This window comes from Streptosporangium sp. NPDC049046, assembly GCF_040649155.1.
GTDB lineage: Bacteria > Actinomycetota > Actinomycetes > Streptosporangiales > Streptosporangiaceae > Streptosporangium.
Window position 1 is genome coordinate 1 of sequence record NZ_JBEZEZ010000051.1, and the last position, 40940, is coordinate 40940.

Annotated in this window: 29 protein-coding genes; 11 read left to right on the forward strand and 18 right to left on the reverse strand. The window is 70.3% G+C overall.

The window, feature by feature from the left end:
* Positions 1–4071: beta-ketoacyl synthase N-terminal-like domain-containing protein (locus AB0B96_RS38830; RefSeq protein WP_362907071.1), on the reverse strand; the 4071-nt coding region annotated here is incomplete at its 3' end.
* A gap of 236 nt (positions 4072–4307) precedes the next feature.
* Here AB0B96_RS38830 and AB0B96_RS38835 point away from each other — a divergent pair.
* Positions 4308–4991 carry a class I SAM-dependent methyltransferase gene (locus tag AB0B96_RS38835; RefSeq protein ID WP_350947120.1) on the forward strand — a complete coding sequence of 228 codons (684 nt, stop codon included), beginning with the start codon at positions 4308–4310 and terminating at the stop codon, positions 4989–4991.
* Here AB0B96_RS38835 and AB0B96_RS38840 read toward each other — a convergent pair.
* From AB0B96_RS38840 to rfbC, 14 genes are all read right to left on the reverse strand, one after another.
* Entirely contained in the window at positions 4988–6127 is a 1140-nt protein-coding gene (locus AB0B96_RS38840) for an HAD-IIIC family phosphatase (RefSeq protein WP_362907073.1), read from the reverse strand. The genes AB0B96_RS38835 and AB0B96_RS38840 overlap by 4 nt on opposite strands.
* Positions 6128–6145: 18 nt before the next feature.
* Positions 6146–7255, reverse strand: a complete 1110-nt coding sequence (locus AB0B96_RS38845) for an acyl-CoA dehydrogenase family protein (RefSeq protein WP_362907075.1) — start codon at positions 7253–7255, stop codon at positions 6146–6148.
* Complete coding sequence (locus tag AB0B96_RS38850) at positions 7248–7538, reverse strand: acyl carrier protein (RefSeq protein WP_350947117.1); 291 nt, start codon at positions 7536–7538, stop codon at positions 7248–7250. Before AB0B96_RS38850 ends, AB0B96_RS38845 begins: the two co-directional genes overlap by 8 nt.
* On the reverse strand, positions 7535–8398 hold the full coding sequence (locus tag AB0B96_RS38855; RefSeq protein WP_362907078.1) for a 3-hydroxyacyl-CoA dehydrogenase family protein: 864 nt from the start codon (positions 8396–8398) through the stop codon (positions 7535–7537). The genes AB0B96_RS38850 and AB0B96_RS38855 overlap by 4 nt, the downstream gene beginning before the upstream one ends.
* Positions 8399–8491: 93 nt before the next feature.
* The gene (locus AB0B96_RS38860) at positions 8492–9523 is read right to left on the reverse strand and encodes a GDP-mannose 4,6-dehydratase (RefSeq protein WP_362907080.1); all 1032 of its coding nucleotides are present in this window, start codon (positions 9521–9523) and stop codon (positions 8492–8494) included.
* A 351-nt stretch (positions 9524–9874) separates the two neighbouring features.
* The gene (locus AB0B96_RS38865; protein ID WP_362907082.1) at positions 9875–10426 is read right to left on the reverse strand and encodes a cold shock domain-containing protein; all 552 of its coding nucleotides are present in this window, start codon (positions 10424–10426) and stop codon (positions 9875–9877) included.
* Positions 10427–10563: 137 nt separating this feature from the next.
* Entirely contained in the window at positions 10564–10773 is a 210-nt protein-coding gene (locus AB0B96_RS38870; protein ID WP_362521194.1) for a DUF5988 family protein, read from the reverse strand.
* A gap of 74 nt (positions 10774–10847) precedes the next feature.
* Complete coding sequence (locus tag AB0B96_RS38875) at positions 10848–11537, reverse strand: LuxR C-terminal-related transcriptional regulator (RefSeq protein ID WP_362907084.1); 690 nt, start codon at positions 11535–11537, stop codon at positions 10848–10850.
* A 645-nt stretch (positions 11538–12182) separates the two neighbouring features.
* Positions 12183–15041 (reverse strand): AAA family ATPase, encoded by a 2859-nt coding sequence (locus tag AB0B96_RS38880; protein ID WP_362907086.1) that lies wholly within the window; start codon positions 15039–15041, stop codon positions 12183–12185.
* On the reverse strand, positions 15034–17823 hold the full coding sequence (locus AB0B96_RS38885; RefSeq protein WP_362907088.1) for a LuxR family transcriptional regulator: 2790 nt from the start codon (positions 17821–17823) through the stop codon (positions 15034–15036). The genes AB0B96_RS38880 and AB0B96_RS38885 overlap by 8 nt, the downstream gene beginning before the upstream one ends.
* A gap of 582 nt (positions 17824–18405) precedes the next feature.
* On the reverse strand, positions 18406–19851 hold the full coding sequence (locus AB0B96_RS38890) for a carboxyl transferase domain-containing protein (protein WP_350947110.1): 1446 nt from the start codon (positions 19849–19851) through the stop codon (positions 18406–18408).
* 102 nt (positions 19852–19953) lie between these two features.
* Positions 19954–20772, reverse strand: coding sequence for a DUF742 domain-containing protein (locus tag AB0B96_RS38895; RefSeq protein ID WP_362907091.1), 819 nt, complete (start codon positions 20770–20772; stop codon positions 19954–19956).
* 88 nt (positions 20773–20860) lie between these two features.
* Positions 20861–23719: a BREX system ATP-binding domain-containing protein gene (locus tag AB0B96_RS38900; protein ID WP_362907093.1), complete on the reverse strand. Its 2859-nt coding sequence runs from the start codon at positions 23717–23719 to the stop codon at positions 20861–20863.
* A gap of 431 nt (positions 23720–24150) precedes the next feature.
* On the reverse strand, positions 24151–24744 hold the full coding sequence (rfbC, locus tag AB0B96_RS38905) for a dTDP-4-dehydrorhamnose 3,5-epimerase (RefSeq protein WP_362907095.1): 594 nt from the start codon (positions 24742–24744) through the stop codon (positions 24151–24153).
* Positions 24745–25197: 453 nt separating this feature from the next.
* Between rfbC and AB0B96_RS38910 the strand changes: the two genes are divergently transcribed.
* The 3 genes from AB0B96_RS38910 (at position 25198) to AB0B96_RS38920 (ending at position 27389) form a co-directional block, all read left to right on the forward strand.
* Positions 25198–25338 carry a hypothetical protein gene (locus tag AB0B96_RS38910; protein ID WP_362907097.1) on the forward strand — a complete coding sequence of 47 codons (141 nt, stop codon included), beginning with the start codon at positions 25198–25200 and terminating at the stop codon, positions 25336–25338.
* Positions 25335–26438 (forward strand): mannose-6-phosphate isomerase, class I, encoded by a 1104-nt coding sequence (manA, locus tag AB0B96_RS38915; RefSeq protein WP_362907099.1) that lies wholly within the window; start codon positions 25335–25337, stop codon positions 26436–26438. The genes AB0B96_RS38910 and manA overlap by 4 nt, the downstream gene beginning before the upstream one ends.
* Before the next feature lie 450 nt (positions 26439–26888).
* Complete coding sequence (locus AB0B96_RS38920; RefSeq protein ID WP_362907101.1) at positions 26889–27389, forward strand: calmodulin-binding protein; 501 nt, start codon at positions 26889–26891, stop codon at positions 27387–27389.
* 121 nt (positions 27390–27510) lie between these two features.
* Here AB0B96_RS38920 and AB0B96_RS38925 read toward each other — a convergent pair whose 3' ends face one another.
* Positions 27511–27852 carry a hypothetical protein gene (locus AB0B96_RS38925; RefSeq protein WP_362769432.1) on the reverse strand — a complete coding sequence of 114 codons (342 nt, stop codon included), beginning with the start codon at positions 27850–27852 and terminating at the stop codon, positions 27511–27513.
* A 185-nt stretch (positions 27853–28037) separates the two neighbouring features.
* On the opposite strand from AB0B96_RS38925, the gene AB0B96_RS38930 reads away from it, so the two are divergent.
* Complete coding sequence (locus AB0B96_RS38930) at positions 28038–29720, forward strand: protein kinase (RefSeq protein ID WP_362907103.1); 1683 nt, start codon at positions 28038–28040, stop codon at positions 29718–29720.
* Positions 29721–29888: 168 nt separating this feature from the next.
* On the opposite strand, the gene AB0B96_RS38935 is transcribed toward AB0B96_RS38930, so the two are convergent.
* Positions 29889–30791, reverse strand: coding sequence for a hypothetical protein (locus AB0B96_RS38935; protein ID WP_362907105.1), 903 nt, complete (start codon positions 30789–30791; stop codon positions 29889–29891).
* 264 nt (positions 30792–31055) lie between these two features.
* Between AB0B96_RS38935 and AB0B96_RS38940 the strand changes: the two genes are divergently transcribed.
* Positions 31056–32069 (forward strand): LacI family DNA-binding transcriptional regulator, encoded by a 1014-nt coding sequence (locus tag AB0B96_RS38940; protein WP_362907107.1) that lies wholly within the window; start codon positions 31056–31058, stop codon positions 32067–32069.
* A gap of 133 nt (positions 32070–32202) precedes the next feature.
* Here AB0B96_RS38940 and AB0B96_RS38945 read toward each other — a convergent pair whose 3' ends face one another.
* Positions 32203–32421 (reverse strand): hypothetical protein, encoded by a 219-nt coding sequence (locus AB0B96_RS38945; protein WP_350947101.1) that lies wholly within the window; start codon positions 32419–32421, stop codon positions 32203–32205.
* A gap of 539 nt (positions 32422–32960) precedes the next feature.
* On the opposite strand from AB0B96_RS38945, the gene AB0B96_RS38950 reads away from it, so the two are divergent.
* The 5 genes from AB0B96_RS38950 to AB0B96_RS38970 all read left to right on the forward strand — a co-directional run bounded on the left by AB0B96_RS38950 (position 32961) and on the right by AB0B96_RS38970 (position 40841).
* Positions 32961–34283, forward strand: a complete 1323-nt coding sequence (locus AB0B96_RS38950; protein WP_362907110.1) for a cellulose binding domain-containing protein — start codon at positions 32961–32963, stop codon at positions 34281–34283.
* 399 nt (positions 34284–34682) lie between these two features.
* The gene (locus AB0B96_RS38955) at positions 34683–35693 is read left to right on the forward strand and encodes a ketoacyl-ACP synthase III family protein (protein WP_362907113.1); all 1011 of its coding nucleotides are present in this window, start codon (positions 34683–34685) and stop codon (positions 35691–35693) included.
* On the forward strand, positions 35690–35941 hold the full coding sequence (locus AB0B96_RS38960) for a phosphopantetheine-binding protein (RefSeq protein WP_350947098.1): 252 nt from the start codon (positions 35690–35692) through the stop codon (positions 35939–35941). The genes AB0B96_RS38955 and AB0B96_RS38960 overlap by 4 nt, the downstream gene beginning before the upstream one ends.
* 18 nt (positions 35942–35959) lie before the next feature.
* Positions 35960–37003: a ketoacyl-ACP synthase III family protein gene (locus AB0B96_RS38965; RefSeq protein WP_362907116.1), complete on the forward strand. Its 1044-nt coding sequence runs from the start codon at positions 35960–35962 to the stop codon at positions 37001–37003.
* Positions 37004–37034: 31 nt separating this feature from the next.
* On the forward strand, positions 37035–40841 hold the full coding sequence (locus AB0B96_RS38970; protein WP_362907118.1) for a beta-ketoacyl synthase N-terminal-like domain-containing protein: 3807 nt from the start codon (positions 37035–37037) through the stop codon (positions 40839–40841).
* Positions 40842–40940 lie beyond the last annotated feature (99 nt).

The window sequence follows — 40940 nt, forward strand, 5'->3', positions numbered from 1 at the left end:
GGCCGCCACCGCACCCCGCGACACCACCACCAACCGCGAACCCCCACACCGCTCATCAGCCAACCACCCCTGCACCAACCCCAGAACACGAACCGCCAAAGCACGCACCGCCCCCACCACCGCGCCCGCCTGATCCGAGACCGCCTCGGTCACCACCGCGTCCGGCACCGGCCCCGCCACCAGCGAGGACAGATCCTCATGAGCCGGAATCGCCTGCCCTGCCGCCCGCCATGCCTCGGCGACACCCAGCACGTCCGGGCCGAGCACCGCCACCGGTGACACCCCACCCGAAAAGGGCTCCGCCACCGGCGTCCACTCCACCCCGAACAGCGCCTCCCGCTCGACTCCCCCGCTCTGGAAGGCCGCGCCAAGCCGGTCGGACGGGATCGGGCGCAGCACCAGTGAGCGCACCGACAGCACCGGCTCCCCGACCACGTCCACCGCGCTCAACAACAGCTCACCATCACCCACCCACGCCAACCGCACCCGCAGCACCGACGCCCCACCCGCGTGCAGACACACCCCACCCCACGAGAACGGCAACCGCACACCCTCCGGATCTCCCGCCCCCGCGAAAGCCACCGCGTGCAACGCCGCGTCCAGCAACGCCGGATGCACCCCGAAACCACCCGCATCGGCGACCCGATCAGGCAACATCACCTCGGCGAACAGCGCACCGTCCACCCCCCGCCACGCCGCCCGCACCCCCTGGAACACCGGCCCGTAACTCAACCCGCTGCCGGCCAGCCGCTCGTACAACCCGTCCACCTCGACCACCGACGCACCTCTCGGCGGCCACACCCCACCCTCGAAAGCCTCGAACTCCTCCCCGGCCCGGCCACCGGCCGCCGCACCGTCACTTCCCGCGCCGATCCCCCCACCGGCCAGCACACCACTCGCGTGCCGTACCCAGGCGTCGTGTTCACCGGCCCCCGCAGGCCGAGCATGAACACTCACCCCACGCCGACCCACCCCATCCGCAGCCCCCACCCGCACCTGCACCGCCACCGCATCGTCCTCACCCAGCACCAACGGCGCGGTCAAGGTCAACTCCTCCACCACCCCACACCCAACCTCATCCCCCGCCCGCACCACCAACTCCAAAAACCCCGTACCCGGAAAAATCACCATCCCGCCCACCACATGATCCGCCAACCACGGATGCGACCCCAACGAGACACGACCCGTCAACAACGCCTCATCACTGTCGGCCAACCCCATGACCGCACCCAGCAGCGGATGCCGGGCAGCCGTCAGGCCGAGCCCTCGGGCATCCCCGGTCGAGGTCGGGTTCGGCCAGTACCGCTCGCGCTGGAAGGCGTACGTCGGCACCTCCACCCGGCGGGCGCCGGGGAAAACCGCCTGCCAGTCCACCGGCACCCCACGCACGTGCAGGGCCGTCAGCGCCGACATGACCGCCGTTCGCTCGTCGCGTCCCCCGCGCAGTACCGGCACCAGCACCGCGTCCGCCTCCCCTTCGGGGTCCGTGGCGCGCAGGGGTGAATCCGGCGTCAAGTCGGTGTCACGCGAGTCCGGACTCGCGGCGAGGGTGTCGGCGGCCATCGCGGTGAGCACCCCGTCGGGGCCCAGCTCCAGATACGCCCGAACCCCCTGGCCGTGCAGGGCCCGCACGCCGTCGGCGAACCGCACCGCGCCGCGCACCTGCTCCACCCAGTACTCCGGCGAGCACAACCGCTCCGCCGTCGCCGACTCCCCGGTCAACGTCGACACGATCGGGATCTCCGGCGGGCTGAAGGAGAGCGACCCGGCCACCGCCCGGAAGTCCTCCAGCATCGGGTCCATCAACGGCGAGTGGAAGGCGTGCGACACCCGCAACCGCTTCGTCCTGATCCCCCGCTCCTCCAGGGCGGCGGCCACCTCCAGCACCGCCTCCTCCACCCCGGAGACCACCACCGACGCGGGACCGTTCACCGCCGCGACCGACACCTGCTCCTCCCGCCCGGCCAGCAGCTCGGCGACCTCCCCCTCGGAGGCCCGCACCGACACCATCGCCCCACCCGCAGGCAACGCCTGCATCAACCGCGCCCGCGCCGCCACCAACACGCACGCGTCCGCCAGCGACAACACCCCCGCCACATGCGCAGCCGCGATCTCCCCGACCGAGTGCCCGGCCAGCACGTTCGGACGGATCCCCCACGAGGACACCAGCCGGAACAGTGCCGTCTCCACCGCGAACAACGCAGGCTGCGCCCACCCGGTCCGATCCAGCAACTCCGCTTCCGCCGACCCCGGCTCGGCGAACAGCACCTCACGCAACGAGCCCTCAAGCAGCGGGTCCAGCTCGGCGATCACCGCGTCCAACGCCGCCGCGAACACCGGGAAACGGTCGTACAGCTCACGACCTATCCCTGCCCGCTGGCTACCCTGACCGGTGAACAACACCGCTAGCTTGGCCTGCCTGCCATGGCCCTTGATCACACCGGCGGCGCCGCCGTCCGCGAGCGACGTCAGCCCCGCTCGCAGTTCGGCGTGATCGGCGGCGAGGACCCCCGCTCGATGCTCGAACGCCGACCGCGTCGTGGCCAGCGAGAACGCCAGGTCGTCCAGCGACGTCTCGGGCGCACCGTCCACATGGGCGAGCAGGCGCGCGGCCTGGGCCCGCAGCGCCTCGTCGGTCCGGCCCGACAGCAGCACGGGCACCACGCCCGCGGGTGTCCTGTCGGCCGCGGGGGCATCCGTTTCAGACTCCGGCGCCTCCTCCAGCACCACGTGGGCGTTGGTGCCGCTCACCCCGAAGGAGGACACCCCCGCCCGGTGCGGCTGCCCGGTCTCGGGCCAGGACCGCTGCTCGGTCAGCAGTTCCAGCGTGCCCGCGGACCAGTCCACCCGCGACGAGGGGGCGTCGACGTGCAGTGTCTTCGGCAGCACCCCGTGCCGCATCGCGAGCACCATCTTGATCACACCGGCCACACCGGCGGCGGCCTGCGTGTGACCGATGTTCGACTTCACCGACCCCAGCAGCAGGGGTCGTTCCCTGTCCTCGCCGAACGTGGAGATCAACGCCTCGGTCTCGATCGGGTCGCCCAGCGTCGTACCGGTCCCGTGTCCCTCCACCACGTCGATGTCCGCCGCCGACAGCCGCGCGTTCGCCAGGGCATCACGGATCACCCGCTGCTGCGAGGGGCCGTTCGGCGCGGTCAGGCCGTTGGAGGCGCCGTCCTGGTTCACCGCGGAACCACGGATGACCGCGAGCACCTCGTGCCCGTTGCGCCGGGCGTCCGACAGCAGTTCCAGCACCAGCACGCCCACGCCCTCGGACCAGCCCGTGCCGTCGGCGCTGTCGGCGTACGCCCTGCACCGCCCGCTGGGCGACAGGCCGCCCTGGCGGTTGAACTCGATGAAGGTGCTGGGCGTCGACATGACCGTCACACCGCCCGCGAGCGCGAGGGTGCACTCGCCCGTCCGCAGCGAGTGCGCGGCCCAGTGCAGCGCGACCAGCGAGGACGAGCAGGCCGTGTCCACCGTCACCGCCGGGCCGACCAGACCGAGCGTGTACGACAACCTGCCGGACATCACGCTGTTCGCCGTACCGGTGAGCCCGAAGGCGTCGATGTCGTGCGGCAGGGTGTCGCGGTAGTCGGGGGACATCGCGCCGATGAAGGCACCCGTCTGGCTGCCCCGCAGCGCGATCGGGTCGATGCCCGCTCTCTCGACGGCCTCCCAGGTGGCTTCGAGCAGCAGCCTCTGCTGCGGATCCATGCCCAGCGCCTCCCGGGGGGAGATGCCGAAGAAGCCGGCGTCGAACTCCGCCGCGTCGCGCAGGAAACCACCGGACAGCGACGGCGGTACGGCGCCGCCGTACTCGTCGCGGAGCCGGTCGAGGTCCCAGCCGCGGTCGGCGGGCGGCTCGGATATCGGGTCGCCGCCCTCGGCGAGCAGCCGCCACAGGTCCTCGGGCGAGGCCACACCGCCCGGGTAGCGGCAGGTCATCCCGATGATCGCGATCGGCTGCTGGTTCTGTTCCTCAAGATCGTGGACGCGTTGACGGGTGCGCCGGAGATCGGTGGTCGCCCGCTTGAGGTATTCCCGGAGTTTCGCTTCGTTGTCCATATCAGCTCAACCCTTTTCAACGACCAGCACGAACTCATCAACTCGCCGGGACCCGGATGCCTCGCAACCGAGTTCGGCGATCACAGCACCGCCGGACGGACCACACCGGCCGCGGTCGAGTCCACAGGCTCCGCCAACATCGGATCAGTCTCGGCTCCGCGCTCCCCGAAAATCATTAGTAACTCCGGCGCCGAGAGTGGGAAAAAGACCAGCGAGCCGGGCCGTACACTCGCGCAATGGCCGGTCAGCTGCACGTCACAGCAGAGTTGTCGGAGTACGTTCGGCGGATGTCGCTGCGGGAGGACGAGATCCTGCGTTCCCTGCGCGAGGAGACCGCCGCCCTGCCCGCGGGCAGGGCGATGCAGGTGATGGCCGAGGAGGGGCAGCTGTTGACGCTGCTCGCCCGGCTCGTCGGCGCGCGGACCGTGCTGGAGGTCGGCACCTTCACCGGTTACAGCACGTTGTGCCTGGCCCGCGCGGTCGCTCCCGAGGGGCGCGTCATCACCTGCGACATCACCGAGCGGTGGCCCCGTGTCGGAATGCCCCACTGGCGCCGGGCCGGTGTGCTCGACCGGATCGACCTGCGGATCGGCGACGCCTCGGACACCCTCGCCGCGCTCCTGCTCGACGAGGGGCCGGGCTCGGTGGACCTCGTGTTCATCGACGCGGACAAGCCCGGCTACCCGAAGTACTACGAGGCCGCCCTGCCACTGCTCAGGGAGAACGGGCTGATCGTGGTGGACAACACCCTGTTCTTCGGCAAGGTCGTCGACCCCGAGGCGCGGGACGCGGACACCGAGGCCATCCGCGGGTTCAACGCCCTCCTCGCGGAGGACCGCCGGGTGGACATCTCACTGCTGCCGATGGCGGACGGCATCACCCTGGTGCGCAAGCGGGGAGCGGCCGAACCGCCCTGCTAGACGACGGGTGAGGGGCTGCGCAGATCGAAGGGCCGGGTGCCTGACGAGTTCCCGAGGGTCCCGAGGGTCCCGAGGTCGCACGCGACGAGGGTCATGGTGGTGGGCGCGCCCTGCGGTGCCGGGACGAGGTGGAGTCGCTCCAGGCCGCTCACCCCGGAGGCGGGCAGCCTCCCGACGCACGGGCACTTCCCTTCGGTGAATCCGCTGAACCGGTAGGCGATCTCCATCATCCGGTTGCGGTCGGTGCGGCGGAAGTCGGCCACCAGGTGCGCGTCCGCGCGAGCGGCCTGGTCGATCAGCCAGCGCAGGATCACCGTGCCCGCGCCGAAGGACACGACCCGGCAGGAGGTGGCGAGCAGCTTCAGATGCCAGGTCCTGCGGCCCAGCTCCAGCAGGATGACCCCGACCGCCCCGTGCGGCCCGAAACGGTCGCTCAACGAGGTGACCAGGACGCGGTGCCCGGGATCGTCGAGCAGCCGCTCCAGCGTCTCCCGCGAGTAGTGCACGCCGGTGGCGTTCATCTGGCTGGTGCGCAGGGTCAGCTCCTCGACGCGGGCGAGGTGTTCGGCCGTGGCGTGCTCGATGTGCATCACCAGGCCGAGCGAGCGGATGAACTCCTCGTCGGGACCGGTGAAGCCGGACTTCGCGGCCTGCCGGCGGAACCCCGCCTGGTACATCAGCCGTCGGCTTCTGGCGTCCTCGGTCACCGTCTCCGGGCTGAACTCCGGCAGCCCGGCCAGCTCGGCGACGTGTTCGGCGGAGTAGCACCGTACGTCGGGAAGGTGGAACGTCACCTCGGCCCGTTCGGCGGCCTGGTCGTCGATGAACGCGATCGTGTCGAGGGCGAACCGCAGTTCCTCCGCGATCTGCCGGATCGAGTCGGACTTGGGCGACCAGCCGATGTGGGGCAGCACGAAGTACTCGGCGACGCCGAGCGCCTCGAGCTTCGCCCAGGCGTGGTCGTGGTCGTTCTTGCTCGCGACGGACTGCAGGATGCCCCGGGAGTCGAGCACCCGGATGAGTTCACGGATGGAGTCGGGCAGGCGGATCTCGTCGTTCTCCAGCAGGGTTCCCTGCCACAGCGTGTTGTCCAGGTCCCATACCAGGCATTTCACCACCGAGGTCTTGTCGGGCACCTGTCCTCCTCGTCTTGGTCAGTGTGACTGTGCGACGGCGTGCTGGGCGAGAATGAGCTGGCAGATCTCGCTGCTGCCCTCGATGAGCTCCATGAGCTTCGCGTCCCGGTAGGCCCGCGCCACCACATGGCCGTCCTGCGCCCCCGCCGACGCCAGCACCTGCACGGCCGCCGCCGCACCGCGTGCGGCCTCGGTCGAGCCGATGTACTTGGCCAGGACCGTGGCGATCACCATCTCCGGCGATCTCTCGTCCCAGCAGCGGCTCGCGTGCTCGCAGACCCGGGTCGCCGCCTGCTCCGCCGCCATGAGCTCGGCGAGGTGGCGGGCGACGAGCTGGTGTTCGGCGAGGGGCCGACCGAACTGCCTGCGGGTTCCCGCGTGCGAGCCCGCCGCCAGGAGACAGGCCCGCAGGATCCCGACACAGCCCCAGGCCACCGATATCCGGCCGTAGGACAGGGCCGTGGTGACCAGCAGCTGGAGCTGCTGGCCGCCGCCCCCGAGCACCGCGCTCGCCGGAAGGCGTACGGCGTCGAGGTCGACGTCGGCGTGCCCGGCGGCCCGGCAGCCGCTGGGGTTGGGCACCGGGCGTACGGTGACCCCCGGGGTCTGGGCGGGGACGACGACGGCGGCGCCCTCGTCCCCGTACCGTCCGAAGACGACGATCAGGTCGGCGTAGCGTGCGACGGTGGTCCACGTCTTTCGCCCGTCGACCACCACCGTGTCACCGTCGGCACGTATCCGGGTGGTCAGCGCCGTCACATCGCTGCCGGCCTCACGCTCGCTGAAGGCGACGGCGGCCAGCTCGCCGCCGGTCAGCCTCGGGAGGTACTCCTGGCGCTGGCGGGCGTCACCGAGCCGCTGGATCGTCCACGCCGCCATGCCCTGCGACGTCATCACGCTGCGCAGGGAACTGCACAGGCTGCCCACGTGCGCGGTGAGGGCCCCGTTCTCCGAGCTGTTCGCGCCGACGCCGCCGTACGCGGGCGGCACCTCGGCGCAGAGCAGGCCCAGCTTGCCGAGGGTCCGCAGCGTCTCGGTGGGAAGGAGACCTGCGAGGTCCCATTCCGCCGCCTGGTCGCCGACCAGGTCGGTGACTCCTTGGCGCGCCTGGGCGAGCCATTCAGGCATGGTCCGCCACCGGTGTGTCCAGCAGCCGCAGGACGAGGGAGGCCATCCGCTCGACGGTGCGGAAGTTGTCCAGCTTCAGGTCCTCGCCGAGGATGGCGATGCCGTACCTCTGCTCCAGGTGGACGACCAACTCCATGGCGAACATCGAGTTGACGAGCCCGGAGGCGAACAGGTCCCTGTCGACGGCGACCTCCGTTTTGATCCGCTCCTGGAGGAAGTCGAGGATCTGCCTCCGGATGGTGTCGGGGGTCGGCTGAAGCGTCTCTTCTGGGTGCGTGTTCACGAAAGCACCTTCTCGTAGTCGTAGAAGCCCTTACCGGATTTACGCCCAAGGTGGCCCATCGCCACCTTCTCCAGCAGGAGTTCACAGGGCTGGAAGTTCGCGTCGCCGGTGCGCTCCCACAGGGCTCGCAGCGCGTCGACCAGGTTGTCCAGCCCGATCAGGTCGGCCGTGCGCAGGGGCCCCGTGGGGTGTCCGAGGCAGCCTCGCATCAGGTCGTCCACCGACTCGGCGCTGGTCACACCGGCCGCGACGATCCGTGCCGCCTCGTTGATCATCGGGTGGAGCAGCCTGCTCGTGACGAATCCCGGAGCGTCCCGCACGACGATCCCGCGGCGCCCCATCCGGGCCAGCAGTCCGGTGACCGCGGTCATCGTCTCGTCGCTCGTCAGGTCGCCTCTGATCACCTCCACCATCGTGATCAGGTAGGCGGGGTTCATGAAGTGGACGCCGACCAGTTCGTCCGGGCGGGCGGTGAACCTGCCCAGCTCCCCGATCGGGATGCCGGAGGTGTTGGAGATCAGCGGGGTGCCGGCCCCGAGCAGCTGTGACGTCTCGCCCAGCACCTTCGCCTTGATCTCGGCGTCCTCGACGACGGCCTCGACAACCGCGGTGGCGCCGGCGACGGCCGCGGGGTCCGTGGTCGTCGTCAGGTCGGCCACCTGACCCTTCGCCGGTACCGAGCCCATCAGCCGCGCGTGCCGGAGCTGAAGGTCGACGCGGTGCCGGGCGTCGGCGAGCTTGTCCTCCGACACGTCGACGAGCACGACCGGGATACCGTGGCCGATCGCCACGACCGCGATCCCCGTGCCCATCACCCCGGCCCCCAGGACCCCCAGCCGGGCATCTTCCACTTCGTTCATCCCTGAGCCTCACATAGCGGTTCGAGTTTGCCTTTCCCGTGCCTCACGGACCGCCTCTCTCCGATACGCCGGGCTTGAGAGGCGGCCGTGAACTCACCAGCTCGACGCGAGGATGAGGTCTCCGAAGTCCCGCTCGCGCGAGGCGTGCTGGAGGTCGGACTCCACCATCATGTGCATCAGCTGCTCGAAGCTCACGCTGGGCTCCCAGCCGAGCTCGATCCGGGCGCGGCTCGGGTCGGCGCAGAGGGTCTCCACCTCCGCGGGACGCACCAGCGCCGGGTCGACGACGACGTGGTCGCGCCAGTCCAGTCCCACGTACTCGAAGGCCATCTGTACGGCGTCGCGCACCGAGTGCATGTGCCCGGTGCCCACGACGTAGTCGGTGGGCTCGTCCTGCTGCAGCATGAGGTGCATCGCCCTGACGTAGTCGCCGGCGAATCCCCAGTCGCGGACCGCGTCGAGGTTTCCGAGATACAGCTTGTCCTGCAGGCCGAGTTTGATGTGGGCGACCGCCAGGGAGATCTTCCTGGTCACGAACTCCGTGCCCCGGCGCGGCGACTCGTGGTTGAAGAGGATCCCGGAGACGCCGTACATGTCGAACGACTCGCGATAGTTCCGGGTGATGAAATGGCCGTATGTCTTCGCGACCCCGTAGGGGCTGCGCGGATGAAAGATCGTCGTCTCGTGCTGCGGGCTCTCCGCGACCTTGCCGAACATCTCCGAGGACGACGCCTGGTAGAAGCGGATCTGACCGCTGCTGCCGTCACGTGACTTGTCCAGCCCGCATACCAGGCGGATCGCCTCCAGCATCCGGAGCACGCCCATGCCGTTGACCTCGGTGGTCAGCTCGGCCTGGTCCCAGGACATCGGGACGAAGGAGATCGCCGCGAGATTGTACACCTCGTCGGGCTGCACCTTGTCCACCGCGCTCACCAGGCTCCCCTCGTCCAGCAGATCGCCGTTGACGAACGACAGATCGCTGACAAGACGGCTGACACGGGATTTCCTGGGATTCGCCTGGCCTCTGATCAACCCCCAGACCTGGTAGCCCTGGGACAGTAGATGCTCAGCCAGATAAGAACCGTCTTGACCGGTGATACCGGTGATCAGCGCGCGCCTGGACATGCACTTTCCTTTCAGCACCGCGAACAGATTCCGACCGGACACCATCGCGACCGCGAAGACGCCGACGGCGTGCCCACAGCGGGAATCGAGTCCGTCGGGCCGATGGACCGCCGGCCCGTGACCGAGGGAGTTCTTCAGGGTGTCAGGTGATCGGCGGTGACAGTGGCCTGCCACCAGAGTCGAGAAGTCCGGGAAACGCCGCGGAATTACCGGACTCCAGGGATTTCTGGGACTTCTGGGACTTTAGAGACTGGAGGGCTCACCGCGAACTCCCACGGAACCGTCGGCGAGAGCGTGATCGGGCACCAGGGCCATCCGGTCGGCGAGATCGGCGGCCCGGTGCCGGAGGCGCTACTCCTCGACCCAGCCGTGTGTCTGGGCGAGGCCGACGAGGCATCGGCGGACGCCCAGCAGCTGTTCCGCCGTCATCGTCGGCACGGCCACGAGCAGGGCTTCCGTGATCTCCTGCGTCATTTCCCCGACGGAGAGCACGTCACAGAAACCGGCGTCGTTGCCCTGGCGGTCGGCGGCGGAGACCGCCGGTGCCGGTGCCGCCGACCCGATCGACGCGGGCGTCGGCGCGGGTCTCGGCACGGCGGGCGGAGCCGACGGAGACGGTGAGGACGACAGGGACGGCGAGGGCGGCGAGGACAGGGCGGCCTTCGGTGCGGCAGGCCTGTCGAGTACGCGGACCTGGGACGCCTTCAGTCCCTTTCCGCCGTTCTCGACCCTGAATTCGACCCTCGTGTCGATCGAGAGGAGACGTTTGTCGCTGTTCAGGTCGTTGACGTGCATGAAAACATCTTCGCCACCCGAGTCGGGGGCGATGAAACCGAATCCGCGAAATTCATCGAAGCTGACGAGCTTACCCGTTACCACCACACCGCACCTCACCAGAGCCACGTTTTCCCGAAATGGGTACCTCTTGCTCGGAGAATCATTTGCGGCAACCAAGGAAACCCATTCCCATTCGAGTGGGAGCGTGACCACGGCTGTCCCGCACACGATTTACCGCTCACTTCCGAATTTGCTGAGTATGTTTACTCGGCTATCTTGGTGCGCTCGGACCACTGGAAGACCGGAAGGTTCTCCCCGTCGACCGTAAGAAATTCACCGTTGTGCACGAAGTGCTCGTATCCCGCACCGGAGAGAATCTTCACCTTCTCCTCCGGGGCGACCATGGTTCGAACGGGGCTTTGACCGGAAAGTCGCTCCGGCCCACCGGATAGCACAATTTTCGCACTGGTCACGATGAAACCTCCCTTGCCGTTCCGGCGGCGCGATCGTCACGACGACCACGCGACCGCAGGCCGATTACATGGACTTACTTCACGAATTCGGGCAGGATCCGGGGCGGCCAGGAGCCGAGCCGGAAAATGCCCATGGAGTACGCCTTGGAGACCAGAGCCGGGCGGTTGGTGGCCTTCAGCTTCCGCAGCAGCGTCGTCACGTGATATTCCACGCCGCCGCGGCTGAGGTACAGCATCGACGCGAGCTGCACGGTCGACACCCCGGCGGCGACCCCTTCGAGTACCCGCGCCTCCATGCTGCTGAGCAGCCTCTTCTTCCCGGTCAGCAGGTCGTCACGCTGCTCTCGGTCGGGTCGCACCACCACCATGACGCTCTCGACGTGGCCGGCCTCGCCGTGCAGCGCGATCCCGGTGAGCTCACCGCCGAGCACGGTCTGGTCCGGCCGCACGGCGATCACCCGCTCCTCGAAGCGGGCGCGCCGATTGTCCGTCAGATGGGTGAACTGCTGTCCCAGCTTGTCGCGGACGCTCAGATGGAGCAACTCGCAGAACGCAAGTCCTCGAATGTCCGCCAGGGAACGTCCGAATTGCCGGGTGAATTCGAGATTCGCCTCGATAACCCTGGTCGCGTGGTCGAGATTCGCCACGCAGATTCCCGACTGGTCGAAAAAGGAACGATACTGGTCTACCCCGTCGGCGGGTGGGCCGACTAACCGGAGCCGCCGTTCCTCATCAACCGGAGCGATGCCGATATCAATACTCATCTGATTACCATTCCTCTCCTCCAGCAGACGAGACGATGACCCGATAACTATGGGGTAACGACCAAATCCACTTATTAACATGATATTAATCGGTGCGAAAGCAGGTCAACATAAGCCCACGACAAACAGTAAAAGACTGTGGTGCGTGAGGCGTCCGGTTCGGACCTTGCGGTGCGGTGGGGCGGTCTCGTTCGGTACCGAACTTCCCTGCGCCCACCCGGGGAAATAGTTCACGTCCCGCACTAAATATCGCGCGTGCGGCCGGGGCCCTCGAACCGGCGACGGCGGCACACCGCCCGCCGGAAATTACCCGTCACGACGCGGATCATGCCGGGCACGCGAACCGTGATGCGGATCATGCCGGACCGGCGAACCGTGATGCCCGTCGCCGGCCGGGGTCCTCGGTGCGGATTTCCGCCGACCGGCCCGAAGCGGCGACTTCGCGGGCTTCCCGCCCTTCAGCCCTCGGCCAGGTGATCGCTCAGGCATCCGGTCGGCGGGTCACCCGGCCGTCCGGCCGCGGAGACCGCGCCGGGCGGCGGCGGGAATCGGGGGCCACACCCCGGAGACCTGCGAGAAGGTGACAGGCGGCGATTCGCCTGACGGGATCCGGCGGAGCGGCCGTCACACCGTCTGTCACACCGCCTATTCGTCCGCGTTCCGCGCGCCCAGTTCCTCGACGAGCGCCGCCCTGCCGCTCACCCCGAGCTTGCGATAGGTGCTCGTCAGGCTTTTTTCGACGGCACGCCGGGTCACCCCGAGCGAGTCGGCGATCCGCTGGTTCGTCCATCCTCGTAGTACGAAGGCGACGACCGTCTCCTCGGTCTTGGTCAGCTCGCCGCGCTCGGGTGCGGACAGTCGCAGCGCCGGGCCGTTCAGCTCCGAGTCCCTGTCGCCCTCGGCCCAGGAGACGCCACGTTCCCTCGCGACCCGCGTGCCCTCGGAAACGAACTCCTCCGCGTCGTCGGCGCCCAGCTCCGCGAGCCTTCTGCCGAGAAGCGTGAGCGTCCTGGACAGCTCGATCCGATCCTCGGAACGGCGAAGCGTCTCGACGGCCCGCTTGAGGAGATCGACGCCCTCCTCACCCGGAGTGATCATTCCACGCAGCCGCAGCGCGCGGCCGTACGTCGCGGGAGCGCCCCACGCCCACGCGAAGGCGTACTCCTCGTCGGCCAGCTCGGTCGCCGCCTGCACTCTTCCGAGCCGGTGGTTCACCGCCGCGGCCCATACCCGCCAGGGGTACAGTGCCGCGTTCGTCCACCCGCAGCGCGACAGCTGCCTGCCACTGTCGAGGAACCTGTGCAGCGCGGCCGGCAGATCGCCCCGCACCGCGTCCAGCATCCCCCGCACCATGCGATGCGCGACGACCACCCGCAGGTCACCGCTCTCCGGACTGGTACGGATCACCCGCTCGCCCAGTTCGACGTCCTGCGTCTCAAGCGCGATCATGGCGAGCGTCCAGATGGACAGCGTCCTCGCCTCCGGCCAGGACGAACCGGCGTTGTCGGCCACGCTCAGCGCGGTGCTCCTGGCCTGGACCACATGCCCCGACGCGCGAAGGACCATGCTCCGCTCCGCGTTGACCAGCGCGATGACCCCTTCGAGCTCCTGGCGCTGAGCCTGTTCTCGCATCGCCTCCAGCCACGGGGTCACCGAGGCCGCCGTGTCGGCGAGGACCAGCGCCTGGACCAGCAGCGGGAGAGCGGTGTAGGCGTGCCCCGCGCGCGGCGGCTCCCGCTCCAGGATCCGGCCGGCGAGGGCGGAGATCTCGGCGGCCGTGACCTCGCCGGTCATCGTCGCCGCGTAGGCGAGCACGGCCAGCAGTTCCCGCCCGGAACCCGTGGAGACCGGCACCTCCGCGCCGAACCCCCGCAGCCGGTCGGCCGCCGCGCCGAGATGCGCGGCGTCCTGCATCCCGAGACAGCGGGTGCGGGCCTCCAGCCGCAGGCCGAGGTCTCCCTGCGCGTACGAAGGGCCCCGCTCATGGAGCTGCCGCGCCACATCCTGGACGAGCGCGCCCGATGACGGGTTGACCGTGCCGATCGCGGGCGGGATCCACAGCACCGCCTCCGCCCGCTCCGTCACCGAGGTGAGCATCGGCACGGCCTGCGAGATGTGGGTGACCGAGGACGCGAGGTCGAATCCCCGCTCGGCGGCGGCCAGGTCGACCAGGAGCCGGCCCCGGGCCTCGCTGTCCGGCGGCCTGTCCAGCAGCGCGTGCCGGATGTAACGGGCCGCCTTCCTTCCGGCGCCGCGTTCGAGCGCGGCGCCGGCGGCCGCGCGCAGGACGCCGATCTCCCATGCCTCGTACCCTGCGGTGACCTGCAGGAGCTGGTCGGCGACGTGCTCGGCCGGGTGGCCGACGGTGTGCAGCAGCGACGCCGCCCGGCGGTGCATCGAGGCGCGCGTGTCGGTGCTCATCCCCGATTCGATGCCGTACCGCACGCTCTGGTGGACGAATCGCGGCGACTCGCCGCCGGCGAGCAGGCCCAGGCGGTCGAGGGTCTGCATCGCGGACTTGTAGTCGATGCTGTCCAGACCGGCGAGCTCGCTGATCAGCTCCGGCTCCGCCAGGTCTCCGAGCACGACCATCGCCTGCGCGAGATCCCGGACGACCACGGGCTGGATGCCGAGGCAGAACATCCGGCGGTCGCGGAGGAACGGCTGGCTCGCGGCGTGAACCTCACCGGCCCGTGCCGCGACCGGCTGGAAGCCGGCCGTGCGCAACCTGTGCAGCATCGCGGCCAGCGAAGCGGGGATCCCACCGGACACCTCGTGACAGGCTCGGGCGAATTCGAGGTCGCAGGACTCCCCGAACTCCTCGCCGATCAACCGGCGCACCCCTCCGACGGAGAGCGGCCTCGGGTGCAGCGTACGGGCGCCCGAGGCGGCGATCTCCCTGAGCAGCATCGGGTCGGAGGCCGCGCACTCCTCGGAGAAGGCCGCGGCGACCAGAACCCGCGTGCCGTCCAGCCTCCTGGCAAGGTACGCCAGCCAGCGAAGGGACGGCGCGTCCGCCCACTGCAGGTCGTCGACCACCACCACCAGGGCCCTGCCCTCGCCGCCCTCGCCGCCCTCGCCGCCCTCGCCGTCCTCGCTGAGGTTGGCGATCAGCGAGTTCAGCCCCTGCAGGACCGACTCCTGCCTGAGCGACCGGTTCGGTCCGATCGCGTGCGACTCACCGAAGAACATCCCCTGCACCAGGCTCGCCGTGCCCTGGAACCAGGTATCCCAGCGGTCCTTCTCCGCCCCGGCCAGGATCGGCTCGAACAACTGCTGGACGACGCCGAACGCGAAGTCCTGTTCGAGGAGCGTGCCGCCGGCGCGCAGGACCCGCGCGTGCGGGGCGGCCGCGTCGGCCAAAGTGCGCAACAGCGCCGACTTGCCGACGCCGGGCGGGCCGATGACCGCCATCATGGACCCGTTGCCCGCCACGGCCGCCTGAACCGCCTGCTCCGCCCGCGCCAGCTCCTTCTCCCGCTCCAGCAGCATGGATTCACTCACCCATGTTCCGCGGTGCCGGGATCGAGGCGAGAAGCGAGGCGAGCTCGTTGCGGTTGGTGACCGCGAGCTTGCGATAGATCGTGGTCAGCCGCAGCTCCACCGTCCGGAGGCTCACCGACAGGACGCTCGCGATGTAGGCGTTCGAGTGACCGGCGGCGACCAGCCCCGCGACCCGTTCCTCGTTGGCGGTCAGTGGGTACCTCGTTTCGTTCGGTGCCGACGGTCCTTCCGCGACAACCTCCACGGCGGGGCGCTCGGACCGTCCGGTGAGTCTAGCGTCAGGTGTGTCGATTCTCACCGTCGCCTTCTGCCGACTCTGAGTCGCGGCGTATCCCCTCGCCGCCGACGACGCCGCGGCGGGCTGGGCCGGCACCGTCGCGGGGCGGTCGTACGGCGCCGGCTTCCGCGGGATTCGCGCGTCGTGCCCGAGGTCGCTCGCCGCCTCGACACCGTCCAGCACCTGTGACGCGCACCGTCGCGCGACATCCAGCGCGCTGGGGGCACCCCACTCCCTCGCCCGCTCCAACCCCTCCAGCGCCAGCCGCCTGGCGGTCTCGACGTTGCCGCACGCGCTGTTCGCCACGGCGGCCACCGATCGCCATGACAGCACCGCGGGATTCGTCCAGCCCCTGGACAGAAGCACGCGCCCGCACTCGTTGATGTCGCGCAGCGCGGCCTCGGGGTCCGCCAGCTCCATGTGCACCCTGGCACGGGCGTACAGCAGTGCCGCCCAGGCCACGCCCTGGTCCGCCCCCGGAGGGAACTCGAAGGCCAGCGACTGCTCGGCCTTCTCCACGGACCGGCCGGCGAGATGCAGGTAGGCCTCCGTCGCGACGAGGAAGGGGACCATCCGCGGATGCCACGAGGTGAGCGGCAACTCCGCCAGTGCCGCCTCGAAGTCGTACACCGCCTGCCCGAGATTTCCCCGCCGCATCTCGCATCGGCCGCGGTGGATCAGCGCCAGTGCGGCCGGTGCCCGTGCACCGCAGCGCCGGGCGTCGGCCAGGACCTCGTCCAGCCCGATCACCGCCTCGGCGACCTCGTCGGCCAGGAGCAGCGCCCTCGCCGCGTGGATCCTGGGGCCGAACGGCTGCTCCTCACCCCTCACCTGGAAGGCCGTCCTGGCCAGTTCCCGCGCCTGCGGCAGACGTTCCCCCCTGGCGGCGAGCATCCAGGCCGCGACACCCGCCCGCACGGGGTCTCCGGGCTCGTCGGACGGTTCGGGGAACGAGTGCACGGGCAGCGCGGAATCACCGATCGCGCAGTCGTTCTCCGCGAGCCAGCCGATGGCCGCCAGCGATTCGAGGCCGGCTCCACCCACCTCTCTGCGCGTGTAGGCCGTCGCGACGGCACGGTACGTGGCGGACGCGTCGCCCCGCGAGCCGAGCAGATCGGCCGCCCGGACAAGTGTGCCGACCGACACCTCGGTACCGCTGTTCAGCAGCACCTGCTGCAGCCGCCTGTCGCTCGTCTCCGAGTTGCGGTCCGCCTCCATCATCGCGAGCTCGATGAGCAGCCGTTGCCGCTGTTCGTCCCCCACCGGTTCCCTGAGCGCCCGGCCGAGCAGTGCCGCGGCGCCCTCGTGGTCCCCGTCGAGACGACGCTGCGTGGCCACCCGGCTCAGCAGGCTCACCACCCATTCAGCGCCGACCGGCCGCGTGTTGAGCAGCAACCGGGCGAGCCGTTCCTCCGGGATCGCCGCCCGGTACCCGAGCTCGACGGCGCGCATCGCGAGTGCCTGCCGCTCCCCGATCTCCATCCGGGCCAGCGCCCTGTCGGCGATGAGAGGGCTCGCCGGCGACGGGGTCCTCCCCTCGGTCACCAGCCCCAGGCGCACCAGGACGGACAGTGCCTGCTCGGAGGACATCGTCCTCGGTGGCGCCAGCGAGGCGAGCAGGTCGGCGTCGAGGCCGCCCTCGCAGACGGCTATCGCGAGCAGCAGCGCGAGCGCGTCCGCGGGCAGGCGGGAGATGCCCCTCGTCACCCGGTCGCCGCTCACCTCGGCGGCCCGCTCCAGCAGAGCCGGAACATACCGCGCGACGGGCGGCAGGGAGGCGCGCACGAAATGGTCGAGCACGGCGAGCAGGGCCGCCGGGCTGCCGCCCGTGGCCTCGGTGGCCGCGGTCACGAACGCCCCGTCGACGGGCCCCGCGTACCGGGAGACGATCACCTCCCGGACCCCGTGCTCGCGCAGCGGCGGCACGTGGATCACGCTGCCGGCGACCGGTCCGGACTCGGTGACCGGTTCGACGGCACAGTCTTCGCCGGGAGCTCCGGCCTGCACCAGGAGAATCGGCGCATACCGCAGCCGGTGGGTCATGGCCGCCAGCCATGCCTTCGATTCCTCGTCCGCCCACCGGGCGTCGTCCAGGGCGATCAGCAATGGACGGTTGCCCGCGAGGGCCACGAACTCCCCGCACAGCGCGGGAATCAAGGTCGTGGCCGGCTGCTCCTCCGCCCACAGGCGCCGCGCGAAGGCCGGATATCCGGCGCCGGCCAGTCCGGCGGCGATCTGCGAGACCACGCTGTAGCGGAGATCGGCCTCGGTGGGCGAGCAGCCGGCGAGAACGGCGAGCAGTCCGGCCTTCCTGGCCTGGGCGACGACCGCCCTGAGCAGCGCGCTCCTTCCCGTGCCGGGCGCCCCGAGCACGGTCACCACTCCTGGACGGCCGCGCAGGAGCATCGCCACCTGTTCGCCCAGCAGGCGTGTCTGCCCTTCCCTCTCGGCCAGGAACTCCGGTGCGGCGTCCCTCCACCGAGCGCCCCGCTCGGTGACACCCACCGGCCACGTGCGTGCCGGCCCGTGCGTCGCGGCTTTCCCCTCCGCTAGCGCCATGCGTACGACACCGGCTCGTCGCTGACGGCCGGCGAGAGCCTCTCGGACTCCCCGCCGGGGCCTGCCGTGGCACGAGAGGGGGCCGAAACCCTCCAGAGCAGGCTCGGAGCCCCGACCACGGTCGCATCAGTGCCACGGACGGGCGCGGGAACCTCGCCGTTCAGCCCGAGCGATCCGTCCGTGACCTTGGCTTCGACTCTGTGTCGAGTATCGCTGCACATTTCGCACCTCGAATCGACGACGCATGCGCCTGATCTCAAGCACTCCGATCGCCTACTGAGGAGACCTTAATCACAGCAATGTTGGTTTACAAGCATTTGCCTTGGATTTACCTGTGATTGCCTTTATTTATCTGTGTTCGACGGCCTGACCACCTCTCCTTCGAATGGCCGGAGACACCGGGCCGGCGTCTCGGAGAAGCGGATCCCCTCCGCAGGAGGAGCGGGTGGGCCGGGGCACGACGGCGACGGACGACCGCACACCTCACCGGCATCTCACCGGCACCGCAGCGCGCCCGCCACCTGACGTCTACAGGGGGATGTTGGTGTGGCGGCCCCGGCGCGCCGGGGCGGCGGCCAGGGCCTCGCCGAGCCGCAGCCGGGTGTACGCCGGGTCGATCACCTCGTCGACGACGCCGATGCTCACCGCCCTGGCCACGCCCCCCGCGATCCTCTCGTGCTCCGCGGCCAGGCCGGCCAGCAGCTCCTCACGCTCGTCCTGTGCCACCGCGGCGAGCTTCTTGCGGTGCAGGATCTCCACCGCCGCCTTCGCACCCATGATCGCCACCTCGGCCTCCGGCCACGCGAACACGGCGGTGGCACCGAGCGACCGGGAGTTCATCGCGATGTAGGCGCCGCCGTAGGACTTGCGCGTGACCAACGTGACCCGCGGAACGCTCGCCTCGGCGAACGCGTGCAGCAGCTTCGCTCCCCGGCGGACCACCCCCTCCCACTCCTGCCCGACGCCGGGCAGGTAGCCGGGGACGTCGACCAGCACGAGCAGGGGCACGCCGAACGAGTCACACATCCGGACGAACCTTGATGTCTTGTCCGAGGACAGCGAGTCGAGGCAACCGCCCTTGCGCAGCGGATTGTTCGCGATCACCCCTACCGTCCGCCCGGCGAGCCGGCCGAACCCGATCACCATGTTCGGCGCCCACCTGGGCTGCAGCTCGACGAAACCCGGCTCCCCGTTCTCTGCGTCCCCGCCGTCCAGGACCGCCCTGACCAGCGGGCGCACGTCGTACGCGCGCCGGGGTGAGTCGGGGAGCAGGTCGCGCAGCGGCCTCGCCTCGCGCACCGAGTCCACGTCGACGAAACCCGGCTTCGCCAGCAGCGCGACGAGCCGGCGGGCCTGGGCGAAGGCCTCCTCCTCCGACCCCGTGGCGATGTGGGCCACCCCTGACTTCCTGCTGTGCGCGTCCGGCCCGCCGAGGCTCTCCATGTCGATCTGCTCACCGGTGACCGACCTGACGACGTCCGGGCCTGTGACGAAGACGCGGGCGGCGTCAGACATGATCACGATGTCGGTCAGCGCAGGACCGTAGGCCGCGCCGCCCGCCGCGGGACCGAGCACGACGGACAGTTGCGGGACCTCGCCCGAGGCCCGGACCATCGCGGCGAACATCTCCCCGATCTCGTGCATCGCCGACACGCCTTCGTTGAGCTTCGCGCCGCCGGAGTGCCACACGCCGATCACCGGGCAGCGTTCGCGCACCGCGAGGTCGATGGCGTCGGCGATCAGCGGGCACTCGTCGATCCCGATCGCACCGCCCTTCACGGTGGCGTCGGTGCAGTAGATCACTACTCGCACGCCGTCGACCCGGCCGTAGGCGACCACCACTCCCACGCCTTCGCGCCGGTGGATGATCTCCAGCGAGCCCGGATCCGACAGCCGTGACATCCGAACCGCCGGGTCGCGGTGGTCAAGGGACGGCTCGTCTCGGTCCACCACAGCCACTGAGGGAAATGTCATCGCTCACCTCTGCGAATCGCCCGTCGTCCGAGCCGTAAGTGAACCAGCGGCGGCGCCGGGAAAACCCCTAGTCTTGTCCGCCCGGTCCACAGACGTCCCGCGTCAGGGCAGCCGGAGCAGCCCTTCGCGCACGCGCGTGATGATGTTGAGCGACGGCTGGTTGTCGACCTCGGCGAGCGGATGCACTCTGAGGAGGTTCCAACCGATCGCGTCACCGATCAGGACGATGGCCACCCCGATCGGCATCCTGAGGCGCCCCGCGATCTCGACCACCGCCATGGGCTCCCGGCACATGTCGCAGATCCAGCGATATTCCGGGGACAGCGCGGGATCGTCGGCGCTCATCGTGCCCTGCGGCGTCACCGAGATCAGCGAGTCCATCCGCAGCGGGGCGTCGCCGTGCGTACGCCCTCCGGAGATCACGTACGGTCGCGGTCCGACCGGCCGCGAGTTCTCGTGCTCGTACCTCGTCGAGGACGAAGGCGCCCAGTCCGGGTCCGTTGCCGGCGCGGGGGCGGGGGCGACCCGAGGCACCGCGTCCGGGAAGCTTTCGACGTAGTGGTGCTCGTCGGCGTCCGCCCACGACCTCTCCGGAGCGTCGTACCCTTCCGGGACGTCGTACCTCTCCGGACCGCTGTACCCTTCCGGAGCGTCGTGCGTCCCTTCCTCACCGGCGACGGCCACCTCGGCATCCCACACACCGTCGTCCGCTTCGACGTCCCGCGCGCCGTCGTGCGCCTCGATCTCCCGCGCGCCGTCCTCCACCTCGACGTCCCGCGCGTCCTCCGCCGCCTCTTCCACGGGTTTGGGCAGGAACTGGTGCTCGGCCCAGGTCCTGTAGTCGCCCCAGCCGCCGAAGGCGGAAGCATGGTAACTGGGTTTGTCAGCGAATCGCCGTCGTCGCCTCCTGCCGTTGGACATCGCCGGATCTCCCCTGCTCTCGAAAGATCATTTTCCTCAAGATCGCGATGATGGGATATGATCATCCCATCGAGATCATCGCGATCCGTCACCCCGCGATTTCGCCGCGTGTTCGCTGCTCCCCGCGGAGGTCTGCTGATTGTCCTCGGCGATACCTAGGTGTTTGCATAGTATTCCGCGAATCCGCTGGCGAATTCGGCGAGGGGGTGGGAAGCGTTTCCAGCGCCCATCCCAGATCCGCACGGCCACTCACGTCCAGCTTGCGAAAAACGCTGGTGAGATGGCTTTCGACGGTGCGCAACGTGATGCGCAGGGCCTGGGCGATCTCCTGATTGGTCGCACCGGTCGCCGCGAGTTCCGCCACGCGCCCCTCTCCCGTGGTCAGCACGTTCTTGACCCCACCGGCTCCCTGGTACATCCGGCCGCCCGCGGCGACGAGCCGGCCACGGGCCTGCTCGGCCAGCCTGCGAAATCCGCACCGCACCGACAGGTGCACGGCGCGACGGAAATGTCCGCGGGCGCCCTCGCGGTCGTCCATCCGCAGCAGCGCCTCGCCCAGCAGACTCTCGGCCCTGACCAGATACCAGCGCGCCTGGGTCCCGGTCAGTGTCTCCACCGCCTCGGTGAGCGTCTCCACCCCGTCGACTCCCTCCGCGACCGCCCCCCTCGCCAGCAGGGCGAGTCCTCGGGCAGGCGCGTTCCCCCAGGCCTCGGCGAGTTCCTCGCCGTGCTCGACGAACTCTCCCGCCTCGTTCCCACGCCCCAGTTCGGCGAGGAGACAGGCCGCCTCCAGCCACCACGGCACGAACATCGGATGCCTGACGACGGCCTCGGCGAGCAGCGCACCGCACTCGGTCAGGGACGACAGCGCGCTCGCGTGATCACCTCGCGACGCCGCCAGATACGACTTCGTCATCAGCACCCGTGGATAGTCGAGAAGGTAGTCCTCCACGTCCGGCGTGCCCAGCTGGCCGAGTACGGCAGCGGCCTGGCCGAGGTCCCCCCGCCAGGCGAGCACCGCGCCCAGGGCCGTCCGCGGTGCCGTCACACTTCTCGACCACGGCTGCTCGTCCGCCAGTTTCATGGCCCTGATCGCGTCCACCAGCGCCCCGTCGAGGTTGCCCGCCTCCCCCAGGATCCACGACCGCCTGGACAGGGCCATCACCTGCCCCCAGGTGTCCCCCTGCTCCGCGCCGTGCGAGATCACCCGGCCCATGGCTCGCACCGCCTCCTCGACCTCGTCGGCGAGTGAGAGCACGTACGCGGCGGCACCGACCGCCTGGCTCCAGGAGACCTCGTCCGGGCCGCTGAGCGCCTTACGGGCCAGCGGCAGGCAGGTCCGGGACGAGAAACCCGACATGGCGAAGACCAGGGACCGCCCGGCGAGCAGTTCGCGTCCCCCGCCGGCGGACACCCCGGGGGTCCGCGACATCACCGCCCATTCCGAGACGGTCTTCGCGGTGGACCTGCGGTTCCACCCGATCAGCAACAGCGCGGACTCCACCAGCATCCGCGACTCGTGATCCCCGGTGGCCGCTCCGTCGAGTTCCGCCAGGACGGCGTTCAGCGTCGAGACCACCTCCGGTTCCCTGCCCAGCGGCGGTGCGACCCGCGACATCTGGATCGCCAGACGTGCTCTTCCCCGCACGTCGCCCGTCTCCCGCAGCCCGTCGCAGAGCATCGCGTACGCTCTCGCCGGATCGTCGTGTCCGATCAGCCGCGCGAGGTCGGCCCGCGCGCCGACGTCGGCGGGATCGGCCATCACCATCCGGCCCAGGTAGTGCGCCGCCACCTCCGCGTCCCCGTTCGACTCGGCACGGCGTGCTCCCTCCCCGAGCACGCCCCGCATCCAGGTCTCGGGAAGTGCGGGCAGCAGCGCCAGTTGCGCGCTGACCTCCTCGGCCGGACGGCCTCCGTCGTTGAGCAGCCTGGCGGCCAGTTCCCGCCGTCGGTCGAGCGCGGCGGTCGGCATGTCGTTCAGCACCGCGGTCCGCACATGACGCTCGTTCAACTCGGCCAGGCCGACGTCGATGATCTCCTCGTCGCGCAGGATCTCGATCGCGGCGGTCACCAGCGGCTCGGGGACCCCGGCCAGCATGCCCACCAGTTCCGCGTCGGAGTGCCCCAGCACCGCGAAGGCCTCCACGACCCCACGCACGTATGCCGGCCGGCGGTCGAGCGTCGCGAGCAGATGTCCGGCGTGGAGTTCGGCGCCGAGTTCGGCGGCCCTGGACTCGCCTCGGGCGTCAGGTGGCACGCCCTCCTCGCTCAGGCGCTTGAACAGCCGCGCGAGCAGTGCCAGGTTGCCCCGGCAAACACTGGTGCACAGGCGGACGAACAACTCTTTTGGCACGGTCTCCCAGCACCGCCGGGCCAGCTTCCCCGCGTCCTCCTCGGAGAGCGGCCCGAGGTCGACGACGCGGTGCCCGCGCGCGGCGACACCGGGAACCGCCCGCCCGTTCGACGGGCCGGAGCGGTGCTGAGCGAGCAGGACGAACAGCGGCAGATGATGCCCACGGTTCACCAGGAAGTCCAGCCACGCCAACGACTCCTCGTCGCACCACTGCGTGTCGTCGAGCATGAGGGCCACCGGTCCCGACACGGCCGCCTCGCCGACGCGCCGGAACAACAGGTGTGACAGCGGCACGGTGCCACCTCGCGTCGGAAGCGGCGCCCCGCCGAACAGGCTTTCCGCACCGCTCCATGGCAGGCGGGCCCCCGCGGGCGAGCAGGAGCCGCGCAGGATCGTCACTCCGACACTGCGGGCATATCGCTCAAGTGCCTCCAGCAGGGAGGTCTTCCCCGATCCCGTGGGTCCTCGCAACAGCGTCAGAGACGCCTCGCCCTCCGCGGCCCCCTCCAGCCAGGACACCAGTGTGCGGAACTCCGCTTCCCGGCCCACCGGCCTGGCCTCGCCGTGGAAGATCCGTCCCGACATGGTCACCATCTCGCTCCATCAGGTCACCGAATCTCGCCAAGAGGGGGTCGTGAGAGCCATGCGCTCTTCTTGTGCGTGGCGTGCGGGCACCGGGCCGACACCGACGTCAACGTGGCCGGGAACATTCGAGACGCCGTTGCAGGGCGTGCGGGGATCGCGCGGGCATCGACATGCCACCTCCGGACGGGCGCCCGGTCATCCACTGATCCGGTACAGCCGTGTTTCCGATGTTTTTCCGACGTTAGCTTCTAGAATCTCGCTCGGCAAAGACCTCTTTGCCGCGAGTTCATCCGAACCCCGCTTTCGCCGGGGGCGGCGCCCCTCCGGCGGGCCGCTCGTCAGGGGCCGGGCGAGCGGGGCGTGCCTTCCGTACCCACCGTCGCCCGCGACGGCCGCGCACCGTCTCACACCCGTCTTCTCGGGCCCGTCTCAGGCCCGCCTCAGGCCTGGAGCCTGGCGTAGAACCGGCTGCACTCCTCGTAGGCGGGGAGCAGACCCTGCCGCCGAGCCTCGGAGAGGGTCGGGGCCGTCGCGTCCTTGTCCGACAGCAGCGGTGTCACTCCGGCGGGCCAGTCGATCCCCAGCTCGGGGTCGAGAGGATCGATCCCGTGCTCACGCCTCGGCGCGTACCCCTCCGAGCAGAGGTACACCACGGTCGCGTCGTCGGTCAGCGCCATGAAGGCGTGACCGAGCCCCTCGGAGACGTACACGGCCCGGTGGTCCCTGTCGTCCAGGATCACCGACTCCCACCGCCCGAAGGTGGGCGATCCGACGCGGATGTCGACGACTACATCGAAAACCGCACCCTTGACACACTTGAGGTATTTGGCCTGACTCGGCGGGACGTCGGCGAAGTGCACGCCGCGCAGCGTTCCCCGGCGCGAGACCGAGTAGTTCGCCTGCGAGAGGGCGAGGGGCCGGCCGGTGGCCTCACGGAAGCTCTCCGCGCGGAACCACTCGTGGAAGCTGCCCCGATCGTCGGGGAACACCTCCGGTTCGAACACCCACGCACCCTCGATGCCGAGTGAACGCATGCCCACCTCTCCTTCCGTGACCCCGCCTCATCCGGGGAGCGGGACCCCCGGACGGCACGCGCGACGGGTGCTCCCAGCGGAGTCTCCTCCGACCATCGCCCCCTTGTGAACCCGTCGTGTTACCCCGCGAAGGCGCGTACGGTCCTTCGCGGGACCGTTCCAGTGCCGGGCGGGCGGATCGTCCCAGGTGGGCGCCCATCAGGCCGGTGACCGGCCGATCTGGCCACTTCCGGCCATCACGAGCCTCGTCCACCCGCTCGGGGGAGCGGCCGGGAAGACCGCGTTCACGATCCGCGCGACGACCCGTTCCCGAGGGGATCCTCCCCTCCCCACGGGCGCGGCACCGGGTCCCGCCGACGCCCCGACGGCCACCCGGCCAGGGGCCGCGTAGCATCGACGTTCTGCGACATTCATTAGATTTCCGCTCACGACCACACACGGACACAGAGGATCATGAACGACTCCTTCATCCCCGCCGCCCGCGCGGCAGGCGGGACCGGCCCTGGCGGCACGCCCGCACGGCGTTCCTCCCGGCCGGAGAACGACGGCGGGCGACCCGGCGGCACCGCGTCCGCTCCGGTGGAGGCGTCATGATCGACCTCCTCCGCAACCCCGTGAAGAACTACGACTGGGGTTCGCGCACGGCGATCGCCACGCTCACCGGACGCCCCTCCCCCACCGAGCTGCCCGAGGCGGAGATGTGGTTCGGCACCCACCCGTCCGGCTCCTCGTCGGTGCTTCGCCAGGGGACCTGGCACTCCCTCGCCGAGGTGGTGGCCGCCGCCCCCGAGACAGAGCTGGGCGGGAAGACCGTCGAGCGGTTCGGCTCGCGGTTGCCGTACCTGCTGAAGCTGATCGCCGTGGACCTGCCGCTCTCGCTCCAGGTTCACCCCTCCCAGGAGCAGGCCAGGGAAGGGCACGCCCGGGGCACCTACGTCGACCCCTTCCCCAAGCCCGAGCTGATCTGCGCGCTGACCCCGTTCACCGCGCTGGCCGGGTTCCGTCCTCCCGAGGAGGCCGCGGTCCTCATCGGCGGGCTGGGCGTACCGGAGCTGGAGCCCGTCGTCGCGCCGCTGGCGGCCGGAGACGCCTCCGCCGCGCTCCGCGTCCTGGTGGAGTGGCCGAAAGACGGCAGAGCCGATCTCGTGGCCGACATCGCGCGGGCCGCCTCCTTCGTCGGAGGCCCCGAGAACGAGCTGGTCGTACGCCTGACGGAGATCCACCCGGAAGACCCCGCCTGCCTGGCCCCGCTGTTCCTGCGGCGCCACGAGCTGCGGCCCGGTGAGGCGCTCTTCCTGGGCGCCGGGGTCCTGCACTGCTATCTGAGCGGGTTCGGCGTGGAGATCATGGGCGGCTCCGACAACGTGCTGCGCGCCGGGCTGACCGGCAAGCCGATGGACGTGGAGGAGCTGCTGCGGGTCACCGACCCCTCGCTTCCGGCCCTCCAGGTCGAGCCGGTCGGCGATCTCTACCGCACCCCCGCCCCCGAGTTCCGCCTCGGTACGGCCGTCCCCGGTTCCGGCCTCACCCTGCAGGGCGGCGTGCCGCGCATCCTGTTGTGCACCGAGGGCGAGGTCGAGACCGGCGGGCACCCCCTGCGGGCCGGCGAGTCGGTCTTCGTCTCCGCCGCCCAGGGACCCGTCGAGTTGCGCGGCCCGGGAACGGTCTTCTGGGCGGAGCCGGGGATCGACTAGGCGCCTGACCAGCGGATCGCGCCCGCCCGCCCCTCCCTCGTGAGGCCGCGGGCGGGCGCGATCCACGGCGGGCGGGCGCCCTCGCGTCCATACCGGCCTGCTATGGCGGATAACCCCCGGGGTGGTCGGGGCGTCCCCACCAGCGAGGCTGGAGGTATCCGATGACACCGTCCGAAGACCTCACGGATCCAGACCTCCGTCTGGAGCTGATCCTGGTCGAGGTACTGCACCACGAAGCCGAGCACCTCGCGACCGGCTGAGCGTCCCGGTCCCGGCTCCAACGGGGGGAGCCGGGACCGGACGCGTCGAAGGACAGGGGCCAAGCTGCGGTAGGGGACGGAGATTTTTCGATCAAGGCCGGTGTGGAGCCGGGTGACCGGCGTGCGAGGAGTCCTACAAGGGCGTTGAGACCGTGACGGTCACGGCCCGTAGAACACAGGAGGAACCTCCGTGCGACGCTTCTTCACCGGGATCGGCTACCTCGCCGCCCTGGCGGTGATCGCCACCATGATGGCCGCACCCGCTCAGGCCACGGCCACCACCCGCGCCTGCTCGATGCCCTTCTCCGCCCAGACCGACGCGCCGTCGCGGGCCACCACGGTCGAGCCGGCCTACTTCACGATGACGACCGTCGGCTCGCGCCTGCCGTTCGTCATCAAGCTCACCGACGCCGAGAAGATAGAACACGCCCGGCGGATCATCAGCGGCAAGGAGACCGAGAGGACGCACGTCCTGGGCCGGATCATCAAGACGCGGGCCCCGTACAACCCCTCCTACGGCTTCCACCTCGATCCGAACACGATCGACTTCTTCCAGGTGGCCATCGAGGTCTGTGACGCGTCGCTCCCGTACGTCGAGGAGCATCTCGACGAGGCGTGCGGCGCCTTCCTGCCCGGCTGCTTCTTCTGCCCCTGGACCTCCAAGCTCGTCGCCGAGGTCTCCGCCCCCTGACCATCGCCACGGGTTCGCGGCCCGCCGTGGTCATCGTCTCCCCTCGGGGAGACGATGACCACGATCGGAGCCGGTCCCTCCCAGCCTGCCGCGTACGGCCGTCAGAGCGCCGGGATCGTCCTCAGGTTTCCCGGTCGCGCGATGTCGTTGACTCCAGCACCCTTTTCGCCTTCGCCATCAGGGTGAGCGCCACCACCGCGAAGGCGAGCGCGAGCAGGGTGAAGAGGGTGAGCGACAGTTCGTCCGTCCGCTCCAGCAGCCGGGGCGACGCGGTCGAGACGGCGAACAGCGCGAAGAACAGCAGCGACCACGCGTACGGTCTCACCCGCAGGACCCCGCCCCGCCTGGAGACCATCAGCGGAACCCGGCCCTTCAGCAGCACGCGAACGCCGTGCGCGGCCATCACGCATCCGATCCCCAGCAGGGCCCAGCTGAACGCGACCGACAGTGTGTGCGCGCTCATCGGGATCGCACCTCCCTGGCCGTCGGCGGTGATCGGAGACGGCGTCTCCGATCACCGGCCGCCTGCCCCGCGAGGGGTGCGGCAAACCAGCCGTCCATACGGCGAAGCGCCCCGACGCGACCGTGGCGGCCCGGCCACCGCCGTCGTTACGCTGGGGACCCGCGCCGACGTGCATGGAGGAGCTCATGGCCGCTGGCCCGCTGGAACCGGATGACCCGCGCACGCTGGGAGCGTTCCAGGTCGTGGGGCGCCTCGGTGAGGGCGGTCAGGGCATCGTCTACGAGGGGTGGAGCGCCTCCGGCGACCGTGTCGCGATCAAGGTCCTCAAGGGCGGCACGAATCCCGACATCCGCCGCCGGCTCGCCAGGGAGCTGGAGTCGGCCCGCCGGGTGGCCCCCTTCTGCACGGCCCGGGTGCTCGCGGCGGAGCTCGACCGGCCGGACCCCTACGTGGTGAGCGAGTTCGTGGCGGGCCCCTCGCTGCAGGAACGGGTGCGTGACGACGGTCCGCTGCGCGACGGTGACCTCGAACGGCTCGCCGTCGGCACAGCCTCCGCGCTCGCGGCCATCCACGGCGCCGGGGTGGTTCACCGGGACTTCAAACCGGCCAACGTGCTCCTCGGCCCCGACGGGCCACGCGTGGTCGACTTCGGTATCGCCCGGCCCCTCGACGCCGACACGGCGTCCATGACGATGTCGGGCACCCCGCCCTACATGGCTCCCGAGCAGCTCATGGGGGTGCACGGCTCACCCGCGGCCGACGTCTTCGCCTGGGCCTCGACCATGCTCTACGCCGCGACCGGCAGGGCCCCGTTCGGCAGCGACACCGTCGCCGCGGTCTTCAACCGCATCATCAACCAGGAACCCGACCTGTCCGGCGTTCCCCAGGGCCTGCGCGAGACCCTGGCCGCCTGCCTGTCCAAGGACCCCGCGGCGCGTCCCTCGGCCCGGTCGCTTCTGGTGCGCCTGGTCGACCCCGGAGCCTCCACCGTCACGGTCCCCGACGTCGGCCCGGTGCCCAGCGCGTACGTCCCCTCCGGCTGGTCGGACCGCGCCACGAGCGGCCTGACCCATCCCGTCGAGGCCGAGCCGCCACCGGTCGTCCGGTCCGGAGTCCACCCCACGCCCACCGAACCGGCCGGTCCGGTAAGAGACACGGTAAGGGGCCCAGCAAAGGGCCCAATAAGGGACACGGCAGGGGACACGGCGCTGCTACCTCCCGGTGACGCCGGTACGGCGGGTCGTGGCACGAGGGTCCACGCGCCCCCGTACGGCGAGCGGGGCACGCGGCGGGCGAGGAACGTGGCCATCCCGGTGGCCGCCGTCGTCCTCGCGGGCTTGGCGACGGCCGGTGTGCTGTACGCGACGGGGACGATCGGAGGTTCCCCCGCGAACGGGGCGGCGCCCCGGAGCGGATCCGAGGGGACCTCCCGCCCGGCGCCGACCTCCGGATCCGGCGACACCGCCGACCGGGCACCGACCTCCGGACCTGAAGAAACCCCCGACCGGGCACCGGCCTCCGGATCGGCCTCGGCACCGCCCGCGGCTCCCGGAGGGGGCATCCCCTCGGCCTTCGCGGGAACCTGGACGGGCCAGGTCGTCTCGCAGGACGACCGCGAGCGCACCGCCGACGTCACGATCACCCTGAATCCGGGAGGATCCACCGGGACCTGGGTGTCCGGTGACTGCGAGCAGCAGGCCACGCTCACCCGCGTACGCGACACCGTGCTCAGCCTGAACGTGGCGCAGCGCGGCCAGTGCGTGAGCGGGGACATGACCCTCACGGTGCGGGACCCCCAGACGCTGGACTGCGTGAAGCAGGAGGGCGGGGGCTCGCTGGAGTACCGGGGGACCCTGCGCCGCTCCTGACCACTCGTATCCTGCGAGGTCGCCCGGCCCGCACCGCTCCCGGCCGCCCCGCCCTCCTTCGCTCGGTCGTCCCTGCCCCGCTTTTCTCCGCTCGCCCTGCCCCCGCGCCTCTTCGGAGCGCCCGCCCGCTCCTTTCCCGGTCATTCGGCCCGCCTCGCCTCTCGTCGTTCAGCCGGCGCGCACGATCTGGAAGGAGTACGACCCGGTCTTCGCCGCGGGTGACCTGACGACCAGCGCGTAGCGCCCGTCCCCGCCCGAGAGCGGCATGTCGAACTCGTTGCCGCACAGCGGGTAGGGCTGCCGGGGATCGGCGAGGCTCTTCTCCGCCGCGTCGTAGAGCTCGACGTCGATGGAGGTGCACGGCCCGCCTCCCGCGATGATCCTGATGGCCTTGGCACCGTCGGCGTCGAACTCGAAGCGGTCGATCCGTCCGGGGACATCCAGCGACCCCGCCCCCTCGGGGCTGCCCTCACCGATCTTCAGGCCGATCGTCGCGGGGAACGTGCGGACCTTCACGGTCGCGATCCTGAAGCTGTACGCCCCGATCACGTTGGTGTTCCCCCAGACCTCCAGCCGGTGGCCGCCCACCTTGGTCAGCTTGTTGCTGAGCGACGTACCCGCGCTGAAATCGACACTGGCCGGGGTCAGGGGCTCGTCGTCGACGTCGGAGAACACCTGGAACTGGATGCCGTCGCCCTCCATGTCGGCGACGTAGAACTCCCTGGCGTCGCCCAGATCCAGCGTGAACTTGTGCCTCTCCCCCGCGCGGGTCAGCTCGGCCGAGACCGTGCTGCCGTCGACGAGGGTGCCGCCCGGTTCGACGGCCGAGGAAGGCCGGTCCTGCCCGCCGGTCTCCGCCTGCTCGGGAGTGCTTTCCGGCTGGGCCGGGGGGTCGCTCTCGGCGGGCGCGGTGGTCGCCTCGCTCGTCACCTGCGCGGGGGCGGCCGCGCCGTCCCCGGCCTGGCCGCCGGTGAGACCGCAACCGGTGAACGCCACCAGGGCGAGGACGAGGAGGACAAGGAAGGCACCGTGCCGGACGGGGGCGGCAAGGCGTGAGGGGAGGTTCTTCATGGAAGCCATTCTTGGAAGCCCGCTTACAACCTGGTTGCCCGTCACTTTCTCATTCCCCGAGCGGCCTTTCGCGGGTTTCGCGCTTCCGGCACCTCCGTCGGTTCCGGTCTTTCCCGGGTCGACACCCGTCAGGAGGCACTCGATCACGTGGACGACACCCGGTGGTCACCCTCGCGCCGGGCGGGCGTCGTGGGCGATGAGCAGGTACGGCCGGATCGGACAACGTTGTCAACGTGGCGGACGGCCTGTCGGTATGGTTCGGGTATGACCAGCGATGGCGGCCGTGCGAGGCGGCCCACCATGGTGGACGTGGCGGCCCTGGCCGGGGTGAGCCTGAAGACCGTCTCGCGGGTCGTGAACAACGCTCCGCACGTACAGCCCGAGTTGGTCGAGCGGGTGCTCACCGCCGTGGCCGAACTCGGCTTCCGCCGCAACCACCTGGCCAGCTCGCTGCGTTCCGGGCAGGCGACCGCCACGATCGGGTTGCTGATCGAGGAGATCGCGAACCCTTTCTACGCGACGATCGCGGGAGCCGCCGCCGAGGTCGCCGGGCACCACGGCACGATGCTCATCATCGCCAGTTCCGAGGAGGATCCGGCGCGCGAGCGGCAACTGCTGCGGGACATGTGCGCCCGCCGCGTCGACGGGCTGCTCGTGGTGCCGGCCGGTGAGGACCACTCGTTCCTGCGCGCCGAGGTCGAGCTCGGCACCCCCGTGGTCTTTCTCGACCGTCCGGCGGGCGGACTGCTCGCCGACACGGTGCTGCTCGACAACCGCGGGGGCGCGCGGGCCGGGGTGTGCCGGCTCGTCGAGGCGGGCCATCGGCGGATCGGGGTCCTGCTCGACTCGATCGGCGTCCACACGATGCGCGAGCGGCTCGACGGCGCGCGAGACGCGCTGACCTCGGCCGGCACGCCGTACGACACCGGGCTGGTCCGCGACGGCGTCCGCGACCCGGCCGCGGCGGCCCGGGCCGTCTCCGAACTGCTCGACCTGCCGGATCCGCCGACCGCCTTCTTCAGCCTGAACAACCGGATCACCCTCGGCGCGGTCGGGGAACTGCACCGGCGCGGCAGCGACGCCGCGCTGCTCGGGTTCGACGACTTCGACATGGCCGCTCTGGTGCCGTACCCGCTGACGGTGATCGCCTATGACACCCGTGAGCTGGCCAGGACCGCCGCCGAGTTGCTGTTCCGGCGGATCGGCGGGGATCGGTCGTGGCCGCGCACCGTGGTGCTTCCCACCGAGCTGGTCGAGCGGGGCATCCCGCCGCGCTGAGTTCCGGCGGCCGGTTCCCTACCGGGCTGCGGGCCGGCGTGACGGAGAGGGAGCCGATCCCGCGAGCCGCGGATCATGGGCACGCGCCCCCGATTCGATCTCTCGGAGCCGGGGGTGCGTGCGTCTCACGGGGTCACGCGTACAGGAAGTAGTAGCTGTACCGGCTCTCCCACTCGCATGAGTAGTCGTTCCACCAGTCCTCGGTGATGCCGTGGGTTCCGATCCGCTCGCACTCCGCGTGCTCCTTGAAGACACCCGCCAGCCTCTCGGCGTGCGCCGGGGCGGCACCGGTCGTCAGCGAAACTCCGAGGACCATGACGGCCGAGACGAGAACAGCGCGTACCTTTCGCATTCGTCCTCCTGTGACTGGGGAGATCATGAAGGTGAACATTATCACTCGGCCCGCACCAGAGAAGATCATCGCACTCGAATCATTCGCGGGACGGGGATGAAACTTTCATCGGTCTTGTCACCGGCCGCACATGTTTCGCGGATGTTTACCGACGGTAAATCCCATGCCACCCGCCCTCGAAGGTCCAGCCGCTGTCCAATTCCCGACATGGCGGCCTTGAAAGGCCTCGCGGGCGCGTATCCGACCGCCTGTGCATGCCATAGATGATCTGACCTGTCTTCGCACCACCTGATCCTCAAAGTACGATTTATGCCCCTCATCCTGTTCTATTGGAACGATGCATCGAAAACTTTGACCACCATCACTTACGTGTCATATCGTCGCCCCGCCCATATCGATGTGAGCCGCGACACTCGAACAGGACGTTGTTCTCGCAGGCGCTACGGTCGGCCTGCTGATCGAGGTCGCCACGGCGCGAGAGGAAACACGGACGGTCACCGGGGACGAGCGGCGAGCATCCGACCAACCGGAGTCGTACCATGCAAGCTCGAATCCGCACGGCCGCGATCGTCGGCATGGCGATGACCATGCTGGCCGTCGTCGGCGTGTCAGCAGTCTTCGCGCCACCGGCTCACGCCACGCAGGTGATCACCGACATCGCCTACGCGCCCGCGCAACCGGCCGGTAGCAAGGGGCATCTGCTGGACCTCTACCTGCCCTCCACCGGAATCACGCCCCGGCCGCTACTGATCTGGCACACCGGCTCGGCGTGGACGAGTGACGACGGCAAGGCCGGCGCGGACGCGATCGCGGACATCTTCACCCCCCTGGGCTTCGCCGTGGCCGGGGTCAGCGTCCGCTCCAGCGCCCAAGCGATCTTCCCGGCCCAGGTGCACGACATCAAGGCGGCCATCCGCTGGCTGCGCGCGAACGCCGCCACGTACCAGCTCGACCCCAATCGATTCGCGATCATGGGCGACTCCTCGGGCGGCTGGCTGACCGAGATGGCCACCTTCTCCGGTGGCGTGGCCGCACTGGAGGGCACCGTCGGCACGACCGGCGTCTCCAGCGCGGTGCAGGCAGGACTCGCCTTCTTCAGTCCGACCGACTTCCTGCAGATGAACACGCAGAACCTGCCGACCGGCGGGCTCGACCACAACTCCCCCGCCTCCCCCGAGTCCCTCCTGGTCGGCTGCCCGATCCAGACCTGTCCGGCCACGGTGGCCCAGGCCAATCCGATGACCTACGTCGACAGCAACGACCCGCCGCTGATGTTCATGCACGGCCAGGCCGACTTCCTGGTACCGCACGGGCAGAGCCTCCTGCTCTACAACAGGATCAAGGCCCAGTGCGGCAGGGCCACGTTCATCTCGGTGCCCGGCGCGGACCACATGATGCCCCAGATCATGGACCCCGCCCGGCACGGCCTGCAGACCGTCCGCACCACCGCCAACTGCTCCGAGACCGTCGGCACCGGTACGTTGAACCCCACCTGGGCCAACTTCACGACCTTCCTGCGCGGCGGACTCAAGATGGGCACCTCCTGCGAGGTCACCTACACCACCGGCGCCTGGAACGGCGCCTTCAACGGCAGCGCGACCATCAGGAACACCGGCACCACCCCCATCGAGGGCTGGACCCTGACGTGGACCTGGCCGGGCAACCAGCAGATCACGAGCGCCTGGAACGCCACGGTGACCCAGGCCGGTACCCAGGTGACCGCCCGTGACGCCGGCCATAACTCCTACATCGGCCCCAGTTCAAGCCAGAGCCTCGGTTTCTCGGCGACCGCCACCGGGACGAACGGCATTCCGGCCCAGTTCAAACTCAACAACCTCGTCTGCACGAGAGTGCCCGCCTGAGACGACGTGCCGGGTCCGAGCCGAACGGCGAGGGCCCGGCACCGTTCTCCTGTCGCCCGGATTCCCAAGAATTACATTCTGGGAAACCGTGACCTGGAGCGGAAAGGCGCATTTCCAGAGTTGAATACATTCCGTCGGAACCCGATCACGGAATGTCACCGACCGGCCGCTCACGTCCATATTGCTTTCCGCAACGGTCCGCCCCTATTGTTGCCCCCGACGGCCGCCGGCCCATTTCCCGCTTTTCATTGCCCGGCCGCAGGTCACTTGATATCCCGTGACCCGAAATAAATCGGATAAGCCGTCTTCCGCTGCCAGAAGGCCGTTGTCCGGGATCGTCGATGAGTTAGGGGACGTGTGCGTACATCCAACATATTCGTCAGGAGCCTCGGCGTTTATGTGCCTGACAGTGTGAGCGTCGAGCAGGCGGTTCGTGAGGGCTGGTACCCGGCCGAGGAGGTCGAGAGGTTCCAGCAGATCGGCGCGGCGGTGGCCGGCGACATGCCCGCGCCCGAGATGGCACGGCTCGCGGTCCTGGACGCGTACGACCGCTGGGGTGAGTCCTCCCCGCGCGACCTCGACCTGCTGCTCTACCCGTCGGTCTGGCACCAGGGCCCGAACGGCTGGCAGCCCCAGCACTACCTGCAGATGCACCTCCTCGGTGGGAACGTTCCCGCGTTCGAGATCCGGAGCGGCTGTGTGGGGATGATCAGCTCGCTCGAACTGGCGGCGAGCTATCTGCAGGCCGACGCGGACCGGAAGACGGCGATGGTCGTCTCCTCGGACAACCACGGCACCCCGCTGGTGGACCGCTGGCGGATGACCCCCGGGGCGCTGATCGGCGACGCCGCGGCCGCGCTCCTCCTCGGCAAGGACTACGGCATGGCCGAGCTCCTCTCGGTGAACGCGACGGTGATCCCGGAGGCCGACGCGGTCAACGACGGCGCCTACCCCCTCTTCCCCCCGGACGCCACCGTCGGCAGAGGGCTGAGCTTCGGCGACCGGCACGAGGAGTTCCGCCAGAGGCTGCTCAAGAAGCAGGGAACCGGGATCCACCTCACGATCCAGAAGACGATGATGCAGCAGGTCGAGAAGACCCTGGACGAGGCGGGGATCGAGCTCTCCGACATCACGCGGGTGGCGTTGCCGCACGGCCGCCGCGAGGACCTGGACGGGCAGATGTCCTGGCTGGGCATCGAGGAGGACCAGACGACCTGGGACTACGGAAGGCGCGTGGGCCACTGCGGCGCGGTGGACCAGTTCATCGCCTTCGAGCATCTCGTCGCGACCGGCGGGCTCGTGGCCGGCGATCACCTGCTCACGGTCGGTTTCGGCTCGGGAACGTCCGTCGCCGCGGCGATCTTCAGGGTCCTGGCCACCTCTCCCGTCACGACAGGGGCACGCGCATGACCGATCTCACGCGAAGGCTGGTCGACTTCATCCAGGAGAACCTCGTCCTGGACGGCGACGACATCAAGGTCGACGAGACGACCCCGCTCCTGCTGTCGGGGCTCCTGGACTCCCTGCGGACCGCGCGGCTGCTGAACTTCCTCCGCAAGGACGTCGGCGTCCCGATCCCCGCCGCGAGGCTCGACCCGGAGAACTTCAAGGACGTCGTGACCATCGTGGCGATGGTCGAAGAACTCGAATCCGTCTAGCCGGGCGAGGGCAGAGTCATGCAGTTGGCGGACACCTACATCAGCGGGGTGGGAGCCTTCCTCCCCCGGACCGTCGTCAGCGTCGAGAAAGCCGTCGCCAAAGGCTGGTACCCGGCGCAGGAGGCCGAGCTGCACAACCTGGCCGGGGCGGTGGTGGCCGGTGACGTACCGGCTCCGGAGATGGCCCTGCACGCGGCGCGGAGCGCGCTCAAGCGCAGCGGGCGCGCGCCGGGCGACCTGGATCTTCTCCTGTACGCCTCGACGTGGCACCAGGGTCCCGACGGCTGGCCCCCGCACTCCTACCTGCAGCGCCACCTCGTCGGCGGGGACGTCCTGGCCACCGAGATCCGGCAGGGCTGCAACGGGATGTTCATCGCCCTGGAGCTCGCGGCCGGCCACCTGGACGCCGTACCCGGCAGGCAGGCCGCCCTGCTGGTCGCCGCCGACAACTACGGCACCCCGCTGATGGACCGGTGGCGGATGGGTCCCGGCTACATCGGCGGGGACGCCGCCGCCGCGCTCGTGCTCACCAAGGGGACGGGTTTCGCGCGCCTGACGTCGGTCTGCACGACGACGGTGACCGAGGCCGAGGAGCTCCACCGGGGCAGCGAGCCTCTCTTCCCTCCGGGCGTCACGGTCGGGCGCCGGATGAGCTTCGCCGCCAGGAACGAGCAGTTCAGGCAGCAGGTCATGCCCAAGGGCGAGGCCACCACGGCGCTGTTCAAGATCCAGCGGGCGCTGATGGAGGTCGTCGAGCGCGCGTTGACCGAGAGCGGGATCGAGGCCGGCGACCTCACCAGGGTGGCGTTCATGAACTACTCGGAGGAGATCGTCGAACAGCGGTGCATGGCCATGCTCGACCTGCCCATGTCCCGCTCGACCTGGGACTACGGTCGCACCATCGGCCACTGCGGTGCCGCCGACCAGACCCTCTCCCTCGACCACCTGCTCCTGACCGGGCAGCTGGGCCCCGGCGACCACGTGCTGATGCTCGGCACCGGGCCGGGAGTGACCGTCTCCGGCGCCGTCATCAAGATCATCGACAATCCTCAGTGGGTCTGAAGTGGGTCTGACCGAAGGGAAACGAACGCAGATGGCCGACAGTACGCGCGGAGTCCAGGTGGAACCAGTGGCGGTGATCGGGATCGGATGCCGCCTTCCCGGCGACGCCCGCTCACCGGACGAGTTCTGGGACCTGCTGCGTGCCGGCCGGAACACGACCGGGCCGCTGCCCGCGGAACGCTGGCTCCCGTACGAGAACCGAAGCCCCGAGCACGCCGCCTCGCTGCGCGACGCCGTACGTCACGGCAGCTTCCTCGACGACATCGAGGGCTTCGACGCGGAGTTCTTCGGCCTGTCGCCCCGCGAGGCCGAGCTGATGGACCCGCAGCAGCGGATCCTGATGGAGACCGCGTGGGAGGCCCTGGAGAACGCCGGCCTGCCGCCGCACGAACTGACCGGCACCGACGCCGGGGTGTTCATCGGGGTCTGCACCGCCGACTACGGAGGCCGCCTCCTCGAGGAACTGCCCCAGATCGAGGCGTGGACCGGGATCGGCGCCGCGACCTGCGCCGTCGCCAATCGCATCTCCTACTCCCTGGACCTGCGCGGCCCCAGCATGGCGATCGACACCGCCTGCTCGGCGTCGCTGGTCTCGCTGCACCTGGCCGCCCAGAGCCTGCGGCTCGGCGAGAGCGACGTCGCCCTCGCCGGCGGCGTGAACCTGCTGGTCACCCCGGGTCAGACTCTCACGCTCGGCACGGCGGGAGCCCTCGCCCCCGACGGGCGGTCCAAGTCGTTCGACGCCTCGGCCGACGGCTACGGACGCGGCGAGGGCTGCGGCGTGGTCGTGCTCAAGCGGCTGTCGGACGCCCGGCGCGACGGTGACCGGATCCTCGCGCTCGTCATCGGCAGCGCCGTGAACCAGGACGGGCACACCAACGGCATCATGGCGCCGTGCGGACAGGCCCAGGAACACGTGATGATCCGGGCCTGCCGGCAGGCGGGCATCGCACCGTCCACCGTCGACTACATCGAGGCGCACGGCACGGGCACCCGGCTCGGCGACCCGCTTGAGGCGGGAGCGCTCTCCTCCGTGTACGGCACGCCGCGGCCCCCCGGCGACCCGTGCCTCGTCGGCTCCGTGAAGTCCAACATCGGTCACCTCGAGGGCGCCGCCGGCATCGCCGGCGTCATCAAGGCGGTGCTCGCCCTCCACCGCGGTGAGATCCCGCCGAGCGTGCTGGACACCCTGAACCCGTCCATCCCGTGGGAGACCTCGGGCCTTCGCGTGGTGACCGAGCAATCGGCCTGGCCCGAGCGCGACCACCCCCGCCGGGCGGGCGTCTCCAGCTTCGGGTACGGCGGCACGGTCGCGCACATCGTGCTCGAACAGGCCCCCGCGGCCCAGGAGGCTCCCCGGGGCGAGGAAGGCGGGGAGCGGCTGTTCCCGCTGTCGGCCGCCTCGGAACAGGCGCTGCGGCAGTACGCGGGCAAGCTCGCCGACCGCCTCGACCAAGGGCTCGACCTGGCGTCGGCGGGGCACACGCTCGCGCTCCGGCGCACCCATCTGGCCCGTCGCGCCGTCGTGATCGGGGCGGACGGGAACGAGCTCGCGGCCGGTCTGCGCAGGCTCGCCGATGACGTGCCCGCCGAGAGCGTCATCACCGGCGACGTGCTGCCCGAGCTCGGCCCCGGGCCGGTCTGGGTCTTCTCCGGCCAGGGCTGCCAGTGGCGCGGCATGGGACGGGAACTGCTCGCCGTGCCGGAGTTCGCGTCCCTCGTCGACGAGGTGGAGCCGATCTTCGTCGAGGAGATCGGCTTCTCGCCCCGGCAGGTCCTCGCCGACGGCGATCTCGACACCATCGACCGCGTGCAGACCATGATCTTCGTGATGCAGCTGGGCCTCGCCAGGCTCTGGAACGCGTACGGGGTCACTCCGAAGGCCGTCATCGGCCACTCCGTCGGCGAGATCGCGGCGGCGGTGACGGCCGGCGCGATGACCGTCGCCGACGGCGCCCGCCTGATCTGCCGCCGCTCCCGGCTGCTGCGCCAGGTCGAGGGCGAGGGGGCGATGGCGATGGTCGACCTGTCGTTCGAGGAGGCGGCGGAGCGGCTCGCCGGCCGTACCGACCTGGTGGCCGCGATCTCGTCGGCCCCCGGTTCCACCGTGCTGTCCGGCGACGTCGCCGCGGTCGAGGCGGTGGTGAACGAGTGGCCCGCCGAGGGCATCGTGGTGCGGCGGGTGGCCTCCGACGTCGCCTTCCACAGCCCGCACATGGACCCGCTCGCCGTCGAACTCGCCGCCGCCGTCGCCGATCTCTCGTTCGGCGCGCCTCGCGTCCCCATGTACACGACCGCGCTGGCCGACCCCCGGTCGACGCCCGTCCTGGACGGCGCGTACTGGGCGGCGAACCTGCGAGACCCCGTGCGGCTCACCGCGGCGACGACGGCCGCGGCGCAGGACGGCCACCGCGTGTTCCTGGAGATCTCCCCCCACCCCGTGGTCGCGCACTCGGTGACCGAGACGCTCTCGGAGAACGGGTTCGACGACGTGTTCGTCGGCACGTCACTGCGCAGGAACCAGCCCGAGTCCTCGACCTTCCTCGTCGCGCTGGGCACGGCGCACTGCCACGGCGTCGAGGTGGACTGGAGCCGGCTGCAGCCGTCCGGCGGCCTGGCCGACCTGCCGCCGTACGCCTGGCAGCACCGCCGCCACTGGCGGGAGGCGTACACCGGCGACGACAACCGGGGGCACGACGTGCACTCCCACACCCTGCTCGGGGCCGGGACCGGCCTCGCGGGCAGCCGGACCCGGGTGTGGCGGACCAGCCTGGAGGACGCCAACCGGCCCTACCCGGGCAGCCACGCCCTCAACGGGGTCGAGATCGTGCCCGCCGCCGTGCTCGTCAACACGTTCCTGCACGCCGTCGAGGACGAGGACGTCACGCTCACCGACGTGGAGATGATGCATCCGCTGATGACCGCGGAACGCAGGCAGATCCAGGTCGTGCACGAGCCTCCGGCGGTGCGGCTCGCGGCCCGTACCCCGGCCGGTCCCGACGAGCCGGAACCCGCCTGGCTGGTGCACGTCACCGCGGACGTGGCCGCCCCTGGCCAGGTGAAACCCGACGTGCTGCCGGACGCGGACGCTCTCACCCCGATCGATCCCGGGTTCGTGCACAAGCGGCTCGCAGGCGTCGGCGTGCCCTCGACGGGCTTCGACTGGACGATCGAGACGCTGCTGAGCGGGGACGGCGTGCTGCGGGCCACGGTCCGCACCGGGGAGGCGGAGGGCTGGACGCCGGCGCTGGACGCGGCGATGTCCGTGGCCCCCTGCGTGTTCCCCGGCGATCCGGTGCTGCGCATGGTCGTGCACATCGACGAGATGACGCTGACCGGCGCGCCTCCCTCGACGGTGATCATCGACGCGGCCGTCGACCCTGCCGCCGAGGACACCGTCCGGGTGCTCCTCGCCGACGTGGACGGCCGGGTGGTGGGACACCTCACCGGACTCCGCTATCCGGTGATCGACGCGCCCGCCCCGGCCGAGGAGGATCTCGGTGGGCCCGCGGAGTCGTTCTCCGGTCTGGCGCCCGAGGACCTGCGCGAGCGTGTCCTGCCCGAGATCCGCGCGGAGATCGCCGCCGTGATGAGGCTCGCCCCCGAGGACCTGGCGACCAGGCGTCCCCTGGTCGAGCAGGGGCTCGACTCGGTGATGACCATCATGGTCCGGCGACGTCTGGAGAAGCGCTTCGGCCGCCGTCTCCCGGCGACCCTGCTGTGGCAGCAGCCCACCATCACCGCGATCGCGAACCACCTGGTGGAGCTTCTCACGGCTCCGGGACCGGAGGTGGCGACGGAGACCGCCGCCGAGAGCGTGCTCGCGATCGGAGGCTGAGGCCGCCGGCACCTCCGGTCCCGGAGCCGTGAGAAGCTCCACCAGGTGGTTGGCGATCGCGGTGATGGTGGGCTGCTGCCACAGCAGGGTCGCCGGGAG

Coding starts and splice junctions, on each gene's coding strand:
- AB0B96_RS38835 (WP_350947120.1), top strand. CDS start 4,308: ATGGCCGGTCAGCTGCACGTCACAGCAGAGTTGTCGGAGTACGTTCGG.
- AB0B96_RS38845 (WP_362907075.1), bottom strand. CDS start 7,255: ATGCCTGAATGGCTCGCCCAGGCGCGCCAAGGAGTCACCGACCTGGTC.
- AB0B96_RS38855 (WP_362907078.1), bottom strand. CDS start 8,398: ATGAACGAAGTGGAAGATGCCCGGCTGGGGGTCCTGGGGGCCGGGGTG.
- AB0B96_RS38860 (WP_362907080.1), bottom strand. CDS start 9,523: ATGTCCAGGCGCGCGCTGATCACCGGTATCACCGGTCAAGACGGTTCT.
- AB0B96_RS38875 (WP_362907084.1), bottom strand. CDS start 11,537: ATGAGTATTGATATCGGCATCGCTCCGGTTGATGAGGAACGGCGGCTC.
- AB0B96_RS38890 (WP_350947110.1), bottom strand. CDS start 19,851: ATGACATTTCCCTCAGTGGCTGTGGTGGACCGAGACGAGCCGTCCCTT.
- AB0B96_RS38895 (WP_362907091.1), bottom strand. CDS start 20,772: ATGTCCAACGGCAGGAGGCGACGACGGCGATTCGCTGACAAACCCAGT.
- AB0B96_RS38900 (WP_362907093.1), bottom strand. CDS start 23,719: ATGGTGACCATGTCGGGACGGATCTTCCACGGCGAGGCCAGGCCGGTG.
- rfbC (WP_362907095.1), bottom strand. CDS start 24,744: ATGCGTTCACTCGGCATCGAGGGTGCGTGGGTGTTCGAACCGGAGGTG.
- AB0B96_RS38910 (WP_362907097.1), top strand. CDS start 25,198: ATGAACGACTCCTTCATCCCCGCCGCCCGCGCGGCAGGCGGGACCGGC.
- manA (WP_362907099.1), top strand. CDS start 25,335: ATGATCGACCTCCTCCGCAACCCCGTGAAGAACTACGACTGGGGTTCG.
- AB0B96_RS38925 (WP_362769432.1), bottom strand. CDS start 27,852: ATGAGCGCGCACACACTGTCGGTCGCGTTCAGCTGGGCCCTGCTGGGG.
- AB0B96_RS38930 (WP_362907103.1), top strand. CDS start 28,038: ATGGCCGCTGGCCCGCTGGAACCGGATGACCCGCGCACGCTGGGAGCG.
- AB0B96_RS38935 (WP_362907105.1), bottom strand. CDS start 30,791: ATGAAGAACCTCCCCTCACGCCTTGCCGCCCCCGTCCGGCACGGTGCC.
- AB0B96_RS38940 (WP_362907107.1), top strand. CDS start 31,056: ATGACCAGCGATGGCGGCCGTGCGAGGCGGCCCACCATGGTGGACGTG.
- AB0B96_RS38945 (WP_350947101.1), bottom strand. CDS start 32,421: ATGCGAAAGGTACGCGCTGTTCTCGTCTCGGCCGTCATGGTCCTCGGA.
- AB0B96_RS38950 (WP_362907110.1), top strand. CDS start 32,961: ATGCAAGCTCGAATCCGCACGGCCGCGATCGTCGGCATGGCGATGACC.
- AB0B96_RS38960 (WP_350947098.1), top strand. CDS start 35,690: ATGACCGATCTCACGCGAAGGCTGGTCGACTTCATCCAGGAGAACCTC.
- AB0B96_RS38965 (WP_362907116.1), top strand. CDS start 35,960: ATGCAGTTGGCGGACACCTACATCAGCGGGGTGGGAGCCTTCCTCCCC.
- AB0B96_RS38970 (WP_362907118.1), top strand. CDS start 37,035: ATGGCCGACAGTACGCGCGGAGTCCAGGTGGAACCAGTGGCGGTGATC.